The sequence below is a fragment of the Paenibacillus sp. S150 genome (assembly GCF_019352175.1).
Taxonomy (GTDB): domain Bacteria; phylum Bacillota; class Bacilli; order Paenibacillales; family Paenibacillaceae; genus Paenibacillus_AQ.
Genome location: NZ_JACBYI010000014.1, coordinates 1 through 57,671 on the forward strand (window position 1 = coordinate 1; position 57,671 = coordinate 57,671).

At 54.8% G+C, this 57,671-nt stretch carries 45 protein-coding genes and 2 pseudogenes (1 of these 47 running past the window's edge); 33 read left to right on the plus strand and 14 right to left on the minus strand.

What is annotated here, in order from left to right; translation table 11 throughout:
* Positions 1-263 precede the first annotated feature (263 nt).
* The 13 genes from HYD27_RS14480 to HYD27_RS14540 all read left to right on the plus strand — a co-directional run bounded on the left by HYD27_RS14480 (position 264) and on the right by HYD27_RS14540 (position 17,038).
* On the plus strand, positions 264-875 hold the full coding sequence (locus HYD27_RS14480) for a DUF421 domain-containing protein (protein WP_219216466.1): 612 nt from the start codon (positions 264-266) through the stop codon (positions 873-875).
* Between the two features lie 125 nt (positions 876-1,000).
* Positions 1,001-2,347, plus strand: a complete 1,347-nt coding sequence (locus HYD27_RS14485) for an APC family permease (RefSeq protein ID WP_228745146.1) — start codon at positions 1,001-1,003, stop codon at positions 2,345-2,347.
* A gap of 1,143 nt (positions 2,348-3,490) precedes the next feature.
* Positions 3,491-4,174, plus strand: a complete 684-nt coding sequence (gene biuH / locus HYD27_RS14490) for a biuret amidohydrolase (protein ID WP_219216275.1) — start codon at positions 3,491-3,493, stop codon at positions 4,172-4,174.
* 68 nt (positions 4,175-4,242) lie between these two features.
* Complete coding sequence (locus HYD27_RS14495; protein WP_219216277.1) at positions 4,243-5,247, plus strand: ABC transporter substrate-binding protein; 1,005 nt, start codon at positions 4,243-4,245, stop codon at positions 5,245-5,247.
* An 11-nt stretch (positions 5,248-5,258) separates the two neighbouring features.
* Positions 5,259-6,080 (plus strand): ABC transporter ATP-binding protein, encoded by an 822-nt coding sequence (locus HYD27_RS14500; RefSeq protein ID WP_219216279.1) that lies wholly within the window; start codon positions 5,259-5,261, stop codon positions 6,078-6,080.
* Positions 6,077-6,829 carry an ABC transporter permease gene (locus HYD27_RS14505; RefSeq protein ID WP_219216281.1) on the plus strand — a complete coding sequence of 251 codons (753 nt, stop codon included), beginning with the start codon at positions 6,077-6,079 and terminating at the stop codon, positions 6,827-6,829. Before HYD27_RS14500 ends, HYD27_RS14505 begins: the two co-directional genes overlap by 4 nt.
* Complete coding sequence (gene atzD, locus HYD27_RS14510) at positions 6,826-7,899, plus strand: cyanuric acid amidohydrolase (RefSeq protein WP_219216283.1); 1,074 nt, start codon at positions 6,826-6,828, stop codon at positions 7,897-7,899. Before HYD27_RS14505 ends, atzD begins: the two co-directional genes overlap by 4 nt.
* Positions 7,900-7,923: 24 nt before the next feature.
* Positions 7,924-8,355 (plus strand): cupin domain-containing protein, encoded by a 432-nt coding sequence (locus tag HYD27_RS14515; RefSeq protein ID WP_219216285.1) that lies wholly within the window; start codon positions 7,924-7,926, stop codon positions 8,353-8,355.
* Positions 8,356-8,369: 14 nt separating this feature from the next.
* Complete coding sequence (locus HYD27_RS14520; protein ID WP_219216286.1) at positions 8,370-10,004, plus strand: PucR family transcriptional regulator; 1,635 nt, start codon at positions 8,370-8,372, stop codon at positions 10,002-10,004.
* Between the two features lie 4 nt (positions 10,005-10,008).
* A complete protein-coding gene (gene atzF, locus HYD27_RS14525; RefSeq protein WP_219216289.1) occupies positions 10,009-11,793 on the plus strand; it encodes an allophanate hydrolase in 1,785 nt (594 codons plus the stop codon).
* A 1,167-nt stretch (positions 11,794-12,960) separates the two neighbouring features.
* Positions 12,961-14,925: an AraC family transcriptional regulator gene (locus HYD27_RS14530; RefSeq protein WP_219216291.1), complete on the plus strand. Its 1,965-nt coding sequence runs from the start codon at positions 12,961-12,963 to the stop codon at positions 14,923-14,925.
* Between the two features lie 65 nt (positions 14,926-14,990).
* Positions 14,991-16,019 carry a FecCD family ABC transporter permease gene (locus tag HYD27_RS14535; RefSeq protein ID WP_219216293.1) on the plus strand — a complete coding sequence of 343 codons (1,029 nt, stop codon included), beginning with the start codon at positions 14,991-14,993 and terminating at the stop codon, positions 16,017-16,019.
* Positions 16,016-17,038 carry a FecCD family ABC transporter permease gene (locus HYD27_RS14540; RefSeq protein WP_375373918.1) on the plus strand — a complete coding sequence of 341 codons (1,023 nt, stop codon included), beginning with the start codon at positions 16,016-16,018 and terminating at the stop codon, positions 17,036-17,038. The genes HYD27_RS14535 and HYD27_RS14540 overlap by 4 nt, the downstream gene beginning before the upstream one ends.
* Positions 17,039-17,310: 272 nt before the next feature.
* Here HYD27_RS14540 and HYD27_RS14545 read toward each other — a convergent pair whose 3' ends face one another.
* Positions 17,311-19,587: an AraC family transcriptional regulator gene (locus HYD27_RS14545; protein ID WP_219216295.1), complete on the minus strand. Its 2,277-nt coding sequence runs from the start codon at positions 19,585-19,587 to the stop codon at positions 17,311-17,313.
* 627 nt (positions 19,588-20,214) lie between these two features.
* Between HYD27_RS14545 and HYD27_RS14550 the strand changes: the two genes are divergently transcribed.
* The 11 genes and pseudogenes from HYD27_RS14550 (at position 20,215) to HYD27_RS14600 (ending at position 33,955) form a co-directional block, all read left to right on the plus strand.
* Positions 20,215-21,162 (plus strand): ABC transporter permease, encoded by a 948-nt coding sequence (locus HYD27_RS14550; protein ID WP_228745150.1) that lies wholly within the window; start codon positions 20,215-20,217, stop codon positions 21,160-21,162.
* A 27-nt stretch (positions 21,163-21,189) separates the two neighbouring features.
* Complete coding sequence (locus HYD27_RS14555) at positions 21,190-22,095, plus strand: carbohydrate ABC transporter permease (RefSeq protein ID WP_219216299.1); 906 nt, start codon at positions 21,190-21,192, stop codon at positions 22,093-22,095.
* Positions 22,096-22,160: 65 nt separating this feature from the next.
* Positions 22,161-23,783, plus strand: a complete 1,623-nt coding sequence (locus HYD27_RS14560) for an extracellular solute-binding protein (protein WP_219216301.1) — start codon at positions 22,161-22,163, stop codon at positions 23,781-23,783.
* Between the two features lie 72 nt (positions 23,784-23,855).
* On the plus strand, positions 23,856-25,241 hold the full coding sequence (locus HYD27_RS14565) for an alpha-L-fucosidase (protein WP_375373919.1): 1,386 nt from the start codon (positions 23,856-23,858) through the stop codon (positions 25,239-25,241).
* Between the two features lie 38 nt (positions 25,242-25,279).
* Positions 25,280-26,365: a carbohydrate-binding family 9-like protein gene (locus tag HYD27_RS14570; RefSeq protein ID WP_219216304.1), complete on the plus strand. Its 1,086-nt coding sequence runs from the start codon at positions 25,280-25,282 to the stop codon at positions 26,363-26,365.
* Between the two features lie 5 nt (positions 26,366-26,370).
* Positions 26,371-29,100 carry a transglutaminase-like domain-containing protein gene (locus HYD27_RS14575; RefSeq protein ID WP_219216306.1) on the plus strand — a complete coding sequence of 910 codons (2,730 nt, stop codon included), beginning with the start codon at positions 26,371-26,373 and terminating at the stop codon, positions 29,098-29,100.
* Between the two features lie 107 nt (positions 29,101-29,207).
* Complete coding sequence (locus HYD27_RS14580) at positions 29,208-30,266, plus strand: glycoside hydrolase family 18 protein (RefSeq protein WP_219216308.1); 1,059 nt, start codon at positions 29,208-29,210, stop codon at positions 30,264-30,266.
* A gap of 1,022 nt (positions 30,267-31,288) precedes the next feature.
* Positions 31,289-31,738, plus strand: coding sequence for a DUF6323 family protein (locus tag HYD27_RS14585; RefSeq protein WP_219216310.1), 450 nt, complete (start codon positions 31,289-31,291; stop codon positions 31,736-31,738).
* Positions 31,739-31,760: 22 nt separating this feature from the next.
* Positions 31,761-32,521, plus strand: a pseudogene (locus HYD27_RS14595) (DUF6179 domain-containing protein).
* A 237-nt stretch (positions 32,522-32,758) separates the two neighbouring features.
* Positions 32,759-33,010 carry a hypothetical protein gene (locus HYD27_RS32940; RefSeq protein ID WP_375373920.1) on the plus strand — a complete coding sequence of 84 codons (252 nt, stop codon included), beginning with the start codon at positions 32,759-32,761 and terminating at the stop codon, positions 33,008-33,010.
* 114 nt (positions 33,011-33,124) lie between these two features.
* Positions 33,125-33,955 carry an SDR family NAD(P)-dependent oxidoreductase gene (locus tag HYD27_RS14600; protein WP_219216316.1) on the plus strand — a complete coding sequence of 277 codons (831 nt, stop codon included), beginning with the start codon at positions 33,125-33,127 and terminating at the stop codon, positions 33,953-33,955.
* A gap of 87 nt (positions 33,956-34,042) precedes the next feature.
* On the opposite strand, the gene HYD27_RS14605 is transcribed toward HYD27_RS14600, so the two are convergent.
* Positions 34,043-34,756, minus strand: coding sequence for a DUF7002 family protein (locus HYD27_RS14605; protein WP_219216318.1), 714 nt, complete (start codon positions 34,754-34,756; stop codon positions 34,043-34,045).
* Between the two features lie 360 nt (positions 34,757-35,116).
* Between HYD27_RS14605 and HYD27_RS14610 the strand changes: the two genes are divergently transcribed.
* Positions 35,117-36,505: an FAD-dependent oxidoreductase gene (locus HYD27_RS14610; protein ID WP_219216321.1), complete on the plus strand. Its 1,389-nt coding sequence runs from the start codon at positions 35,117-35,119 to the stop codon at positions 36,503-36,505.
* On the opposite strand, the gene HYD27_RS14615 is transcribed toward HYD27_RS14610, so the two are convergent.
* The 5 genes from HYD27_RS14615 to HYD27_RS14635 form a co-directional block, all read right to left on the minus strand.
* Positions 36,506-37,342, minus strand: a complete 837-nt coding sequence (locus HYD27_RS14615) for a YihY/virulence factor BrkB family protein (RefSeq protein WP_219216323.1) — start codon at positions 37,340-37,342, stop codon at positions 36,506-36,508.
* 121 nt (positions 37,343-37,463) lie between these two features.
* The gene (locus tag HYD27_RS14620; protein WP_219216324.1) at positions 37,464-38,534 is read right to left on the minus strand and encodes a HAMP domain-containing sensor histidine kinase; all 1,071 of its coding nucleotides are present in this window, start codon (positions 38,532-38,534) and stop codon (positions 37,464-37,466) included.
* A 2-nt stretch (positions 38,535-38,536) separates the two neighbouring features.
* Entirely contained in the window at positions 38,537-39,235 is a 699-nt protein-coding gene (locus HYD27_RS14625; protein ID WP_219216327.1) for a response regulator transcription factor, read from the minus strand.
* Positions 39,236-39,427: 192 nt separating this feature from the next.
* Positions 39,428-40,183, minus strand: coding sequence for an ABC transporter permease (locus HYD27_RS14630; protein WP_219216329.1), 756 nt, complete (start codon positions 40,181-40,183; stop codon positions 39,428-39,430).
* Positions 40,161-41,099, minus strand: a complete 939-nt coding sequence (locus tag HYD27_RS14635; protein WP_219216331.1) for an ATP-binding cassette domain-containing protein — start codon at positions 41,097-41,099, stop codon at positions 40,161-40,163. Before HYD27_RS14635 ends, HYD27_RS14630 begins: the two co-directional genes overlap by 23 nt.
* A 281-nt stretch (positions 41,100-41,380) precedes the next feature.
* Between HYD27_RS14635 and HYD27_RS14640 the strand changes: the two genes are divergently transcribed.
* Positions 41,381-42,310 (plus strand): hypothetical protein, encoded by a 930-nt coding sequence (locus HYD27_RS14640; RefSeq protein WP_219216334.1) that lies wholly within the window; start codon positions 41,381-41,383, stop codon positions 42,308-42,310.
* A gap of 168 nt (positions 42,311-42,478) precedes the next feature.
* Entirely contained in the window at positions 42,479-43,213 is a 735-nt protein-coding gene (locus tag HYD27_RS14645; RefSeq protein WP_219216335.1) for an SDR family oxidoreductase, read from the plus strand.
* A gap of 57 nt (positions 43,214-43,270) precedes the next feature.
* On the opposite strand, the gene HYD27_RS14650 is transcribed toward HYD27_RS14645, so the two are convergent.
* Both HYD27_RS14650 and HYD27_RS14655 read right to left on the minus strand, forming a co-directional pair.
* Entirely contained in the window at positions 43,271-44,140 is an 870-nt protein-coding gene (locus HYD27_RS14650) for an SDR family NAD(P)-dependent oxidoreductase (RefSeq protein WP_219216336.1), read from the minus strand.
* 155 nt (positions 44,141-44,295) lie between these two features.
* Complete coding sequence (locus HYD27_RS14655; RefSeq protein ID WP_219216472.1) at positions 44,296-44,511, minus strand: HAD family hydrolase; 216 nt, start codon at positions 44,509-44,511, stop codon at positions 44,296-44,298.
* Between the two features lie 153 nt (positions 44,512-44,664).
* On the opposite strand from HYD27_RS14655, the gene HYD27_RS14660 reads away from it, so the two are divergent.
* On the plus strand, positions 44,665-45,135 hold the full coding sequence (locus tag HYD27_RS14660; RefSeq protein WP_219216338.1) for a MerR family transcriptional regulator: 471 nt from the start codon (positions 44,665-44,667) through the stop codon (positions 45,133-45,135).
* Positions 45,136-45,216: 81 nt separating this feature from the next.
* On the opposite strand, the gene HYD27_RS14665 is transcribed toward HYD27_RS14660, so the two are convergent.
* Positions 45,217-45,660 (minus strand): hypothetical protein, encoded by a 444-nt coding sequence (locus tag HYD27_RS14665; RefSeq protein WP_219216340.1) that lies wholly within the window; start codon positions 45,658-45,660, stop codon positions 45,217-45,219.
* A 352-nt stretch (positions 45,661-46,012) separates the two neighbouring features.
* On the opposite strand from HYD27_RS14665, the gene HYD27_RS32415 reads away from it, so the two are divergent.
* From HYD27_RS32415 to HYD27_RS14675, 3 genes and pseudogenes are all read left to right on the plus strand, one after another.
* Positions 46,013-46,147 (plus strand): hypothetical protein, encoded by a 135-nt coding sequence (locus HYD27_RS32415; protein WP_255596456.1) that lies wholly within the window; start codon positions 46,013-46,015, stop codon positions 46,145-46,147.
* A gap of 15 nt (positions 46,148-46,162) precedes the next feature.
* Positions 46,163-47,173, plus strand: a pseudogene (locus tag HYD27_RS14670) (glycerol dehydrogenase); the annotation flags it as partial.
* 87 nt (positions 47,174-47,260) lie between these two features.
* A complete protein-coding gene (locus HYD27_RS14675) occupies positions 47,261-48,196 on the plus strand; it encodes a divergent polysaccharide deacetylase family protein (RefSeq protein WP_219216342.1) in 936 nt (311 codons plus the stop codon).
* Here the strand turns inward: HYD27_RS14675 and HYD27_RS14680 are convergent.
* Entirely contained in the window at positions 48,183-48,959 is a 777-nt protein-coding gene (locus HYD27_RS14680) for an N-acetylmuramoyl-L-alanine amidase (RefSeq protein ID WP_228745147.1), read from the minus strand. The genes HYD27_RS14675 and HYD27_RS14680 overlap by 14 nt on opposite strands.
* A 362-nt stretch (positions 48,960-49,321) precedes the next feature.
* Here HYD27_RS14680 and HYD27_RS14685 point away from each other — a divergent pair, with 362 nt between their 5' ends.
* Positions 49,322-49,540, plus strand: coding sequence for a YqzE family protein (locus HYD27_RS14685; protein ID WP_219216344.1), 219 nt, complete (start codon positions 49,322-49,324; stop codon positions 49,538-49,540).
* 1,550 nt (positions 49,541-51,090) lie between these two features.
* Here HYD27_RS14685 and HYD27_RS14690 read toward each other — a convergent pair.
* The 3 genes from HYD27_RS14690 to HYD27_RS14700 form a co-directional block, all read right to left on the minus strand.
* Entirely contained in the window at positions 51,091-52,170 is a 1,080-nt protein-coding gene (locus HYD27_RS14690; RefSeq protein WP_219216345.1) for a hypothetical protein, read from the minus strand.
* Positions 52,171-52,309: 139 nt separating this feature from the next.
* On the minus strand, positions 52,310-53,329 hold the full coding sequence (locus HYD27_RS14695) for a YqhG family protein (RefSeq protein WP_219216348.1): 1,020 nt from the start codon (positions 53,327-53,329) through the stop codon (positions 52,310-52,312).
* The gene (locus tag HYD27_RS14700) at positions 53,326-55,071 is read right to left on the minus strand and encodes a DEAD/DEAH box helicase (RefSeq protein WP_219216349.1); all 1,746 of its coding nucleotides are present in this window, start codon (positions 55,069-55,071) and stop codon (positions 53,326-53,328) included. Before HYD27_RS14700 ends, HYD27_RS14695 begins: the two co-directional genes overlap by 4 nt.
* 436 nt (positions 55,072-55,507) lie before the next feature.
* Between HYD27_RS14700 and HYD27_RS14705 the strand changes: the two genes are divergently transcribed.
* On the plus strand, positions 55,508-57,671 hold the 5' portion of the coding sequence (locus HYD27_RS14705) for an adenosylcobalamin-dependent ribonucleoside-diphosphate reductase (protein WP_219216351.1). 482 nt of this gene lie beyond the right edge of the window; 2,164 of the gene's 2,646 nt are visible here — the first part of the coding sequence; it begins with the start codon at positions 55,508-55,510; its stop codon lies beyond the right edge, outside the window.

The following is a 57,671-nucleotide window of genomic DNA, read 5'->3' on the forward strand; positions in this document are numbered from 1 at the left end:
AGTGAAAATGACAAATAACACTGAGCCTGAACAGAATTGCTGTCAGGCTAGCGTCTTTAGGCGCAGTTTGGCAACAAGGGGTTATACCCCAAGAGCAAACCACCCGTTGGACGGGTGGTCCTGATTTGTCCATCGCCGTTTGCCTCGATCATAAAGTGAAATCAGGTGAAAGGGGAAATATAGCTGCAGGTATAAATCGTCTCCTTTATCCCAACAACTTAAAGTACATCAACAGACATTGAAGGAGAATGATAACAGTGAATATGCAGGATGCCTGGAATGAGTTTTGGAGATCGCTGGTTGTTATTTCCGCCGCGATGGTGCTGCTGCGGTTAGCCGGCAGAAAATCCATTTCACAGATGACCATTCCAACAACGGTCATTATGATCTCCATCGGAACGGTGATTGTACAGCCGATTGCCGATAAAAGCATATGGATGGCTCTCATTGCCGCCGTTACCTTTATCCTTGTGCTTATGTTAGTGGAATTTCTGCATATTAAATGGGACTGGTTCGGCAGCATGCTGAGCGGCGCTGCAACGATGGTGATTAAAGATGGCGAGGTACAGATGCAGCAATTAAAAAAGCTGCGCCTGCCGCTTGATCAATTGGAAATGAAGCTGCGGCAGAGCGGTATTTCCAGTGTCGGCGATGTCAAAAGCGCGACGATCGAGACGAACGGACAGCTTGGCTATGAGCTGTCGGAAGAGGCGAAGCCGGTCACGGCAGGCCGGCTTAAGGCCCTGCTGGCAGAAATGGCGGAAGCGCAGAAGCAGCAGGAACCGGAAAAGTCAGAGAAGCCGAAGCAGCTGAAAGAGCCTTCCTTGTTTGCCGCCTCCATGCTGGACGGGAAGACGGGCGACAACGCCGGATAAGCCTGTTTGAAGTTTTGCGATTTTTTTCACAAAAGGTTTGATCAATGGAGAACACCTCATTTATAATGATGCAGAGCCGCAAAGCGGCTTCGTCATTTTGTAACGGGGAAAGGTTGGCTCAAGCTATGGCAAATGAAATGCTGCAACAATCAGAACAGAAATCTATGCAAAGATCGGTTACTTTTATTCAGGCGCTGGCTCTCGTTGTGGGGATGATTATCGGTTCCGGCATATTCTTGAAGCCGGGCATTGTCCTCGGGAATGCCGGGACGCTTTATATGAGCCTTTTGGCTTGGGCGGCGGGAGGCATCATTACATTGGCATCCGCCTTGTCGGTGGCGGAAATCGCTGCGGCGATACCGAAATCCGGCGGGCTGTACATCTATCTCCGCGAGCTGTACGGAGAGGTGTTTGGCTTCCTGCTCGGCTGGGTGCAGACGGTGATTTCCTATCCGGCTTCGGCGGCTGCGCTGTCCATTGCTTTTGCTACATATTCGGGGTACTTTCTGCCGATGAACGGCTTCCAGCAGAAGCTGCTGGCGGTAGCGATTTTGGCTTTTATTTTAATTATGAATATGATTTCGACCCGGTACGGGGGCATCATCCAGACGCTGGCGACGGCCGGCAAGCTGGTGCCGATTGCCGGAATCGTTGTGTTTGGCCTGGTTTCGGGCGAGGCTCCCGGCTTCGCCGGTATTCAGACGGGAGCGGCGGCCGGAGCGGGGTTTGGCGCGGCGATTTTGGGGACGCTGTGGGCGTATGACGGCTGGATTGGAGTGACCAACATGGCCGGGGAGATCCGCAATCCGTCCAAAACGCTGCCGAAGGTTATTTTTGTCGGCGTGATGTTCGTTATGATCGTATATGTTCTCTTTAATATAGCTATCTTTAAAGCGCTGCCTTTTGAGACGATCGTTTCTTCGAAAACGCCGGGCGCGGAGGCGGCGGAAGCGCTGCTGGGCAGCGGAGGAGGCGCGTTTATTACCGCCGGCATTATCGTTTCGGTGCTTGGAGCGCTCAATGGTTATTTGATGACGGCAGCGAGAGTTCCGCAGGCGATGGGGGAACGCGGGGAAATTCCGTTTGCGCGCACGCTGCGGCAAATTCATCCCCGCTTCGGCACCCCGGCGAATGCGCTGCTGTTCCATAGCGGGCTGGCGGTGTTGTACATTTTCTCGGGAACCTTTGATACTTTGACGGATTTGCTTGTATTTGTATTATGGATCTTCTTTACTATGGGGGTATTCGGTGTATTCCTGCTGAGAAGGAAGAAGCCGGCGGAGAAGGGCGGCTACCGGGTTCCGTTCTATCCGTTTACTCCTATTGTCGGCGTGGTGGGAGGCGCTTATATTTTGGCAAGCACCGTAATTGGCGATCCGTTCCGCTCCCTGACCGGGATTTTGATTACACTGGCCGGCCTTCCGGTGTATTATTATATGAATAACAAGAAGAAGGGAGAGCCTGCCTCTTGAACGAATGGAACGAAACAATGCGCACTTTATTGAATTACCGCTCTTACCGCCAATATTCGGAGCAGGCCGTTCCGGCACGTTGTTATGCCGCGCTGCACCAGCTTTAGACTCCAGGATGCCTGGACCCTGGAGATCCGGATTCAGAGCAAGATGAATTGTATATAAAATGACTACAACAAGCTGACCTGGACACCACGCCCCGGTCAGCCTTTTTTGCGTACGCCCAGCATGGGCGTCATCTTTAGGGTGAAAGTCCCGAACGGGGGCTGGCGAGCGCCTACCGTTAGCCAAGGGCAAGGGTGTCCACCGTGAGGTGGAATCTGAAGGAAGCCGGAGGCAAAAGCACGGGCCAAGGTACACGAACTGGATTGGAGGCTGTGTCAGTCGGATAAGTCACCTTAACAGGACGAAATCCAAAGCCGCCAAGGGCTGGCGCGGTATACTCCAGGGGTCGCGGGCAGACAGATGACGTTCTGATCTGGGGAGACCTGTCAGATAAGCAAGGAAAAAAAACTTGTAACCGTAGCCGGGAGGCTGCGCTGAACGGGCAGGAGTCAGCAGAAGCCATAGTCCGTAAGCTGTGGCAACAGCTTACGGAAGGGCAGAACCGAAAGGAGAGAGGAAAGCGATGCGTTCGCAGGAAGAGCAGAGACAGCAGAAGATTAACCTTTTGGAACCGCCGTATGCCGACCCGCATGTACGGTGGTGTGAGAGGACGGGGGCTTACCGCCCTCTCCTACTCGATAGATAAGAATTTATTTTATATGTTTTGGGGTCCCTGCAAAGTACCTGAGTCATCATCGAAGCCAAGGCCCCTCTTTGTGGGGTTATTTTATCTCTCTATCTGTGTATCGCCTGTGCCGGATCGGCGCACGGCACTGTATCCTGCTAGAAGGATAGCGCTTCCTGCTTATCATTTCTATCGACATTATTCGCTTAGATCACACCAGTTTTAGTTGTAATATATAACATAGGAAGTTAATTTTATGGATAATTACAAATGGAAACATCTATTCTTTGTAAAAAAAACGAAGACTTCATAAATTTGTTGTAATATAATCTAACACATAGAATAGGATGCAGACAAAATGTTATATAAACTAACATTAATCGACACTGCTGATTAGAGAAGGAGATGACAATATGCAAATTACAGCATCGCCTTATGTGTGGCCTTACGATGGGGCCGTGGATCCCCGCAAGACGGCGCTCATGATTATCGACATGCAAACGGACTTCTGCGGGAAGGGCGGGTACGTGGAGCAGATGGGTTACGATCTGTCCCTGACGGCCAAGGCGATTAAGCCTATACAGAGCCTGCTTGAGCGTATCCGGCGTATTGAAGGATTCACTGTCATCCACACCAGGGAAGGGCATAAACCGGATTTATCTGATCTGCCCGCCAACAAGCGGTGGCGCAGCCGGCAGATTGGTGCTGAAATCGGATCAGAAGGGCCGGCCGGCCGGATTCTCGTCAGAGGCGAACGCGGCTGGCAGATTATCGAAGAGCTTGCGCCTGCTCCGGGCGAACTAATAATTGATAAGCCGGGCAAGGGGAGCTTTTATGCTACCGATCTCGACTTGATCTTAAGGAACCGGGGAATTACCCATTTGATCCTTACAGGAATTACCACTGATGTATGTGTACACACCACAATGCGGGAAGCAAATGACCGGGGATATGAATGTCTGATTCTGGAGGATTGCACCGGAGCAACCGACTTAGGCAATCACCGGGCAGCTCTGGAGATGGTGAAGATGCAAGGAGGCGTATTCGGCAGTGTGAGCCATTCGGACGAGGTGCTGAAGGCACTGGAGCATTATTGATCTTTATGCAGCGCAGCCCGCCAGGCTATCGGCAACTACAATAACATCATAACGGGGGGAATTATCATATGTGGAATACGTCCAGAAAAGCAATGCTCATCCTGTTGTCATCGCTCATGCTTCTGATTACTGCCTGCGGTTCCGGGCAGAATGCCAAGGTTGACAGCCGGGGGGATTCGGGAGAACTGAAGAAGGTTGTGCTGCGGTTGAAATGGATTCATCAGGCACAATTTGCAGGGTTCTACACCGCCGTTGAAAAAGGCTACTACAAGGAGGCAGGCCTCGATGTGGAAATACGGCCTGGCGGATCGGATTTCCCTTCAGTGCAGATGGTGGCCTCCGGCAGTGAGGAATTTGGGGTGACCGGAGCCGATCAGATCGTCATTGCCAGAGAAAAAGGGGTGCCTGTCAAGGCGTTGTCGACCATATACCGCAAAACCCCCTTTGTCATGTTCGCGTTAAAGGAATCAGGGATTGCTACCATGGAGGATCTTGTAGGCAAAAAGGTGGGCATTAAGCTTGGCGGAAATGAAGAGCTGACATTCCGGGCTATGGAAAAAAGCGCGGGCATCGAAGCTTCCGAAATCGGGGAAATGCCGATCAAATATGATCTTAGCCCGCTGCTGAGCGGTCAGGTGCAGGCATGGCCGGGATATGTAATTAATGAAGTACTGGCTGTGCAGGAGCAGGGCAAGGAAGTGAATATTATTGACCCGAATGATTACGGAATCAATTTCTATGCGGACACGCTGTTCACAACGGAATCCGTTATTGAGAAAGACCCGGAAATGGTCAAGAGCTTTGTTCAGGCTTCCATGAAAGGCTGGGACTATGCGCTGAAGAATCCTGAAGAAGCTGCCGAATTCGGCTTGAAATATGGCGACAAGCTGGAGCTTGAGCATGAGGTGAACATGATGAAGGCGAGTATTCCACTGCTGGTGCCGGATCAATTGCCGCTCGGTTCCATGGAAGAAGAGGCTTGGGACACACTGCAGAAGAGCCTGATTGAACTGGATTTTCTAAAAAAAGAGCAGGATCTGAAGGCACTGTTTACGAACGAATACCTGGAATAGGAGGCGGGCATATGACAGCGGTGATAAAGGAACAGGCACAACCTATTGCGGAGGCACGCGACCTACAGGATGGTGGAGCGCGGGAAGCCATGCTTTCGTTAACGAACTGCTCGCTGTCCTTCGGAGAGGTGCAGGTGCTGGATCAGGTAAATCTGGATGTATACCGGAATGAGTTCATTTCCATATTGGGTCCAAGCGGTTGCGGAAAATCGACCCTGCTAAGGCTCATGCTGCAGCTGCTCGTTCCTGATAAAGGAGGGGAGGTAGTCTATACCTCTTCCAGCCTTTCGCTGGGCATGGTCTTTCAAAAGCCGGTGCTTATGCCGTGGCTGACCGCAATTCAGAATGTAATTCTGCCGCTCGAACTCGGCAACAAGAAGAAATTTACGAAGAAGGAGGCACGGGAGAAGGCGGAAAGCGCGCTGCGCCTGGTAGGTCTTCAGGATTTCATGGATCACTTTCCGCATCAGCTCAGCGGCGGCATGCAGCAGCGGGCGGCAATTGCCAGAGCGCTGGCTGCCGATCCCACAGTTCTCTTGATGGATGAGCCTTTTGGTGCCTTGGATGAACTGACCCGGGAGAAGCTGAATTTTGAACTGCTCCGCTTGTGGGAGAGCCCGGAGACCAGCCTGAGCAGCATTGTGATGGTTACCCATTCCATCCAGGAATCGGTGCTGCTGTCTGACCGTGTCGTGATGATGTCACCCCGGCCTGCCGGGGTGACGGATATTATTCCGGTTCCGCTCCCTTCACCGCGTGAGGCGGGGATGGAGGAGCGGCCGGAATTCCATCTTACGGTCAAGGAACTGAGAAAGAGGGTCAAACATTTATGACAACCAAACTTAAAGACAGCCTCTATCCGCTCGGTTTTGGACTCGGGTTTCTGGTGCTCTGGGAACTGGCCGTGCGCCTGTTCTCCGTACCTGTGTATTTGCTTCCCGCTCCGACCCAAATAATATCGGCGATCGAAGGCTCTCTAGGCTCGCATATGCTGGTTACGCTGATGGAAGCTCTGGCCGGATTTATTCTTGCCAATATTCTCGGATTTGTGACTGCGGTTATCTTCGTTCACTCCAAGCCGATTGAGAAGGGGGTATTTCCGCTGGCCATTGCCCTGAAGACCACGCCGATTGTAGCCCTGGCTCCGCTGCTGGTGGTATGGCTGGGTACCGGATATTCCTCCAAAGTGGTGGCGTCCATGCTGATCTGCTTTTTTCCAATTCTGGTGAACAGTGTGAAGGGGCTTAAAGCGATTGAGTATGAAGCCTGGGAGCTGTTTGCTACCTATAAAGGAACCCAATGGGAGATCTTCTGGAAGCTGCGTCTGCCGTCGAGTCTGCCGTACATTTTCTCCGCACTCAAAATCTCAACCTCCCTGGCCATTGTCGGTGCTATTGTCGGCGAGTTTGTAGGAGCGAATAAAGGACTCGGATATGTTGTGCTGGTCTCGTCCTATCATATGGACACTCCAATCATGTTCTCGGCGATTATTGCCTCGGCGGCCTGCGGCCTGCTGCTGTTCTGGTGTATCGGCCTGCTGGAGAGGAAAGTCATCTTTTGGACAAGGAGCGATGATCTATGATGAAGTGCTCAGTCATTAAAGTGCCTGCGGGTGCTCCGCATGATATGACGGGCCTCCGGGCTTCCGTTGAAGCGGGCAGCATCCGGCCCGGCGAGGTGGTGGCCGTGCTGGGCAAGACGGAAGGCAACGGATGTGTCAATGATTTTACCCGGGGCTATGCCGTGCTTGCACTCAAGCAGTTCTTTGCCTCGTATCCGGAGGGGAAGGAAGACAAAATGTCCTTCATTATGTCGGGCGGAACAGAAGGTGTGCTGAGCCCGCATTTCACAGTGATGAGCCGCAGCGGCTCATTCATGCCTGGAGAAGCAGGAAATGGATTGAAATCACTCGCGATTGGCGTTTCGAGAACGAGGGACTTACACCCGGAGGAGCTTGGCCGTAGAAGTCAGGTTGATGAAGTGGCAGAGGCGGTAGCCCGCGCTGTCCTGGATGCCGGAATCGAATCGGCGGAAGATGTGCATTTCGTACAAATCAAATGTCCGCTGCTGACTGCAGAGCATATTCATGAAGCCCATGCCAGAAATGCTGTACCTGTGACAGAGGATACCTACAAGTCCATGGGTTATTCCAGAGGGGCTTCGGCCCTGGGTGTTGCAGTGGCGCTGGGAGAGGTGGACCGCGAAATTCTGCTGGATAAGGATATCTGCGTCAATTGGGAGTTGTACAGCAAGGTGGCTTCCTCCTCGGCAGGCAGTGAGCTGTCCTGCTGCGAAATCATTGTGTTCGGCAATTCTCCGGCTGCGGAAGGTCCGTATTATATTGATCATGATGTGATGAGGGATGCCATTGACGGCGCGGCACTGCAGCGCCTGATCGACCGGCATCGTGAGGATGAACTGGTTCAGGTGCTGGCCAAGGCGGAAGCTGATCCGGCGGGATATGTCCGGGAACGGCGCCATACGATGCTGGATGATTCCGATATCAACCATACCCGGCATGCACGTGCCGTGGTTGGCGGAGTGCTCGCTTATGTATGCGGTGACCCGATGATCTATGTTTCCGGAGGCGGGGAGCATCAGGGGCCGGCAGGCGGCGGACCGGTGTCGGCCATCTTCCGCAGAAACCAATAATATAACATCATGGAGGAATGACATATGCTCACACAGGACACGGAAGTATTGACAGCAGAAGCTATGAGCTGGGAATTGATGCCGAATCACATTGAGCTGTATCACCGCGAGATCGTCTCGGCGGCACAGGCGGATAAATTGGGCATACGGATGAGCTCAATACTATGGGAGAAACTGGGCGTTGGGGGACAGGTGGTTCCCCACTATCACGATGTAGTGGAAATTATTCATATTACCGTTGGCGAGGTTAAGCTGCTGAGCGGCGGCGAATGGTACAGCTACCGGGCGGGGGACACCTTTCACGTACCTGCAGGTGTGGTCCATTCGGTAGCGAACGCCGGGGACTCGCCTTCCGAGCAGATCAGTATTTTTCTGCCGAGCGAGGAGCAGGCTCTGCCCAACTCCTTTTTTGGCACAACGATTATTGAAGATATCTATTCCTCCAAGTTAAAGTAAAGGCGGCGCTCTCCATGGCGAACAATGTAATCACAGGTCTGACCTGCAGCGATATTCTATTGATTCCTGATCTCAAGGAAGCGGTTGTGCTTGCCGGAGCCGGAGGCTTGCACCGCTACATTAATCGCGTAAACGTTATGGAGGTTCCCGATGTCATTGATTGGGTTCGCCCAGGGGAATTCCTGATTACCAGCGGATTTCCCTTCCGGGACCAGCCTGATTTGATCTCGGATATGATCCCGCAGCTGAATCAGAAGGGCGTTTCTGCGCTGGGCATCAAGACCAAACGGTTCATCGATGAGGTGCCGGCCAGGGCGCTGGAGCTTGCCGACCAGCTGGATTTCCCCATTTTCGAACTGCCGTCTTCGACTTCTTTCTCCGATGTCGTCAGAGATATCATGGAGCGGGTGCTGGTTCAGGAAGCGAGAGAGCTCTCCCAGCTTCAGAGCCGTTTTCAGAAGCTGTCGAAGCAGCTGCTGCACGGCGACGGCATCGACGATTTCCTGCACACCCTGGACGGAATGCTGCATAATCCCATTGTACTGCTGGATGATGCGGACCATGTGTTCTGCTCTCCGCAGGCAGAAGGGCTGAACCTTAACAACCAGAGCCCGATCTGGATGCAGCTGAGAGATGAGGCGAATCTCGGGATCAGCTTCATTACCCTTGGAGAGCGGCGGATTCGGGCTTATGTATCTGCAGTCAATGACAAACAAATGAATCAGTGTCTGCTCATTCTGCTGGAATGGAACCAGGAATTGACCGTGGTGGATCAGCTTACGATTGACCGGGTGGGTGTCCTGGTCGGACTGGAAATGATTAATGCGAATGCCCGCAGAGAAGTTGAGCTGAAGTATGTGGACCAGTTCCTGCAGGACTGGATCAGCGGAAGAATCGTTGCCGGTGAGGATTTGAAGCTGAGGGCTGAGGCCTGCGGCTGTCCGCTGCCCGATCAGGCTTTGACTGCGGCGGTGGTCGGCTGGCTGGAGGAGAAGCCGGAGCTTAAGCAGATTCAGCAGGCCGTGAAGCGGGTCAGGGCAAGGGGAGACTTGCAGCATGTGAAGATGACCATTATTGAAGGTGAGCTGGCAGTTACGGCAGCCGATGCTCCGGACAGCCTGCTGAAAGAAACGCTTCAGCGTCTGCTTGCGGAGCTGAATATGGTGTTTGCGAAGGATTCCTATGTCTTCTGCATCGGCGACAAGGTGAGCCGTCCCGATCTGGTTCATCTCAGCTATGAGTCGGCCAAGAAGATCTGCCATATCCGCAGAATTTGCGGTTTAACCGATCCTTTTATTGATTACAGGAAGCTGGGCGTCTTCAGGCTGCTATATCATTTGCCTGACCTCGAAGAGATCTGGGATTACCGTGATCAATATCTGATTCCCCTGCTTGAATATGACAGCAAGCACAATGCTTCCCTGCTGCACACGCTTAGCCTGTATTTCAAATACAACCGCAATGTGAAAAAAGCCTCTGCCGCATTGTTCACCCATTACAATACGGTTACTTACAGAATAGAACGCGCCTGTGAGCTGCTGAACTTAAATTCGGACAATGGGGACGATATGCTTGAGCTTCAGCTGGCTCTTAAGCTGCATGAAATGAGGCCGTCCGGCAAGCTGAACAACCCCCAGGATAGGAGATGACATAATGGATATAGCAAAACTGCCGCTGAAGCTGTCTGCGGGATGGCTCCGGAACCAGTACAGAAGCGGAGCACTTACACCGGAAGAAGTCATCCGGGAAATCATCCTGCGTTCGCTGCAGGATGAAGAGATGAATATTTGGATCGAGCCTCCTTCCTATGAACAAATTCATCCTTATCTGGAGAGCTTAAGTCATCTGGATAAGGAGCGGTATCCGCTTTGGGGGATTCCGTTCGCCGTCAAAGATAATATAGATGTCCGGAATTATCCTACAACGGCTGCTTGTCCTGAATTCAGCTATCTGCCGGAGTGCCATTCGTCCGTCGTAGAGCGACTGATCGCCGCGGGGGCTATTCCGCTGGGCAAGACCAATCTGGACCAGTTCGCCACAGGGCTGGTTGGCACAAGAACTCCACACGGCGCTGTGCATAACGCGCTGAGACCGGAATACATCAGCGGCGGCTCCAGCTCCGGATCAGCTGTTGCTGTGGCCAGAGGACAGGCGGCTTTCTCGCTAGGTACAGATACTGCAGGCTCAGGGCGTGTGCCTGCAGCATTAAACGGTCTGGTGGGATACAAACCGAGCTTGGGGGCTTGGCCTACCCGCGGGGTAGTTCCGGCCTGCGCCAGCCTGGATTGCGTTACGGTGTTTGCGAACGGGCTGGAGGATGCCCTGCTGGTTGACCGCCAGGTGCGCGGCCTGGACCCTACTGATCCCTGGTCGCGCAGTATTCGCCGGCAGGCTGCGCAGCTTCCTGCGAAGCTGCTGTTCCCTGCAGAGCCGCTGGTCTTCTATGGTTCCCACGGGGAGGAATACCGGCTGGCATGGGAATTGGCCCGGACCTCACTGCAGAAGCTGGGGATTCCAGTGGAATATGTGGATTGTGCAATGTTCTTGGAAGCGGCTTCCATCTTGTATGACGGACCCTGGGTAGCCGAGCGCTGGTCTGATCTGGGGGAGTTTGTGCAGAGTCACAGGGATGTTGTACTGCCTGTGACCGAGCGGATTCTATCGTCGGGAAATGCGGAGCGGCATACAGCCTCCGGGCTGTTCCAGGCGATGCATCGGCTGCAGGAGTACAAAGGCGAGACCCGGATGCTGCTCCGAAATGCGGTGCTGGTTATGCCAACCTGCGGAGGAACCTGGAGCAGAGAGCAGGTGGAAGCCGATCCGGTCAGGACCAATTCGGAGATGGGCCGCTACACCAACCATTGCAATCTGCTGGATTTGTCTGCGGCAGCCATCCCCGCCGGTAGTGCCTCTGAGGATATGCCCTTTGGCATCACGCTGTTTGCGCTTGCGGACAATGAGCACCTGCTGGCCGGTGCGGCCAGCCGATTCCTCGGGGAATCAGGGGAGAAGGAGGCAGCAGAAACGGCCGGGGGTCCCTTGGCCTCAACGCCTGCCGGGGAGGAATGGACAACCCTTGCGGTCTGCGGCCTCCACATGCGGGGGTTCCCGCTGGAGAAGCAGATGACCGGTCACGGCGCTTATTTCTTGCGGGAGGCACTGACCGCACCTTGTTATGAGATGGTTAAGCTGCAGACAACACCGGCCAAACCGGGATTGATCCGTAAAGCGGAAGGCGGAGCCTCAATTCAGCTGGAGCTGTGGAAGATGCCGGTGCAATCGGTAGGCCGCTTCGCGGCTCTGATTCCGTCACCGCTGGGGCTTGGCAGAATTGAACTCCAGGATGGCAGCGAAGTGATGGGCTTCATCTGTGAAGGTTATGCCGAAATGGCTGCTGAGAATGTGACAGCCTTCGGCGGCTGGCGGTTTGTTTTTTAGCCGAGGGTCAGAGGAATTCTGGAGATACGATACTGTTCGCCTTTAAAGACCGGTTTCAACCAGTAATCGTATACCAATCAGGAAACCGGGCTTTAGCAGCGGGATCGGAAGAACCCTCTGAACCTGCCGGACTTCATTCACATCGTCAACCGCTGATTTTGGTTTTGAGCCCAAAAAAGGTAATTTAATGTATAAGAATGGAACCGGCGGACCTGAAAACGCTGATGGAATGCAAGGAGATTCAAGGGAAGTTAAGCGAAGTGTAAAAAGTAACACTAATGGGCTGGAATTCCGGCTTTAACGGGCTTTAGTGGGATTTTGTACACTTCATGGAGGCCCGTTCACCGCATCCGGCTGATTTCAGCCGGATTAGCTGTACTTTTTCCCACTAGGGATGATCCAGTATCCGATTATGTTGGATTAGTTATCCTTTTTGCCACTAAAATGGCCGCCCTTTGGACGAATGGTTCAAGTTCATCTTAATGTAGGCGTATTCCTCTGCAAGGGGGCGAAACGGATCGATTAGGGTTCCTTTTTTCCGCTAACGCTTGCGAAAAAGCGGCTGAGGGGAGTATGAAGTGACCTTTTTCCGCCTGGTTTTCTGCCTGGCTTCAGCAGCCAGCCTTACACCTGAAATGCAAACAGCTGCGCTGGCCAGTCAAGGACGGCATAGCCGTTTTGTTCAAAGATAATTTATATGTTCACGCTATACATTAGCCTTATCTTTCTCGCTGAAACGGATACCGTCCTTATAAGGACGGCGAAGCCGTTTCCACTTATTGAAGGAAGAAAAATACATAAACCCTTGTTCCATAAGGGATTTGAGAGATAAGCATCCTTAGCTCGCCTCCTTTACGGCTCACCATTTCAGGTGCAAGTGGCAGCAATATCGTGGAGGTTCGAGTCCTCTTGACCGCATTAGAGAAAGCTTCAGTCTTTGTACTGAGGCTTTTCTCGCTGAAACGCCCCGTCCCTTATATAAGGACAGCGAAGCCGTTTCTGCTTGTTTTTACGTTTATTTGAATGGTGCCATGCGTTCATTCGGGACATTGGACACCATAAGATTCAAAAAAACTCATTTCGGTATACCCTTCAGCGAAGCTTCCCCTTATAATGAGAATAATAATCAATATCATTTATTTCGATAAAGAAGGGAAGGGCAAGCGCATGAAGTTATTTCAAAGTCCAGGGCCTCTCGCTGCATGGAAGCTGGATCTGGAGCTTGCCATATGGGAGCAGGCACAGGTGTCAGTAGTGGATATTCGGCATCAGCGGCTTGTTCCGGGTGCGGTAATTCGGGAATATACTGCACCATCAAGCATCTTTCTGTACGCCTATGGCGGCGGTGGACAGGTACAATTGGACGAGACGTCATATCAACTGGACCGATTCGGTCTTTTTCACGGCGGCAAGGGAACCAGGCTGTCGGTTTCCCCTGTTCAGGAGCCGCTGGATTGTTATATGGTGCTGTATCGAGCAAGAGTCCCCCTCTTAGGCCGGCGCGGGCTTAACCGCATGTCGGAGGCGTTTCCCTTTGACAGGCAATATGCTCTTTGCCCGGATCACCCGCTGTTTTTTGTCAGTCAATTGAGGGGGATGCATGAACGTTGGCAGGCGCCTTCACCATTGCGGAGGTTGTCTGTAAAGACATCCTTTCTCCAACTGGTCTGCGAAATCTATGAAGAACTGGCATCCGGCAGAAGTGCAAGCCTGCGGCCCGATCTGGTAACAATGGCCCGGAACTATATGGCCCTGAAATATAATGAAGCCTTCTCCATTCAGGAACTGGCACAGCTGCTGCACATAAGCTACAGTCATCTGTACCGAATGTTTAAGCAGCAGACAGGTGAAAGCCCCCAGGACTATTTAATTCAAAAACGGCTGGAGGCGGTTCAAAGGCATCTCAGGGACAGCAATGCCTCCATGCGGGAAATTGCATTGGCCTGTGGCTTCACGGACGAGCATAATCTGATCCGAACCTTCAAGAGCAGGCTGGACATGACCCCTGGCGAATATAGAGAGAAAATGTCGATCATGAAGAGAGATGACGGCATTGGCTGTAAGGCTTGCCCCCTTTATACTGATGAAAGAATTGTTCGCCAATTCAATTTTCAGGACAAAGGGGATTATGGGATGAGATATATAACGAGAGCGAATCTGGTCATGACGGCCATGCTGGGGATAACGTTGCTGTTATCGGCGTGTGGCGGAGGGACGGCGGCAACAAATGCCGAAACACCCGCATCATCGCCTGCCCCGGCTGTCCAGTCGGAGCAGCCGACGAGTTCTCCGCAAGCCGCAACAAGAATTGTCAAGACTGTCAAAGGGGATGTAGAAGTGCCTGCCAATCCGCAGAAGGTGGCTGTAAACTGGTACGTTGGCGATGTTGTCGCGTTGGGAATTAAGCCGGTTGCCTTTTCAGGGTGGAAGCAGCCAACCATGCCCTTCTATGACGAGCTTGACGGAATAGAGTCGCTTGATCCTTGGGAAGCGGAAAATATTATGGTCTATGAGCCGGAAGTGATCGTAACTTATGATGCGGCAGAATTTGACAAGCTGTCCAAGGTTGCCCCCACTTTGGTCGTAGAAGAAAGTTTGTCTCCTGAGGAGCGGCTGGCGTTTCTTGGAGAGGCGCTGGGCCGGGAAACAGAGGCCAAGGCGATGATTGATGCCTTCAGTAAAAAGCTGGAGGAAGCCAAGGCCAAGCTCACCTCCGAGCAATTTGCCAACAAAACCTTCAGCATTATGGAAGACTGGGGGCCATCCGGAGATTGGAGCGGCGTCGCCTACGAGACCTCATCAAGAGGAGGGACACTGTTATACAAGTACCTTGGCCTGAAAAAACCCGCAAAGCTGGAGGAACTGATAGCGGAAAACGGAGAGGGGCGGGCAACGCTGAGCTATGAGGTAGCGCACCAGTACTTCGGCGACTATATCTTCTGGTTCCGGCAGGAGGGCAAGGAATCTGCTTATGCCAAGACGGATATTTGGAAGAGCATCCCTGCGGTTGCGGGAGGGCGTGTGCTGGAAATCCCCGGCGAATATCAAGGTCTTTTCTATTATAATGATCTTGGAAGTTTGAAGGAACAACTGGATTATATTATGGAAAATATCAACGAACTGGTCAAATGATCTTTTGCAGAGCATGTTCTTACCGATGTGAAGCAGATACAGATTGTCAGGATAGGTGAAGAAGGATGAAGCAAGTACATGCAGGTAAACAGTCAAAAGGCGCGGCAAAGTATACCTTGTTCATGGCATTGGGGGCCGTTCTCTTGTTGTTCTCCATGGCCGCGTCCATTTCATTTGGCGCTGCCGATATGAACCTGGCCACGGCGTGGAGTGCAATCTTTGCCTTTGACCCCAGTGTGACGGAGCACCAGATCATTCAGACCTTGCGGTTTCCCCGGACAGCAGCAAACGTTATCGTTGGCACCAGCCTTGCCGTTTGCGGCGCTATCATGCAGGGTACCACCCGCAATCCCCTGGCGGATTCAGGCCTTATGGGCATCAGCTCCGGTTCCGGCTTCGCTATCGCTTTGTGCCTCGTGTTTCTTCCGGACAAGACCTATCTGCAGACGATGCTGTTCGCCTGTCTGGGGGCGGCGCTGGCAACGGGGATGACCTATTTTATTGCCAGTATGGGCAAGAGGGGGATGACCCCCCAGCGGCTGGTGCTGGCGGGCATCTCCATCTCTATGATGTTCGGTGCCTTCAGCTCGTATCTGTCCATCCGCTATCGTCTGGGCCAGGCGATGGCCTACTGGACGGCGGGAGGCACCGCCGGTGCCACATGGACGGAACTTGCCCTTGTATCTCCGTTATTTGTCGCGGGGACGATCGCTGCGGTTGCGCTGGCTCCTTCCATCACCTTGCTGAGTCTGGGAGAGGATGTCGCCGCAGGGCTGGGGCAGCGCACTGGTGTAATCAAAGGGTTGGCTACCGTAGTCGTGCTGGTGCTTACCGGCCTGGCTGTAGTTGTAGTGGGTCCGGTGGGCTTCGTGGGACTGATTGTGCCTCATATAGTTCGCTATATTGCCGGAGTGGATTACCGGCGCATTATTCCCGCCTGCGCCCTGTACGGAGCGCTGTTTGTAGTGGCGGCTGACCTGCTTGGACGACTGATCAACCGGCCCTATGAGACTCCGCTGGGTATTATTTTTTCGGCTGTCGGTGTGCCTTACTTCCTTTATCTCGCGCGGAAGCCACGGGGGGAGTTCGCATGAACCGCATGACGGGCAAGGGATTTTCAAGGTCACGAGAAATCGGCATCGTTGTCCTGATGCTGGTGCTGGTTGTTGTGCTGGGAATAATCAGCGTCAATTCCGGCAAAATGAATCTCACGCCTGCGGAAGTGCTGAAGGTGCTGCTGGGCGAGGGAACGGAGCAGCAGAAGCTCATTGTTTTTGACTTCCGTCTGCCCCGGATTGTGCTGTCCATCCTGGTGGGCATCGGCATGGGTGCTTCAGGCTGCATCATGCAGAGTCTGCTTCGTAATGACATGGCCAGCCCGGGAACTCTCGGAATCAGCTCCGGCTCCGGACTGTTCGTGATTCTGGTCATCGCCGGTTTTTCTCTGGACGGCATGTCATCGGCTCTGCTCCTGCCAATTCTCTCTTTTGCAGGCGGGCTTACGGCGGCCTTGCTTATTTTTCTGCTGTCCTACAAGAGGGGCCGCGATATTTCGCCAACACGGCTGATCCTGACCGGGGTGGCTGTGGGGAGCGGCTACAGTGCTTATACTTTGCTGATTACACTACGACTGGATCAGAATCAGATGGAATTTGCCCAGCGCTGGATGGCAGGCAGCTTATGGGGGGATGATTGGAAGTATCTGGCCGTATTGGGGCCATGGGTGTTGGTGCTGGTGGGTTATACACTGTACAAGTCCAGGATTCTTAACACCATTCGTCTGGGAAATGATACGGCTACGGGTCTCGGGCTGGCAGTAAAGCCGGAATTTCTCGGATTGTCTATGGCAGCGGTCGCTCTGTCCTCCGGCAGCGTGGCATTAGGAGGCAATTTCTTCTTCGTGGGCATGATCAGCCCTCACCTGGCCCGAAAGCTGGTGGGCCCCAACCATAAGGTGATGCTGCCGGCGGCTTCCTTGGCAGGTGCGCTGATCGTGCTGCTTGCGGATACCATTACCCGGATTGTCAGCATGGGCAGCGATGTTCCCACTGGAATTATCATTACGCTGCTCAGTACGCCATACTTCTTGTATTTGCTGGCTAAGTCGGATTAAAGCCAGTTCTCCCAGCGGCTCACGGATGAGGCGCCGGACTGTAATGAAAGGTAGTTGTAGCAGGTTGGTCCGGGGGTTCAGCAGAGTCAACCGCATTGATCGCCGGCCGGCAAAAAGACCTTTCACGGCAGGAGCAGGAACGCACGAAGCGGCAATTTCCCGAATAGACGGGGAATTGCCGCTTCGTTGTGAGTTCACCCCAGCCGCCTGCTTCAATGGCATCATAGATTCTTTTGAATAATATGATTGTTTGCCATCCTCCCGCCTGAATACTAGCGCCCCCCGTTGCCGCCGGAGAACAGCTTGCGGTATTGGCCGGGCGTGTGGCCGGTTTCCTTCTTGAACCGGCGGATGAAGTTGGGCGTGTCGAGATATCCGACCCGCTGAATGATGTCTTTAAGCGGGTCGTTGGTGGTGGTCAGGTCGGTAATGACGGCGGCCATCCGCTTTTGCCATACATATTGCACGAAATTAATGCCCACCTTCTCCTTGAAGGAACGGCTGAAATAAGACATCGAAATGGAGTAATTGTACGAAATTTCCTCCAGGCTTAAGGAGTGGTCCATGTAATGGGCGTCGATGTACTGAATGATCTGGTCCATTAAGGAACGGGCTTCCTTCTCCTCCTTCCATTCCACCTGTTCGCAGACATGGGCGATCAGGTTCAGGCAGTGCCGGTACAGCTCGTCCAGCGAGGTAAAGACGAGCTGTACCGGCAGCTTGGCGCTTACATGCTCCACGCCGGCTTCGATGGCGGTCTTCACGATCGTATTGACCATGTCGACGCTGATATAGCGTACGAACTTGACGGACAGCTCCGGCGTCCGCAGGTAGTCGACGGCTTCCTGCACCGTCTGCTCCGCCACCTCCCTGTTCCCCTGCTTCAAGCTTTGGGCCAGCATCAGCAGTACGTTCTTCGGCATCCAGCACGCTTCGTCGCTTACGGCGGGCAGCTTGCTGAAATAAGTGATGGACCCGTTCCCGGGAGACAGCCGGGATTCATAAGCCGAGCAGGCTTCGATGAACGATTGGTTGAGCCTGTCCGGATTATCGTAGCAGGTACCCACGCCGACTGCCGGGTGAAGCTGGTAATCGGCATGCAGAAGATCGTGCGCCGCCTGGACGATTCCGCGGAACTGGCGCTGCTCCTCCATGCATTCCAGCGTGCCGAAGCTGACGATCAGCGCGATCTGGTCCGGCTTCGGCAATTCCACGCAGTACACGCGCGCGTCGTACTCCGGAAACTCGACCTCGGACAGCAACTGCTGCATCGCTTGCCATTCCTGGACGTTTTCGTGCTCCTCGGCGCCGTCCTGCCTGCCGATCAGCATTGCGAAGTGCCGGTTCCGGTTAAAGGAAACATCGAGCGTCTGCAGCAGGTACGGCGGCAGGCTGCTGACGTTTCCGTGGCGCAGCAGCATCAGCAGCAGATGGTTGCGGGCGTACGGCTCCTGCAGGTCGGCCCGGTCGCTGTATTCCTGCAGAGCGGAGCGGATGCGTTCCAGCTCGTTGCCCGGGGAGGGCGCGCCGCCTGCGGGCTGTTCCTCCCTGTATTTGGAGTTCGCGAATTCGAACAGGCTGAAGATCGGATGGTATTGCCTGCGGGCGAGCAGCAGGGCAAACAGGGCGCCGAGCAGGACGACTGCCGAGAACAGCAGGATAATGAAGCTGCGGATATGCAGGACGTTGCTGAAGAATTGGGAGCTCGGCATCAGCGTAACGTACTGCCAGCCGTTCTGGTCCGATTTTACGGAGACGACCGAATGGGCGACGCCGTTCAGCTGCACGCTGTGAATGCCCGGTTCCAGCGATACCAGGCGCTGCAGCTCCCCGCCGGGAAGCTCATCTTCCCGGTTGTTGTTCGCAGCCAGAATGCGGCCGCCGGAATCGACGATATAGGAAGAACCCTGATAGTTGCCCAGGATGGAGTCGATCAGGCCGGTTAGTTCGGATTCCTTGATCAAATACATCAGCGTGCCGTGCGGAGTCGGACTGTTCGGCGTGATGGGCACCAGGTAAGCCAGCATCGACTGGTTGAAGCCCGGTTTCCGGTTGAACAGGTCGGCCGGGCGCATTGTCGCGTAACGCAGTCCGTTCAAGTCTTCGACGATGGAATCGGTGCTCCAATTGCGGAAGTTGAACGTGCCTGAGAACACCTCGAGGCTGTTCATTCCGTCAGTGGAATAAATATTGGAATCGCCATGATAATAAAGGAACATCTCCCCGATAATCGGGCTTGTCGCCTTATAAAGCTTCAATGCGTCGGTGGCTTCGAGGACATAGTACGGATCGTGCACCCGATAGCGGGCAAGGCGTTCGTCGTAGGCGGCGTGTGAGGATATATCGTTAAGCTGCTTCATATGGCTGTTCACGATTGTTTCGGTCTGAAGGAGCTGATTCAGGTGGGACTGCTCGATTTCCGCGCGCAGGTTGCTTGCGGCGTTATTGTAGATAAGCAATGTCAGACAGATGAGAGGTACGAGCAGAATAAGCAGATAAGATGACATATATCTCAGAAATAACCTGGACTTGAAATAATTCAGCTTCATGCTTACCCCCTTGGCTTGCCAAAGAATTTTATGAATGCGCTTTATTTCTGGAAATGTAAAGCCAGTGTCCAAAAAAAATCAAGTCCGGATATGTTGTTTATGACGATAACCGTACACCATTTACGCGCGCTTGAGAAGAGGCCCGGGTATGTCTTTTTTTACTTAACAGTGCTCCGCTCAAGCCTTCTGAGCCTTTCCGTTCCGCGCCGGAACAGGCATGAAGCCGCCTCCGGTCTTATATTTTCGGGTTGCTCGAATGTAAAGGCGGCGTAAACGGAATGTCAAAAAAAACATAGCGCGGCACGGCGGGAGAAACGGAAACTTCGGAGGCCGATTTTTCCTTGTCATATTTTCTGACATATTTGGAGCATGCCATATTAACACTGTTTACCCGGCAGAGCGAAAATCACATGTTTACGGATAACCGGTCCTTCTGTAGACTACGGGTTAGCCGGGAAACACATAGAAGCATACCTGCTGCGGCTCTCTCTATCATTCCCATCACACATTGGAAGGCAAATCCTCCGAATTGGTGGCAGTATAGTTAACGTTAGCAGGAGGCTTACTCGAAACGGGAAAGGAGAGGGGCCCGATATGGTACAAGGGAGCAGCAAAGCCGCATTAGATATGTCCCCCATACCTGCAAAACAGCAGGAGAAGAGGCGCGGGACAGGGAGGACGCTCAAAAAAATAGTTCGAAGCTGGCGGTTATACGTCTTTATGGCTCCCGCATTGCTTACTGTTCTGATCTTTAACTACTTGCCGATGTACGGAATTCAAATCGCCTTCAAAAATTATGTTCCGGCCTTCGGAATGGGCGGCAGCAAATGGGTAGGATTTGATCATTTTAGCCGTTTCTTCAATTCTTATTACTTCTGGGATTTACTGTGGAATACACTTAGCATCAGCCTTTACGGCCTGGCGATAGGCTTTCCGCTGCCGATCCTGCTGGCCCTCGCCTTCAACGAGGTGCGCAACGGGGCGTTCAAAAAAACGGTTCAAACGGTAACCTACGCACCCCATTTCATCTCGACTGTCGTGATGGCGGGGATGATCATTACGTTTTTGACCCCATCTTCGGGGATGATCATCAACCTGCTCGAAGCGCTCGGCATTACGGCGCCTAACTTTCTGACTGATCCTCGCTGGTTCAAAACGATGTACGTCTTGTCCGATGTCTGGCAGACCACGGGCTGGGGCACCATCATTTACTTGGCGGCGTTGTCGGCCGTCGATCCGGGCCTGCATGAAGCGGCCATTCTCGACGGGGCGTCCAGGGTGCAGCGCATCTGGAACATCAACATTCCGGTGCTCGTTCCGACCATCACCATCCTGATGATTCTGAATGTCGGAAGTCTGCTCAGCGTCGGCTATGAAAAAATACTGCTGCTGCAGAACCCGCTGAACATGTCCTCATCGGACGTCATTGCCACCTCCGTTTACCGCACCGGTCTGCTGGAGGCGCAATACAGCTATTCCACGGCCGTCGGCTTGTTCAACTCGGTCGTTAACGCCGTCATGCTGATTGTCGTCAATCAAATCGTCCGGCGGACAAGCGAGAACAGCCTTTGGTAGAAGGCGGAAGAAGGGAGTGATGCAACAATGATACCGGCAATCAAGGAAACCAAAGGCGATAAAGTTTTTCTGGCGATCGTGTATTTCGTCCTCATTCTGGCGCTGGCCGCCGTCGCCTATCCGCTAATCTATATTTTGAGCGCTTCCATCAGCAATCCGAACGTCGTGGCGTCCGGCGAGATGTGGCTCTTTCCGAAAGAAATTACGTTTGAAGGCTACAACCGGGTATTCGATGACCCCGCTATCTGGAACGGCTACCTCAATACCATTATTTACACGGCTGCCGGCACGGCCGTCAATCTCGCGGTCACCCTGCCGGCCGCTTACGCGATGAGCCGCAGGGATATGATCGGACGCAATCTGTTTATGGGACTGTTCATGGTCACCATGTTCTTCAGCGGCGGGCTGGTCCCGACTTATCTGGTAGTCAAAGATCTCGGCCTTGTCAACAGCATGTGGGCGCTTATCCTGCCGGCAGCTACGTCGGTATGGAACCTGATCGTCTGCCGCACCTTCTTCCAGTCCTCAATGCCGAAGGAACTGCAGGAGGCGGCGGAAATCGACGGATGCAGCGACTTCCAGCTGTTCTTCCGGATCGTCCTGCCGCTGTCGACGGCGCTGATCGCCGTCATGGCCCTGTTCTTCGGGGTCGGGCACTGGAACAACTATTTCTCCGCCATGATTTATTTGAATGACCAGGCCAAATATCCGCTGCAGCTGGTGCTGCGCCAGATTCTCGTGCTGCAGCAGATGTCGGCGCAATCCGGAGCCATCAATGCGGACATGGCGTCCTCGCTCAACAACAAGGCGGAAGTAGCCGCACTTGTGAAATACGCGGTCATTATCGTATCCACGCTGCCGGTTATCGCGCTCTATCCGTTCCTGCAGCGGTATTTCGTCCAGGGTGTCATGATCGGTTCCGTCAAGGGATGATCTTGCCATAGCATTATCGCTACGCCGCTTGTTCTGCCAAGCCATTATTTAAGGGAGGATTGTCTATGAAGAAGGGTCACAAAAAGGGGGCGGCCGTATTATCGGCACTGCTGGCGTTTTCCATGCTGGCTTCCGCCTGTTCGTCCGGCAACGAGGGGTCGGGCAATGCGCCGGCTTCGGACAGCAGCACTGAAGGGGCAAACACGGTGAGCAAGGACGGGTTCCCGATCGTTCAGGAACAGATCACGCTCAGCATGCTGGCTCCCAGCGCCGAGATGGCGAATTGGAGCTCGATGCCTACGGTTCTGGCGATGGAGGAGCTCTCCAACATCAAGGTGGAGTTCCAGACCGCGCCGATCGACAGCTTCCCGACGAAGAAGAATCTGACGTTCGCCAGCGGGGAACTGCCGGACATGCTGTATGCCGCCGATTTGACGCCCGCGGAGCAGGTGAGCTACGGCACGCAGGGCCTGTTGCTTCCGCTTGAGGACCTGATCGACGAATACGCGCCGAATCTGAAGGCGGTGCTGGACGCCAATCCGGATGTCCGCAAATCGATCACGACGACGGACGGCCATATTTACGCGCTTCCTTATATCGATACGACAGCCGTCTGGTACCGCGGGCCGATGTGGTATAACGGCAAATTCCTGGAAGCGCTCGGCGCCGGCGAGCCGACAACGACGGAAGAGCTGTACCAATACTTGAAACGGGTCAAGGAAGAAGACCCGAACGGCAACGGAGAGGCTGACGAAATTCCGCTCACTTCCGTCAAGCTGGACGACCTGCGGATGTTCTTCCTCGGCTTCTGGGGCATTTACAACGAGGTATATTACGCGGATAAGGACGGCGGAGTGCATTACACGCCGCAGGAGGAAGGCTACAAAGGGTACTTGACATTCCTGAACCGGCTGTGGGAAGAGAACCTGCTCGACCACGAGACGTTCTCGCAAACGGATGACATGAAGAAAGCCAAGGGCGGCAAAAACCAGATCGCTCTCTTCAGCGACTATCATCCTTATTTCACACTAGGCGGGGAACCGCGGACAACCGATCCGCTGATGACGCCGGTCAGCAGCGAAATCGCCGGCACGCCCGTATACGGCAAGCATCCCGGTATTTCATCCAACGGCAACTTCGCTATCACTTCCAGCAACCAGCATCCGGAAGCGACGATGCGCTGGATCGACTATCAGTACAGCTATGAAGGCGCGACCCTCTGGATCCAAGGTCCGGAAGGGCTGATGTGGGAATATGTGGACGAGGCGAATAAAGTGAAGGCGTTCAAGGAAGTGCCGGGCGGCGGCGACCGCGAGGAGTACCGCGCGACGCTGACGCCGAACTACGGCATCGTGACACCGGGTGTCAATATTCCCGAGTTGACGAACGGCCTGCGCTCGGAGCTTGACGACTGGATCATCGAGCAGAACGAAGAGAAGCTGGTGCCGATTGCCAAATCGCCGTTCCCGCGCGTGTACCTCGACAACGACCAGCAAACGGATGTATCGGCCCTGATGTCCGACCTGGATACTTACGTCAAGCAGATGGAAGCCAAATTCGTAACGGGAGCGGAGCCGCTGGAGAATTGGGACGCTTATGTCAGCCAGCTGAAGAAGATGGGCAGCGACCGCATCGTGGAGATTTATCAGGCAGCCTATGACCAATGGGATAACGAAAACGCGAATTGACAAGTAGGGAGAAGTGGCTGATTCCTGCCGGAGCAGGAGGGATCGGCCCTTTCTATGAGGAGGAGAAACGTTGTGGCGGAAACCAAAGACAAGGCGCCGGAGCAGGAGCTGGCCGTGCACGGAGGCGTGCATAATTACAGCAGCGAGCAGGACTGGGTGAAGCCGGAGGCCCCGCTTCTTCTGGAGCGGCTGGAATGGTTCAAGGATCAGAAGCTCGGCCTGATGATGCATTGGGGGCCGTATTCCCAACTGGGCGTGGTGGAATCGTGGGCGCTCAGCGACGGCGACGCGGACTGGGCGCGGGACTGCATCGACTGGGGCGTGGAGGGAGAGGAGCTGAAGCGCGAATATTTCGGCCTGAACCGGACGTTCAACCCGATCCGTTTCCAGCCCGGGCTGTGGGCGGAGCTTGCGGCCGAGGGCGGCTTCAAATATTTGAATTTCACGACCAAGCACCACGACGGATTTTGCATGTGGGATACCCACACGACCGATTACCGGATTACGGGACCCGAAACCCCGTTCCACCGCCATAAATACGCAGACATTTGCTGCCGGCTGTTCGACGCCTTCCGGGAAAAGGGGCTGGCGATTTCGGCCTACTTCTCCAAGGCGGACTGGCATACGCCTTATTATTGGGCGCCGGGCATGGAGCGCGGCAGCCAGATGTGGCGGGGGCCGTCCTATGATCCGCGGCAGTACCCGTGGCTGTGGGAAAAGTTCGTGCAATTTACCCATGAGCAGATCATGGAGCTGATGACCCGGTACGGGCGCATCGACATGCTGTGGCTTGACGCCGGCTGGGTTAATGCGCGCCGGAACCAGGATATCCGGCTCGGCGAGGTGGTAGAGCGGGCACGCCGGATTCAGCCTTGGCTGCTTACGGCCGACCGCACGGTCGGCGGACCGTATGAAAACCTGATTACGCCGGAGCAGACGCTGCCGGAGCAGCCGCTGAACGTGCCCTGGGAGAGCTGCATCACGATGGGCACGTCCTTCTCCTTCAACTATGAAGACCGTTACAAATCCGTCCGTCAGCTGGTGCATCTGCTCGTGGAGATCGTGGCCAAGGGCGGCAACCTGGCGCTGAACGTCGGGCCCCAGCCGGACGGCCGGCTGCCCGCCGCTGCCATCCGGCGCATGAAGGGACTGGGCCAATGGCTGAAGGTTTACGGGGAAGCGATTTACGGAACGCGGGTGTGGGAGCCGTATGCCTCCGGCGCGGTGCGCTTCACCCGCAAGGGAGACGCCGGCTATGCAATCCGGCTGTACAAGGAGGGGGAGCGGGTCGAGGAAGAGCTGACGCTGCCGCTTGAAGCGGAGCCGGCTGCCGTCGATCTCGTCGGCGGGACGGCTAACCTCGATTTCCGCCGCTGCGAAGCGGGCATTGCCGTCCGGATTCCGGAAGCGGCGCGCGCCGGGGAGACGCCGGCCGCGCTGGCGCTTAGGATCAGATGAACGGCAGCTAAACAGCGCATAGACGGGGAGGAATGACAGTGAAATGGAGTGCGGTACCGGAGCCGGACATCGAATACGCACCGAGAAGCTACCTGTGCCTGCGGGCGGAAGGCGGGCTCACGCTTGACGGCAGGCTGGACAAGGCGTTCTGGGACAAGGCTCCATGGACGGAGGATTTCGTGGACATCGAAGGCGGCCGCAAGCAGGTTCCGTCCAAACGGACCCGGGTCAAAATGCTATGGGACGACGAGTATTTCTATTTCGGCGCGGAACTTGCGGACGACGAAATCTGGGCTACGCTCACGGAGCGGGATTCGGTTATTTTTAACGACAACGATTTTGAAATCTTCATCGATCCCGACGGGGATACGCACCGGTATTACGAATTCGAAATCAACGCGCTGAATACGGTATGGGACCTGCTGCTCGTCACGCCTTACCGGGACGGGGGACCGCCGGTGAACGGTTGGGACATTCAGGGGCTGCGCACGGCCGTGCATATAGATGGGGAATTAAATAATCCGTATGCCGATAACCGGAGCTGGAGCGTCGAGGTGGCGATGCCGTGGAGCGCGCTCAAGGAATGCGCCGCCGGGGGGCGTCCGCCCCTTGCCGGCGAATGCTGGCGGGTCAATTTCTCGCGCGTGCAGTGGAGGGTGGAGACGCAAGACGGCCGATACCGTAAGCAGGTGAACCCGGCTACCGGCAAGCCTTATCCGGAGGACAATTGGGTCTGGTCGCCGCAGGGCATCGTGAACATGCATTATCCGGAGCTGTGGGGCTACGTCGTCTTCGGCGGCGCCGGGGCAACGGGCGGGGAAGGGCAGGAAGTCCGGCGGGCCCAACAGCCGCAACATGCAGAAAGGCATGGCGATTTCGTACTTCCGCCGGATGAGCTGATCAAGTGGCGCTTGCGCCGCCTGTATTACCGCCAGCGGAATCATTATGCGGAGCACGGGCGGTTTACGGATGATCTTGCGCTGCTGGCCCAGGGAGAGACGGATTTGGCCGCGCTTGCGCCGGCCATTGAGACCGGCACCGGCCGGTTCCAGCTGTCGGCGCCGTCCGCTGACGGCACGGAGAGGTATTGGATACGCGAAGACGGAAAATTGTGGAAGGAGTGAGCCGGATGTCGATGAAGCAGACGGTTTTTTCGCTCGGCGGCAAGGAGCTGGCCGAAATCAGGCGGAGGTTCGAACGCAAGCGGGAGCTGGCGGGGAGCCGTGCGGAGCGGCTGTTCGGCGTTTTGTCGCAAGAGCTGACGGCCGAGGAGGAGTGGGCGCTCAAATTTCTGTACGCCAGCATGCCGGTATGCGATCTGGCGGACTATGACGGCGGGCTGTTTCTGACCCACGCGCGCCGGGCAATCGCGGGCCGGAAGCAGGTTCCTTGGGGCACGCGCGTTCCGGACGGCTTGTTTCTGCACTACGTGCTCCCGCTGCGGATCAATAATGAAAATCTGGAGGATTACCAGGGCGTCATTTATGGCGAGCTGGCGGAACGGACAGCCGGCCTGTCGATGGCGGATGCCATCCTGGAAGTCAATTACTGGTGCCATGAGAAGGCCACCTATACCGGCAGCGACCTTCGGACGCTGTCGCCGCTCGGGATGATCCGGAGCGCGCGCGGGCGCTGCGGCGAGGAATCGACGCTGGCGGTAGCGGCCTTGCGCAGCATCGGCATCCCCGCCAGGCAATGCTATACGCCGCGCTGGGCGCATTGCGACGACAACCATGCCTGGGTGGAGGCATGGGCGGACGGCAAGTGGCACTATATCGGCGCATGCGAGCCGGAGGCGCGCCTGGACGAAGGCTGGTTCAGCGGTCCCGCCCGGCGGGCGATGCTCGTCCATACGAGAGTCCCGTCCGGCTATGACGGACCCGAGACCGTTACGTTCAGGGACGAATGGCATACCGAAATCAACCTGCTCGATCATTACGCGCCGGTCCGCACGCTGAACGTGCGGGTTGTGGACCAAGAAGGAACGCCTGCCGCGGGCGCCGAGGTGCTGTTCCAGCTTTACAATTACGCCGAGCTTTTTCCCCTTGCCGTCATTCAGGCGGACGCGGAGGGCAAGGTATCCTTCAAGACCGGGTACGGCGAGCTGATCGTCCGCGCCGTGAAAGACGGTGTCTGGGACGAGGCGCCGGTAAGCGCCGGCGGCCAGGACGACATTTCGCTCGTGCTGCGTCAGACCGGACAGCCGGAGGGAGCGGCCGGCTTCAGCATGATTCCGCCGCCGGAGCTTGAAGGGGAAGAGCGCCCGCCGCTTCCGGAGGAACGGCTGGCGGAGCACCGGGACCGCGTGGCTGAAGGCGAGCGGATGCGCAAGGCGTACGAGGGAACCTTCCTCGGCGAAGCGCAGGCGCGGGAGCTTGCCGCAGCCTTGGGGCTCCCGGCGGACCGGGTATGGAAAGTGCTCGGCACAGCCCGGGGCAACGCCCGCGAAGCCGCGGATTTCCTGGCTGAGCATACGCCGGCGCACGGGCTATGGCCGCTGCGGCTGCTGGAAAGCCTGAACCCGAAGGATTTGACCGATACGTTCCGCCCGGTACTGGATGATTATTTGCTGGGCGGCGTCCGTTGGCTGGGCGGGCTGACGGCGGAGAGTCCGGGTCCGCAAGGCGGGGGAACGGCAGACGCGGTAGGGGAAAGCGTAGATCCGGAAGACGGGCTTTTCCGGGCGAAGCGTTATTTGCTCTGTCCGCGCGTTCAATTCGAAATGCTTGCCCCCTACAAGTCCGAATTTCTCTCGGCGTTTACGGCGGACGAAGTTGACGCCTTCCGCAGGGACCCGGCGCAATTGGCGAAGCTCGTCGCCCTGGATTGGAAAATTAGCGGCGAGCGGACGCATATGAAAGGCAAAGCCACACCGGCCGGTACGTTCCGCCTTAAGGCCGGAGACCGCGCCTCCGTGGATATTATGCTGGCCGCCCTGCTGCGGAGCTTCGGCATCGCCGCCAGGCTGCATCCGGGTACCCAGCATCCCCAGTATTGGCATCACGGGCAATGGGCGGACGCGAGGCTGACGGACAGCGGGGGGAATGCGGACGGCGAGGGCAGCAAGGAGCCGCGGCTAGACGCCCCATTGCCGCGGGGAACGCTGCGCCTTGTGCGGAACGGGGAGGCGAACGAAGATGCGCCGGTGCTTTCGTACCGCGAGAATTTCTCGTTCGGCCGCCTGGAGAACGGCGTCTATCAAACGCTGCTGTATCCTTTCGGCGGGAAGGACGTATACGATAAGCCGTTCGAGCTGGAAGCGGGCGATTACCGCCTCATTACGGGTGTCCGGCTGCAGGACGGCACGGTGCTCGGGCGGTTCCATTATTTCCGCATAGAGGCCGGGCGGGAGACGGTGCTCGCCCCGCAATTCCGCAAGCCGGAGCGGAGCATCCCCGTGCTGGGGACGGCGGACGGAGGCAGCGTCCTATGCCGCTGGGACGGGGACGGCGGGGCGGTCAGCCTGCCGGAGCTGGCAGGACGCGCAGGCGCGGTGCTGGCTTGGATCGACCCGCGCCGCGAGCCTTCGCGCCATCTGCTGCGCGAGGCCGGCGGGCTGAAGGCGGAATATGAAGCGGCCGGCCGGCCGCTTCTGCTCGCCGTGCCGGAAGGGCCGGAGAGCGCGGATTTCGACCCCGCCGCTTACCCGGACCTGCCTAAGGGCGCGCTGCTGCTGCGCGACGGGGCGGGCGAGGCACTGCGCCGGATGGCGGAACGCTGCCATCCCGGCGAAGGCGGCTATCCGTATCTGTACGTGCTGGACGGCAGTCTGGCGGTCCGGTACGTTCAGTCCGGCTATAAGCCCGGGAGCGGCAAGGAGGCACTGCAGGTGCTGCAGGCCGTGTGTGCAGGGGAATGACGACGGATGGTTCTCCGGGCGGAACGCCGTACGGGAACAGAGTGCCGTCCGGCGGACACGGCCCGTAATCGCGCATACCAGATTTTTCACGACAGGAGTTGATGTTTATGAACCGGGTCCACAAAACGGTCGGCTACATCGGCGCCAACGATCTTCCCCATTTGACGCGGGAGGATCTGCTGAAGCTGACCCATATCAACATTGCGTTCGGGCATATCAGGGACGGCGAAATCGTCACCGGGCACCTCGCCAATCTGGAGCGCCTTGCGGAGCTCAAGCGGCTGCATCCGGACGTGTCCGTTCTGCTGTCCGTCGGCGGATGGAGCGCCGGTGGTTTCTCGGAAGCGGCGGCGATGGAGGAAGGGAGAAGCGCTATGGCGCGCTCCGCCGTCCGCGCGATCGACGAGCACGGCTTCGACGGCATTGACCTGGACTGGGAGTACCCGTGTTACGGGGAGGCAGGCATTGCCGCAAGCCCCGGCGACCGTTGCAATTTCACTCTGCTGCTGCGTGCGGTCCGGGAAGCGCTGGACGGCAAGGGGGCGGCGGACGGTCGGCATTACATGCTGACGATCGCGGCGGGAGCGGACCAATATTACGTCGACGGAACCGAAATGGAGCAGGCGCAGCGGTATCTGGATTACGTGCAGCTGATGACCTACGACATGCGCGGCGGGTTTCAGGTGCTGACCGGGCATCATACGAATCTGTACACGCCGGCGGGCGATTTGTTCCGGATCAGCACGGACGCTTCGGTGAAGCTGTTCGAGCGGGCGGGCGTACCGAGAGACAAAATCGTCATCGGCGCCGCTTTCTATTCCCGCATGTGGAAGGAAGTTCCCGACGTGCAGGCCGGCCTGCATCAAATGGCGGGCACAAGCGGCGGCTACGGCCCGAATTACACCGAGCTTGCGGCGGATTATATCGGCCGGAACGGCTATACCCGCCATTGGGACGACGAGGCGAAGGCGCCGTATCTCTTCGACGGCAGCACCTTCATTACCTATGACGATGAGCAGTCGATTGCCCACAAGTGCGGTTACGTCATTCGGGAGGGCCTGGCCGGCATCATGTTCTGGGAGTATGGCTGCGACCGGACGCATGCACTGCTGGAGGCAATCCGGGCGGGATTAGCGGCAGGGGCGGGAAGAGCCCGGCGGCTATAAACGCAAAAGCAAGCCGAATCGGAGAGAGCCGAAAGTAAAAGTCAAGGCAATGCGTCAAAAGAAGTTGGCTCAGTAACAAAGTACGGGGCGCGAACCTCGCTAGGGTCCATAACCTGCTGAGCCTGGCGGACCTTATCCTCTACTTTGTGATAAGGAGTAACCCTTCTGCACGCGGTGCAGCTCCCAGCGGGTACGTACATTCGTTATAGAAGTCAACTGCGTAAAACTTGCCGCCCTGAAGATCATGAGGGCAGAGGGGGACAAGCTAAAAACTTGATTGTTGTCAGATTCAGGGTTCGTGCCGCGCTGGCGGTTATATGAGCGAGAACCCGGCTGGCCGGTCCTCAGGCTTCTTGCGGTGAGCTGCACCAGGTTCTAAGTGGAAAAAGCAACACTAATTAAAGCTTTTTCGGGTCCCTTAGCAGCATGAAGTGGAAAAAGTAACACTAATTCGATTAAATCACCCATCAGCCATCGAAATTCCCCAAATCAAGTGTACAAAATCCCGCTAATCCCGTTGTGGCACCGAATCCCGGAGAATTTAGTGGTACAAAATCCACTTGGCATCTCTGGTTAAGAAGGCTGCTGTGGGGCTTCCCCAGTTTAAGTCCTGGGAACGATCCTCGCCTTGGCTCTTAGGCTTGTGGATTTGGCTGACCTTAATCTGGCGGTCATCTTGGTAAATCCCGTACTTTGTGATAGAAGCAGAATGCATAAAGAACAAGCCCGCGCCGTTCATGGCGCGGGCTTGCTTCGATGGAGCGCCCGGCATGGGCGCCATCTCTGGCATATCGGTTAAAAAAATTATTTATTATAGAGAGTGAACTTAAGTTCAGCTTATATAGGCGTTTCTTCTGCAATATGCCGAGGGATGAAATCCTCCGCCATCGCTGCGCTCATAAACATCAGCGTTCCGAGTGTAGATAAAAAAGTCAACGGTTTGTTTCATCCTTTTTGGGGGATTGATGGCTGGGGGAGAGCGGTGCACCTTAATTATTAAGTCGGCAAAGGAGGATAAGCGCATGTATTTGTCCCGCATCTTCAACTCCTTGAATGTGTCTATGCAGGAAAAGTATATGACCGAATTACTGGAATTGAACGGGAAGACCAAAGAATACGGCCTGGTGCTGACCCCGCAGGAGATTGAACTGATGATGGCAGCGAGAAAACGGGTGCTTTACAGCTATGGGCGGGTGGAGCTCAGCATCGAGGCGACCAAGGAGCTCATCGATGTATTCTCGGAATCCCCGTTCATCCGGCAGGAAAATTATGCAGATACCCTGAATGAGCTGCATGAGATTTTTTACTGTTTGAAAAATGATACAGAAGACCGAATCAGCGACACGCAGCTTCTTCACAGGATGAAGAAGGTATTCGAGGAAGATTGCGGGGGCTCGCTCGATTTGTTGAAGAGCAGGCTTGAAGAGTATGCTGAAGGGTTTCGATGCCCACAATACGATGGCGAGCATTGATTACCCGCTGGCTATTGATGATATGCGGCTTCAGGGTGTTTTTTATATCAGGCAGTATTTGGAACGGCTTAAGATGGAGACCGGGTTTTGCGCTCTGTTCGACCCGCAGGAGCTTTTGAAATTCGCTACGGAAGGGAGTGCAGATTCAACTACCAGATTGAACTGTTCAATATTTATGAGCTGGTGCTGAATAATGCGATTTTCTCGATTCTGGCAGGGGGGAATGCCAGAGATATCAGGATTTCCGAGAGCCAATACAACCGGTTGGAGCAGCGATTCTTAGGCCTTGCTGAAGTACAGATCAGGCCTGTCATAGCAGCTGCGATAGAAAGGCTTCAGCAAGAATTATCCATCTGTTCGAATCTGAAGGAATATATGGACGGGTGCCGGGAAGAGCTGGTTAGCCGGGTGGCAAATGCTGCACAGCACAACAGCTTACGGTCAGTCATCATTACAGGCAGAGAGGAGGGAACGAAGTCCGTTGTCATTTACTTTAGTGAAGAGGACAGAATGAGCGATGTTGAATTAAGAAGACGTCTGCAAGAAATCACGGCATGTGATCGTAAGGAGGTTAAGGTCAAGCTGATCTTGTCAAGCTTTCGTTCCTTTCATGACTTTCTCGATATGCTTGAATCAGACTCCTTGTACGGGGATGAGTATGATGCCCTTTTCAATGCTTTTGGTGATGTGGGGCTGGCTATCCGGAGAGCGGGAACAGCCGGAAAGGAGGGGGGACTGTGTAGCCGGGAGATTACAATTATATATTTGACTTTAAATGAATGATCATTTATTATATGCCCATGAGACAACGAGACGGTCAAAAAGAAGAAGCCATCTATGTGGCTACCATACAATTGCTGAACGAAATCGGGTTCGCGGATATATCCGTATCCAAGATTGCCAGGCGCGCGGATGCCCGGCGGCCTGGACCCGGGGCTTTCCTGTCCGCAGCCGGCTGGAATCGGTCATTCGGAGCTATGTGGCTGTCGTGCTTGCCCATAAGGATTATTTCTGGAGCAGATTACGAATTCGCCGCTGCCGGACAAATGGTGCCTGGATGAGAGCAGTGCGCTGTTCCAGCCTCTTAATGATCTGTTCGAGGAAGGCCAGAAACAGAAGCTGTCCAAGCAGGCTGGCGTGGGATTGCTGATTACTTATTGCATGTATCCGGTGATGCGGCTGGTCAAGGAGCGTTTCAAGGGTGAAACGCAGATCGATGGGAGCCCGCTGAAGATCATGCTGCAAATGAGCTGGGATGCTGTCAAAGCATAGAGCAGCCCTTTGCTTTTGAATATTAATAAATGAACGATCATTTAATTAAGGGGGGGTGAGGCTTAGCGTAACTGCCTGCTGCAAGAACACTAAAACACAAAGGAGAATAAAACTATGACAGCACAAAAAGTATGGTTTATTACAGGAAGCTCCCGCGGCCTGGGCCGCAGCATGGCTGAAGCTGTGCTTAAGAAGGGTGACCTGCTTGTTGCAACTGCGCGCAAGCCGGAAGCTTTGTCTGATCTGGTTGAACAATATGGAGAGCAAATCTGCCCGATAGCGCTGGATGTGACCAATGAGGCGGCTGTATTCACTGCGGTGCGGAAGGCGGCTGAAGTTTTTGGCAGACTGGATGTAGTGGTGAACAACGCCGGCTACGGTGATGTGTCCTCTATTGAAGATGTGAGCCTGAAGGATTTCCGCGCTCAAATCGATACGAACTTCTATGGCGTAGTTTATGTAACCCAGGCCGCATTGCCAATTCTGCGGAAGCAGGGTGCAGGGCATATTATTCAAATTTCATCTGTAGGCGGACGGATTGGCTCAGCCGGACTCTCGGCTTATCAGAGCGCAAAGTGGGCGGTCGGCGGCTTCTCGGAGGTATTGGCCCAGGAGACGGCTCCCTTCGGAATTAAGGTTACTGTTATTGAGCCGGGCGGCATGCGCACAGACTGGGCTGGATCTTCAATGACCATCCCCCCGGTCACAGAGCCTTATGAGCAGACTATCGGCAGCTTTGTAAGCATGCTCCGGGAGCACAGCGGGCAGGAACCAGGCGATCCGGACCGGGTGGCAAATGTTGTGCTTGAGGTTGCCGGGCTTGAAGAGCCTCCGCTGCGGCTATTGATCGGAAATGACGCGGTTCATTATGCAGGTCTGGCGATGCAGGCACGAGCCGAATCCGACGCCAAATGGCGGCATCTGAGCGAAGCGGTCAATCTATGATTCTGCCGAGTAACCGGGCGGCTGGATGATCATTGCTCCGGAATTTTGATGCTCCAGGATTCCGGAGCTTTTTTCCATTCAGGACAGTCAACGCTTGTCAGGAGCGCTCAGAGGACGAGCCTGCGGCCAAACCAGCGGTTCACAGATGGCGCTCCATGCTCCAGGCGCCAGCCGCGGATCAGAACAGTACATAGCCTGCAGATAGCGGCTTAACGGGGTAAGCTTATATTCCACCAGCACTTCCTTGATCTGGGAGGGCTTGTCCGGTACCGCAGGACGCTTCTCTGTCATGAATTGTCCGATAGGCAGCAGCATGCCACAGCTCTTGCGGTAGGACATCCGGTGCGGATAACGGGGAGAGCTCCCGGAATCATATTTGGACAGACGGATATGGTCAAAGTGATCCGTTAGAAGCGAATATGCGTCTAACTTCAGAATGGCAAAGGCTTCACCCGGCTCCCGGCGGGAGTACACAGCGGCCATTGTCATACAGTCACGTTCGGCCGGCCACAGGAAGACATGGCGGTCCAGGCAGGCCCGGAACTGTTCAGCCGTTGTACCTGCTTCCATGGCTTCCGGGGCGATGCGGAGATGGGCGTTAAGTACAGCAGGCTGGCCGTTATAGATTGCCGCACGGGTTGCAGTGCGGCGTATCCCATTGGCGTATTCCGGGCAGAGCAGCGCGGAGGCGAAAATACCGTCCAGGGCGGCCATACTCTGGAGGTTCCCCGCTCGGGTGAAGTGGTACAGTGAGGCTCTGAGCGGGCTTTTGGTGATGGCAGCAATAACTGATTTGTCCATGGTTGTATTTTATCCTTTTCGGTAAGCTGAACTTTTGCTGTTTTTAAAAGCTTATTGGAGACGGGCTAAGGATACTTTACCACATGTGACTGATGAACAGTTCGCAGACGGATATCCATTTTATGGGTTTTATATAAATAAAGGGGTCTTCCTTTTTTGACGGTCCTGCTGCATTTTGCAGTGCCATCAGTCATATATAGTTTAAATGCCGCAGCGGGCCGGCAAACAGCCTGAAATATCTTGGTTTTTGTCCATTATTTGTACTGAAGGCAGGAGAATTTCTTTATTTGTAGAAATTTTTGTAAACGGTGTTCGGAGAGAGCGCTTTATTGCGAATAAATCTCTTGGGAGGGAAAGCGCATGAGCAGCTACAAGATGCGGAGCAATGAAATTCCGCTCCAGGATTCCTGGGATGTTATTGTCGTGGGTGGAGGTCCCGCCGGATGCGCTGCCGCAGCGGCGGCAGCGCGGGAAGGAGCAAGGACACTGCTGGTTGAAGCCACAGGCAGCCTGGGCGGGATGGGAACCTCGGGACTTGTTCCGGCGTGGTGCCCGTTCTCAGATATGGAGACCATTATCTACAGAGGACTGGCCATGAAGGTGTTCGAGTCATTGAAGGCGCAGATGCCGCATGTCGGCAAGGACGCTGTGGACTGGGTGCCCATCGAGCCGGAAAAGCTGAAGGTAATTTATGATGAGCTGGTTCAGGAGGCGGGCGTTACCGTCCAGTTCATGACGCAGCTTGGAGCGGTGGATACGGATGAGAACGGCCGGGTAGCAGCGCTGATCACAGCCAGCAAAAGCGGTCTCCAGGCCCTGCAGGCCAAGGTGTATATCGATTGTACGGGTGATGCCGATGTCGCCGCATGGGCAGGGGCGGAATATCTGAAGGGCGATGTGGAAACCGGCGGGCTGATGCCGGCCACGCACTGCTTCACCTTGGGCAATGTGGATGAGCATGCCTATCTTCACGGCCCGCTGCTGCATAGCAGCAACAAAACCAGCCCGATCTATGACATTCTCGGCTCCGGCCGTTATCCGCTGATTCCCGATGCGCATATCTGCAACAATATCACCGCCCCCAGAACGGTAGGCTTCAACGCCGGACATTTGTGGGAGGTGGACAACACGGATGTCTTGTCCATATCGGAGGCACTGATGCAGGGCCGGAAGCTGGCTGCAGCCTACAGGGACGCGCTTGCCGAATTCCAGCCCGCTTCCTTCGGCAACTCGTATGTAGCCAATACGGGGTCTTTGATGGGTGTGCGGGAGACAAGGCGAATCACCGGCGATTATGTGCTTAGCGTAGAGGATTATGTGGACCGCCGCAGCTTTGAGGATGAAATCTGCCGCAACAGCTATTTCATTGATATTCATGGAACGGAGAAGGAAGAGAAGCAGGCTGGAGGCAAGCAGGAAGTGATCAGGCGTTATGGTCCGGGGGAATCCCATGGCATTCCCTACCGCTGCCTGACTCCCCGTTTGCTGAAAAATGTGCTGGTTGCCGGACGCTCCATTTCCTGCGCGCGCGAAGTGCAGGGCAGTGTCAGGGTCATGCCTGTCTGTCTGGCAATGGGGGAAGCCGCAGGCATTGCCGCAGCAATGGCTGCCCTGCTTCCGGAGCCGGATGTCCACGCCGTGGACACTTCAGCCCTGCGCAGCCGTCTGCGGGAGGAGGGCGCCTATCTCCCGGCAACGGAAGCGGAGCAAGCAAAGGGAGAGGGCGGCAGCGGCGTGCTCTCCCATTAATCAGCGCTTCAACGAACGCTTCATGAGGATGGCGTTGATCTCGCCGCCGGCCAGGATAATAATGGAGCTGATGTACAGCCAGATCAGCAGCACCGTGACCCCGCCGAGACTGCCGTAGGTTTCGGTGAAGTTACTGAACTGGTTGACATAGACGGAGAAGAGTACGGAGGTTATGATCCAGCCGATGGTTGCAAACATCGCGCCGGGCATAACCTCTTTTAGCGTGAGTCTGCGGCTGGGAGCAATCCAGTAGAGCAGCGTGAAGACGATGAACAGGACGAACAGCGGGATGGCATACTGCAGCAAATCCCAGATTTTCTGGAAGCCGTAGGGCAGATCGACCAGCAGGAAGACCTGTGTCTTCAGCCAGGTGCCAAGCACCAGCAGCAGAATGCTGAGCAGCACTACAAACCCGATGAACAGTGTCGCCAGGAAGGCAATGCCGCGGATCTTCCAGAATACTCTGTTCTCCTCGATATCATAGGCACGGTTAAGGCCTTTGATAATGGCATTGATTCCCTTGGAGGCGGCCCATAAGGTAGCCAGCATCCCGAAGGACAGCAGGGCCTGGCTGCGGCCATCCGAAACATCCTTCAGAATTTCCTCGATAATGGAAATAGCCTCTGCAGGCATAATCTGCTCCAGATCACGGATTTTATCCTCCACGGAAATATGGGCATAGCCGATCAAAGTCATAATGAAAATCAGAAAAGGGAATAAGGACAGGATCAGATAGTAGGTAAGCTGTGCGCTGATGCCCTGCACGTCATCAAGCTTAATTTTTTGGAACAGCTGTTTGGAAAAAGAAAACAATCTTCCGGCGGCAGTCTTTTTCATAATTCCCTCCTCCATTTATCCTATAGTATGCTCATCCCAATTATTTAACTCAACTTTGCAGTTTGAAATCAGAAATGAGACAGACAAGTGGAAACGGAGAGCAGGATGAAACCGGCAGAGTCTAGTCATAGAGCGGCAACGAAAAGAAAAACACATTTCCGGCATCTGGGAAGGCGCGGACTCCGATTTCCCCGCCATGCGCTTCAACAATGTATTTGCAGATCGCAAGGCCGAGTCCGGCTCCCCCCGCCTGGCTGGAACGTGATTTATCCCCGCGGTAGAACCGCTCAAAGAGGTGAGGCAATTGTTCAGGGGCAATCTCTGTGCCGGTATCTCTCACAGCCACTTCCAGGCGTTTCCCGGTATTGGAAGCTGTAATGGTAATATGTGCCCCCTCTCCTGCATATTTTGCGGCATTGCCGACCAAGTTATCGAATACCTGCGTGAGCCGTACCGGATCTGCCCTTACCATCCCGTGCGGAAAAGGGCGCACCACAGTCAGACTTGCGGTGCCCTCGGCGAATTCATCCTCCAGCGGCCTCACGATAGACTCCAGCAGCGTGGCGCATTCGTTCTCTTCGCAGTTCATTTGCAATTGTCCCGTCTCCAGCTCCGAGAACCGGAACAAATCCTCAATCAGCTCGTCCAGCTTATCCGTCTTGTCCCGGATGATCGATAAATAACGGTCGAACTTGATCTTATCTTGGGCAACGCCGTCCTGTAATCCCTCTACGTATCCTCTGATGGAGGCAAGGGGCGTCCGCAGATCATGGGAAATGCCGGCAATGAGTTCATTGCGCGCTTGTTCATATGCCTCCTGGTTTATTTTTGATTCCAATAAGCGGGTTCTCATCAGCTCGAACACAGCGCTGAATCTGCCCAGCTCGTCATTCGACCGGTAACTGATTGGGCAGTCCATATTGCCTTCAACAATATTCTCAGCCGCAAGCGTAAGCTCCTTCAGCGGCCTTAAAATTTGTCTCGTAATCACCCGGGTCATCCAAATCGTACAGAGAATCAAAGGGAGCGCCACCATAATGACAACGGCTAATATTCCCTGATCGGCTTCATTTGCCGGAGAGCTGCTATTGGAACCGATACTGATGGCTGCAAAAGGGATGAGGAGCAAGGGAAGCAGGATGATGATAAGCATCGAAGCCGCCATTTTAAAGCGGAGCCCCGGTTTCTTCATTTTTACAGCCCCCCATAAAATTTGTAGCCTATCCCTCGTACGGTAAGAATATATTGCGGTCTGGCCGGATCAAGCTCGACCTTTTCCCGTATTTTTTTGACATGCACGGTTACCGTGTTGAGATCCCCGTATTCGTTGTTTCCCCAGGCGTTGTCAAATATCTGCCCGCGGGTAAACACCTGATTGGGATGTACGGCGAGAAATCGAAGCACCTCGAATTCCTTCGCAGAGAAGTGGACAGTCTTGTTCCGTACCCGTACCTCATAGGCTTTAAGATCAAGCTCCAAACCCGGATACACAATCAGATTAGGCTGCTTTGCAGGTGTGGCCAACCCGTGAAAACGCCTTAATTGCGCCTTTACCCTAGCCACAATCTCGCTTGGACTAAAGGGCTTCACCACATAATCGTCCGCCCCCAGACCAAGACCCAGAATTTTGTCGGAATCTCTTTTTTTCGCGCTGAGCATGATGACGGGAACGTCGGACTCCGCGCGTATGCTGCGGCACACCTCCATGCCATCAAGCTTTGGAAGCATAATATCAAGGATAACCAACTGCGGATGAAACTGTCTGAAATTCTGAAGTGCCTCTTCGCCGTCGTGGCTGATAATGACCTCATAACGTTCAATTTCCAGGTAATCCTTAAGCAGTTCAGCAATTTCCTGCTCATCTTCGACAATCATAATGCGTTCGCTGGCCATTGTATGGTTACACCCGTTTTTTGTAGGATATCGTTCTTGCTCTAATCATATATGATTTGAATATCCCGGTAAATCCGGTTACTGAAACTTAATGCCAACCATGGATAACAGAATTAATACTGCGCCTGCAATTCCAATCACAGCATAGAGAATCCGTTTTTTCATTGTTATCTGCTCCCTGAGCTCAATTTATTATCTAATTTCCATTTTGCCAAAAGTCATCATGCCCACCCAGACGAACAGGAGAATGGTTGCAGCCGGTATAAAGATCAAAAGTATAAGCTGATAAGCGGTTGGTTCATGGGAGGCGATTTCCAGAAACAGCTTAAACACGGAATGCTCATACAGAAATTTATAAAAAGCCCATTTCCCGCTGAGCCATTGTGAAGCCGTATCGAAAAAAAGCATCACCAGGAGCACCGCACCAACCGTTACACCGCTTACGGTTGTTGAGATTGCGAACACCGCAACAATAGAAGCAAACGCGGCTGCGTAAAGCACCGTTAAGGCGAGTGTGCGGAACAAATATTTGACGGGATGAATGTCCTGGAGAGTGCCAAAGCCATTCAGCAGACTGCCTGCTGCGGTGCATATCACAGGGACGACCAGGGACAAAAAAATAATTCCCATGGAATAGGCGGTCAGCTTGGCGGCATAAATCTGCTTGCGGCTGTACCCGGAAGCGGCGGTGATTTTCATGATTCCCAGCCCATGCTCACCTGAGAGAAAGAAGCCCCCGACAATAGCCAGAGCAATTTTAAGAACAAGCACATTTACTTGTACACCGTAGCCGAGTCCTGCAATACCGCTGAAAATTTTATGATTGGAGCTCATATAATAGAGAGCTGCCGACAAGAGGATGCCTACAGCCGTTAAGGTGAAGCACAACGTCCGGAACGAGGGGTCCCTCTGCAATTTGTATAGCTCAGATCGTAACAGATTGGTCATTGGCTGCCCCTCCGACCAGACTGGTATAGAACTTTTCCAGCTTTTCACCCTTAGGCATGAATTGCTGGACTTCAAGACCTGCTGCAAACAGCGTGGCAGAGATTTCGCCGGGAGCACCATAGGGTTCATACAGGCGGATGACACCACCGGCATCCAATTCGTATTCGTTTGCCGGCCAGTTTTCATTTATAATGGCAACTGCCTTTTCAGGGGAGTTCACCTTAATATGAAGGTATTGCCTGCACTTGTCCTGAAGCTCATGAACTGACAGCTGCTCCAGCATACGCCCGTTGTGAATAATGCCGTAATCCGTTGCCAGCAAATGCAGCTCGCTAAGAATATGGCTTGATATAAGAATGCTAATCCCCTTCTCCCGGTTTAAATGAAGCAATAATTCCCTCAATTCAACAACCCCCACCGGGTCCAGCCCGTTTGCTGGCTCGTCAAGAATGAGCAGCTCGGGGCTGCCCAGCAGCGAGATGGCAAGGCCCAGCCGCTGTTTCATGCCGAGTGAGAAACTGGCCGCCAATTTTTTGCCCGCTGATGCAAGTCCCACCAACGATAAGGTTTGACGGATTCGTGTTGTATCGCTGATCCCTTTTTGCAGCCGGAATACCTCCAGGTTTTCTCCGGCAGTCATATGCGGGAAAAGGGCCGGTGACTCTATGGTCGTGCCAACGCGCCTTCTCGCCTGTACCAGCTTGGAGCCTTCTCCAAATCCGAACAACTCAATTCTTCCCGAGGTTGGCTTGGCTAATCCTGCCGCTATCCGCATAAGAGTAGATTTACCCGCGCCGTTTTGACCGATAAAACCATAGATGCTGCCTCTTCGTATCGTCAGATCGACATGATCCAGGGCAGGATGCTGCTTGTAATGCTTGGACAATTGGTGTGCTTGGAGCACATAATCGCTCATGCGTTTTTCACTCCTTCATGCAATTCTATGATCCTTTTCTTCTCTCTGGTTCTCATTATAACGGGGCATTATGAACGTTCACTCCCAGAAGGATGAACAGGCCATAAAAGCTTCATTAACGTTTGATAAACTTTGAACAGCAGCCTGCTTCGCTTGGAAGAACAGAAAAACCCTCCCGGTAATGATGGATATCATTGCGTTGTTGAGAAGAGTCAGGTTTAAATACTGGCAGGTGCAGATAATGTGCAGGCAGAAGCAGACTGGGCAGAAGGAGAATGTGAATGAAATTGCCGGAGCAGGATTTCAAAGGGATAAGAAGGTGGGTTTACCGCAATGCGCGGCCGGTTGACCTGGCACGATGGAAGGTTCACTTTGAAGGGGGGCCGGTTTCCGCTGTATTGGAAGCACTGGCCGCGTATCAAAATGAGGATGGCGGGTTCGGGCATGCGCTGGAGGCGGATTCGTGGAACCCTTGCTCTGCGCCGGTTCAGACAGCCAATGCGGTGGAGAAGCTGCTGGAGATTCATTTTGAGGACGGATCACATTCTGTGGTTCAAGGCATTCTGACGTATTTGGACAGTGGAGCAGAGATGGAGGGGGACACGTGGCGTAATGTTGTGGAATCGAACAATGATTATCCCCATGCACCCTGGTGGCATACAAGCTCCGGCAGCACTGCGCGCAGCCTGTTCAATCCAACGGGGGTTCTCGCCGGTTTTATTCTGAAGTATGCCGACAGAAAGAGCAGACTCTATGAACGGGGGCTGAAGATTGCCACGGAGCTGAGCAGGATCTTCCTGAAGCATCCGGGCATTGAGATGCATCCGCTGAAATGTGTAATTACGCTGCTGGAGTGTATCGAAGAGGCGGGCTTGCAGGAGCAGTTTCCCTATATGCAGCTTCAGGAAGCCGCTGCCGGACAAATTACAGTGCTGATAGAGCGGGAAGCGGGGACTTGGGACAGCTACAGCTGCAGACCGTCTGTATTCATTAAATCGCCGCAAAGTCCGGGTTATGCCGGCAATGCCGCATTGCTTCAGGAGGAGCTGGATTATCTTCTGAAATCAAGAAATGAGCAGGGCATCTGGAGTTTGGCCTGGAGCTGGGGAGCCTATGAGCAGGAGTTCGCGGTCAGCGAAAACTGGTGGAAGACAAATGTGGTTATTGGAAATCTGCTGCTGCTGCGTTCTTTTGGCCGTTTGGAGAAGTAGCTGCAGCAGCAGTTTTGGAGGAATAGGCAAGGATCGGCGAATAACCGGCTACCGGCACCCGTCCCGTATGCTGCACAATGAAGGAGTCCCCTTTTGAGATTGAATGTGCTATGGCTCATAACCGGCGGACAAAGAACAGAATTCACAAAGTCTAAAGGAGAGAGACAAATGACGGGTACTCAGGAAAAGGTAATTCTCATCACAGGTGCAAGCAGCGGAATCGGAGAGGCGGCGGCCCGGCTGCTGGCCGGGCAGGGGGCGGCGGTGGTGCTGGGCGCCCGGCGTACAGACCGTTTGGAGCAGCTGGTCTCTGCAATACGGGCAGAAGGCGGCAGAGCAGATTACATGGCGCTTGATGTCACCAAGCGTGAGCAGCTGGATAGTTTTGTTGATTTTGCACTGGCCAAATACGGCCGGGTGGATGTCATCGTCAACAATGCCGGAGTGATGCCGCTGTCGAAGCTGGAAGCATTGAAGGTGGACGAGTGGGACCATATGATCGATGTGAATATCCGTGGTGTTCTGCATGGAATCGCGGCAGGAATCCCGGTGATGAAAAAGCAGGGCTTCGGCCACTTTGTCAACATTGCTTCCATTGGAGCCTACTCGGTAACGCCGACCGCGGCGGTATATTGCGCGACCAAATATGCCGTCTGGGCGATCTCGGAAGGGCTGCGCCAGGAGAGCGAGGACAGTATCCGGGTAACCGTGGTTTCGCCCGGAGTCACTGAATCCGAGCTGGCCGGCAGTATCTCCGATGAGGGCGCCCGCCAGGCGATGAAGGAATACCGCCGGATTTCGATTCCGCCGGAGTCCATTGCCCGGGCGATTCTGTATGCGGTAGAACAGCCGGAGGATGTGGACGTCAATGAAATCGTCGTCAGACCGGCCGGACAGCGTTAATCCGGCAAGGGCCGCAGGTGAATGGACAAGTGCGTAAATGTGTCTTACTCGCCGCCTCTATGAGGAATACGGGCTGGCGGCTGCGGCAAATTCCTGTTCGTATATGGCCTTCACCTTGGCCAGAACCTTGGAGCCGTGTTCTGTGAACTTCAGCCCGGTTGCCTGATCCTTGAGCAGGAAGACGCCGGGCTGCCTGCTGTGCTGTCCCAGAGCTGCACTGTACAGCAATCCCGCACCATGGCTCGGGTGGGGGAAGAACAGCTTCATGATCGGCTTCAGCCAGAAAGGCAATCCCGAGTCCTTGCCGCTGCGCAGCGTGTTATTTGCTCCCGGGTCTGCGCTGCGCATCATAATCCCTTCCTCAGCCAGCTGCGGTGCAAGCTCCCGGGTCCAGAGTGAGAGGGCCAGCTTGGAGGCGGCATACGGACCGAGCAGCTTTTTAAATTTGGTGGGATGCTCCAGGGTGTCCGGGTTTAAATGCCTCACGGTCATGATGGCATTGGAGGATGTATTGACTACAGTCTTCAGCTGTCCCTTCCGGAGCAGCCCCTTAAGCTCCATGGTGATGATATACGGAACTACGGTCTGCAGTTCGAAATGCATTTCCCGTCCCTGTTTGGAGTAGAGCAGCTCAGGGAAGCTGCCGCCTGCATTGTTGAACAGCAGATCGACCTGCTGCTCCTGCGATTTAATCTCATCCAGGGCGTGTTTCAGCGCGGTGAAATCACTGAGGTCCGCTCGGTAGATCCGCAGCTGCTTGCTTTTCACAGCCCCGCTGATCAATGAATCGTCACCGGAAAAGTTAGAGCGGATCAAAGCGATAATCTGCCAGCCTTCAGCCAGCATTTTGCGGGCCAATTCAAGTCCGATCCCATTGTTAGCCCCTGTAATAAGCGCAGTTCCGCGGTATTGTTGTTCTATAGTCATCTGTCATTTCTCCTTTTGAGTTGAGCCGCAGGCTGGCGTGAATTTGCAGTTGCATGCCTGCGGTGATTGCGCTCAGTGTATAACTTGGAGTCGACTCCAAGTCAAGAGGAGGATTTTGAATGGTTTAAAACATAATCAGGCTACATCCAAACTGCTCAGACGGACAAAGCGAAACGTTCAATACAGTTCTTCAATCCTTCGTGATCATGGGCTGATGTGACCACATCCGCTTGAAGCTTCACTTCCTCAGGCGCATTTCCCATGGCAACCCCCAGCCCGGCATACTGGATCATGTCGATATCATTGTAATTATCACCGACTGCCATCACTTCCCGGCGGCTGAGCTTCAGCACTTTTTCCAGCTTGCGGATTGCATTTGCTTAAAAATAAGACTTATTAAAGTCAGGCTAAAATCAAAGTGCGGCTAAAATTAAAGTGAGGCATAAACTAAAGTTGACTTGGAGCTGACTCCAAGTTATACAATGAATGCACAACGTGTAAAATAATCCGCAAGAGGTGATCCCATGATCGAAGCTGGAGCAAACGCCGGCGTTGATGTTGTGCAAGGCTATTCCATTAAGCAAACCTCCGAATTGACGGGAATCACGGAGGATACTATCCGGTATTACGAAAAGATTGGGCTGCTGCCCCGGGCGCGGCGCAAGGACAACAGCCACCGTGTCTACAGCGATGACGATATTGAGACCATGAAGCTGATCACCTGCCTCAAAAAAACCGGGATGTCGCTGGATGACATGCGTCCTTATCTGGATCTGTCGCTGGACTCCAATCTGTCCGAATACCCGGAGCTGCATGAGATGATCCTGAACCATAAGCAGAAAATTCTGGATCAGATTGCTTCACTGCAGCAAATTGTAGACCTGATCGACAGTAAAATCAGCCATAATGCCCTGGGACCGCAGGAATGTGAGCTGACCGTTGAGCAGAAGAAAAAGATGCCTGTGCGCCGGACTATCAGCCGGACTATCAAATGATTATCCAGCTCTCACCTTTGGGTTGGTGCTTTTTTCAAAAGATCAGAATTTATATGTATTGGGGGAAGCGAAGCTTATCCGTTATTTCACGGCTGCGCTGTAGTATGAAAGAATGGATCGGGACTTCGGCCAAAACTGCGCTATTGCGTTGGCCGCAGCGGGCAGGCAGAGGGAATCAGAGGCAGAAGTGCCTTTGATTTCGCCCGAAGGCGGCTGGACGGTGAAATCAGAGGCAGAAGTGCCTTTGAATTCGCCCGAAGGCGGCTGGACGGTGAAATCAGAGGCAGAAGTGCCTTTGAATTCGCCCGAAGGCGGCTGGACGGAGGAATCAGAGGCAGAAGTGCCTTTGAATTCGCCCGAAGCCGGCTGGACGGTGGAATCAGAGGCAGAAGTGCCTTTGAATTCGCCCGAAGCCGGCTGGACGGTGAAATCAGAGGCAGAAGTGCCTTTGATTTCGCCCGAAGCCGGCTGGACGGTGAAATCAGCGCGAAATGATTCTTCTCCTCCCCACTGAAATGGCAGCATTCTTATATAGGACGCCGATAGGCGTCTTTCTTGTAAGATAAGAATTTATCCTGAATTTCGAAAGTGAATTGAACCCATCCAGATCGGACAAGGGATAAACCCTCTTTTTCCTTCACCCACTGGGTGCAGGCTGTTTTTAGCAGGAAATCCCTTCGTGTAGAGCTTTTTAGGTGATTTGTGGATACTTACTTTCGAAATTCAGGTTTATATGTTTTGGGGTCCCCGCAAAGTACCTGAGTCATCATCGAAGCCAAGGCCCCACTTTGTGGGGTTATTTTGCAAGCAGAATCCGGGCAGTATCCCTAAAATGAAAGAAATTGGTAAACATATGCTTCCGGGCGCAGCAGCGTATATGAACTTAGCTTGGGAAGCCCCGGCCTACAAAACGATTTGGGAGGAATTCCGCATGATGCAAATGATCTGTTCTCCATCGAAGTATATTCAGGGGGGCGGCGAAATCTCGAAGCTGGGGCTGTATTGCTCGTAGCTCGGTGCGAAGGAGGCCTATGCTGTCGTAGATCCTTATATCCTTTCTGTATATGGGCAGCAGATTGCAGACAGCTTTGAGCGTGAGGGCCTGCAAGCGAGGCTGTATGAATTCAAGGGAGAATGTTCATTCCGGCAGGTGCAGCAGATTGTTGCCGAATTTGGTGCGGGCGGCAGCATAGATGCAGTTGTGGGGATTGGCGGCGGCAAAGCGCTGGATACAGCTAAGGCCGCCAGCCATTTTGCAGGCCTGCCGCTGGTTCTCGTTCCAACCGTTGCTTCCACCGATGCACCTTGCAGCGCGCTGTCGGTGCTATATACAGATGAGGGCATCTTGGACCGCTACCTTCCGCTGCGGCGCAGCCCGGATGTAGTGATTGCCGATGTGGATATCATCGCCAAGGCTCCCCCCAGACTTCTGGCTGCCGGGATGGGGGATGCCCTGTCCACCTATTATGAAGCCAGGGCCTGCCGACGCTCCGGCGCGGTCACCCAGGCCGGTGGCAGCAGCTCTATCGCCGCCTTCGCCCTAGCCAAGGCTTGCCGTGATACGCTGCTTGCCTTTGGAGAAGAAGCGCTTCGGGATTGCCGGGCAGGCCATGGCTCGGAAGCCGTGGGGCGGATTATCGAAGCCAATATTTATCTCAGCGGCATCGGCTTCGAGAGCGGCGGGCTGGCTGCGGCCCATGCGATCCATAACGGATTTACGCTGCTGGAGGAATACCGCCCTATGCTGCACGGGGAGAAGGTCGCGTTCGCTACGCTTGCGCAGCTGATGCTTGAGCAGGCACCGGAAGAAGAGATCGGAGAGGTGGCCGCCTTCTGCCGGATGGCCGGACTGCCGGTAACCTTGAGCCAGCTGGGGCTTGCGGCTGCCCAGGAGGAGCGGCTTATGATTGCCGCCGAAGCCAGCTGTGCGGAGGACAATCCAATGGGGAATATGCCGTTTGCTGTTTCTCCCCGGCAGGTGCTGGCTGCTGTTCTGGCTGCTGACCGGCGCGGACAGCAGGCGTCCGGCTATTGTTAATAATTGCGCTGCCGGGCTGTACATATTTAGCCTCTGAGTTCCAAACAATGAGATCATTAGTTGCAGAACTCGAAGGAGGCGTTCCCTATGAACAAGGGCAACCGGCTGGTCAAACGCATAATGTTTTATTCTTGTGCTGCCATAGTTGCTGTATCGGCTGCGCTCAGTACTGCCGCTTCACCCGCTCTGGGAGCGGATATTATTCAAGGCTCCTATCACAGCAGTGTCTCAAAGGCTTCAGCTGCTTTGCTGGCTGAGCCCGCTCCGCCTGATGGCGGCCGCAGCACCCGCGCACAGCCGGCGGAGCATGCAAAGGGAAGCAGCCGTGTAGCGATCATCATCGATGATTTGGGCAACGGCATGCGGGGGACCGACGAGATGTTCGCGCTTCCGGTCAAGTTCACTGTGGCGGTAATGCCATTCCTGCCGACCTCGGAGAAGGATGCAAGACGTGCACATGAGCAAGGGCTGGATGTGCTGGTGCATCTGCCCATGGAGCCCCGCCGCGGCAAACCGGAATGGCTGGGTCCGGGTGCCGTGCTGACACGGATGAGCGATGCGGAGGTCCGCCAGCGGGTGGAGGCGGCGCTGGATAATGTTCCGTTTGCAATTGGAATCAACAATCACATGGGCTCCAAGGTGACCGGGGATGAACGGGTCATGGGCATTGTTCTGAGTGTCTGCAAGGAGCGCGGACTGTTCTTTGTGGACAGCCATACCAATTACCGTTCGGTTGCCGGAAGGATAGCCCGGGAAATAGGCTTGCCTCCGGTGGAAAATCACATCTTTCTGGATGATGTCCATACGGCAGGCCATGTGGCGAAGCAAATGCGGCTGGTGCAGGAACGGGCGCTGAACCAAAAATATTGTGTGACGATCGGACATGTCGGCCTTCAAGGCAAAGAAACCGCCGCGGGCATCCGCAGCGGCATTGCCGAGCTGAAGGACAGTGTTGAGTTTGTCGGTATTTCCGAGCTGGTCAAAGACCAGTGGAAATGGAATTCCAGTCTCACATTTCCATGAGATAGGCGGCAATGCCGCCTGCAATCGCTTCAGCTATTTCCTCCTGTCCCTTAGAACTGCACAGCTTGACCCGGTCGGCCGGACTGCTTATAAATCCCGCCTCAACGATAACCGTTGTGGCGGTTATTTTGTTGAGCAGATAGAAGGGCTTGCCCGCTCTTGGCTGGGCCTTCACAGTGTAGAGACGGTTCAGCTGGTCCTGTATGGACTGCGCCAGCATAAAGCTGCGTCCTTCCTGGCGGTATAAGACCAGCGGCCCGTGCTTGGCCGGTGAAGGGGCATAGTTAATATGAATGCTGACCACCAAATTCGCGGGCAGCGTTTCGGCCAGCTCTTTGCGCTGGGCCAGATCGCGCAGATGCCGGGAGGAGCTGCGCAGCCAGCGGTTCTCGTCACTGGGCGCGTAGTCTCCGGTCCGGTTCAGGATGACGTCAAAGCCATCGCTGCGCAGCAGCAGGAACAGGCGTTTAGAAATCGCCAGTGTAATGTCTTTTTCCAGAATGGAGCCGTGCGAGGTGCCGCCGTCAATTCCCCCATGCCCTGCGTCAATCAGAATGATCCGCTGATCGTGGCCCAGCATCTGCTGGCGTTCCGGCTGCACATCGGCCTCTGAAGGCTCATTAAGCGGCTGCGCTCCTGCAGGCGTTCCTGCCAGCAGCGACAACAGCAGTCCGGCAGCAGCCAGCAGCAGCCGTAGACGCCGGGTCTGTGTTATACAGGCGCCGGCAGCGTTTTGTGTTCTCATGTAATTAGAGCGTATCAATAGGATAACCTCCTTGCCCGGGATTGATCTGTGGAATGGATTCTTTGTTAGATTGTGCCGCAGCAGGCAAAGCTATACGAAAGACCGGCCAATGGTTTAGGGCAGGGCATAATGGAGCACACTAGAAGTGTGCTGAAAAAGTGTCCGGAGAGCCGATAAGGAGAGGAACAGCGAGAGCGGTCGCCTTTGCCGCCGGATTTCCCCATATAGGGGGCTACAAAATCCAAAAAATCCGGCTACAACAGCGGGCGGAAACCCCTACCCGGCCGTAGGAAACGACAAAATCACCACACTTCTAGATACATGCAGCTTGAGGCAAGCACAGGGGAATTTCCGATTCAAGGAAACGGGAGGTGATCCAGATGGCTTCAGGTGGAGATGATCTGGTGAAATATATCACGGAGAAGGTAGTCGTCTATATAGAAGACCCGAAGGGCAGCCGGGAACGGCGAAAGTCTGAGAAGCAGCCCTGGGCGGAAAAATGGTTCGGCATGCTCCCGCTCGGCTGGTCCATGTGGCGCAGCAAATGGGCACGCCGCAGCAAAAAAATTAAACAGCTCCCGGACGGCTTCGAGGAATAACAAAGCGGGACAGCGCATTCTCTAATCGTGCGGCATATCACATGAATCGTGCGGCATGTCGCATGGAGAAGCTTTATTTAGCGGTCCGGCGTCTCAGCTATAGATAGCTTATCTGCGGCAAAGAGCCTTCCCCAGCCGGTCTGTCCGGCATCAGGGGAAGGCTTTTATTTAAATATTACGCCAGAGTTTATATGCTCGGCACACTCAATTATCCTTCTATTTCTCGTTGAAACACGCCTTCCTGTACAAGGACGGCGTAGCCGTTTCTACTTGAAAGATAAGAATTTATCCTGAATTTCGAAGGTAAGCATCTACAAATCATCTAAAAGGCTCTACACGAAGGGATTTTTTGTGAAAAACAACTTGCACCCAATGGGTGAAGGAAAAAGAGGGGTTATCCCTTGTCCGATCTGGACTTGTTCAATTCACTTTCGAAATTCAGGTTTAGATGTTTTGGGCTCCCCGCAAAGTACCTGAGTCATCATCGAAGCCAAGGCCACGGGGACTGAAGCGAAGTGTAAAAAGTAACACTAATGGGCTGGAATTCTGGCTTTAACGGGCTTTAGTGGGATTTTGTACACTTAATGCAGACCCGTTCACCCCATATGGCTGATTTCAGCCGAATTAGTTGTACCTTTTCCCACTAGGGATGATCCAGTATCCGAATGCGCTACCTTAGTTGTACTTTTTACCACTAAAATAGCTGCCCTTTGGATGAATGTTTCAAGTTCATCTTAATGTAGGGCGTATTCCCCGTAAGGGAGAGAAAGGGATCGATCAGGGACCCTTTTTCCCCCTTACCCTTGCGAAAAAAGCGGCTGGGGGAATATGAAGTGACCGTTTCCGCTTGGCTTCCCGCCTGGCTTCAGCAGCAGCCTTACACCTGAAATGCAAACAGCTGCGCTGCCCGGTCAAGGACGGCGTAGCCGTTTCTACTTGTTGTCCGGGGGAAAATAAGATTTTTGTCTGTTGCAGATAAAGTATGTGTAAAGAGCTGGAGGTCAGTTAAAGGCGCGGTAGTCATGCTGTAGTACCTAAGGGTTGTCTTTGCAGAAGGAGCGGCGAAATTAGTGAGATGGAATGGAGAATGAAGTGGAATTAGGTTACTACTTAGGTACCCATATAGTGCATTTTGTACCAATTGGGATTTGAAACAATACATGTAGATGTTTATCGGGTCGAGTTGCGTTGAACGTAGTGCAAACTCAAATTTAAGTAGATAAAAAACACAACATAAAGTATTTAAGTAGCCTTTAAAATCAAAATGTTGTACCTAAGTAGTTACCTTTTTCCACTTGGCCTTCCCGATGGCTCCCAGAGGGAAGGCCAAGTGAATGGGAAAAGGTACGCTTCTCCGTCAAGGGGGAGCTGCAGAGTTGCGGCGCTGCAGGACGCAGGGGCTCAGATTCGCAGGGGTCTATAGGGCCGCAGCGCCGCAGATTCGCAGCGCCGCAGGAAGCAGGGGCGCAGCGCCCATGGGCCTATAGGGCCGCAGAGCCGCAGATTCGCAGCGCCGCAGCCGAATAGTTATTTTAGGCGGGAGCGACGCTTCAGTTGCCGGTGGAGCCTTTTGCCGCTGATGGAGCGGAGCCCGGCGCGGCACTGCCGGAAGCAGGCAGCTTATGCAGGGTGCCGCTGCCCTGGAGCATCTCAAGCGGGAGATACCGCTTGCCCTCCGGCCCGGATGCGGCGTAGAGAACGGAGGGGCTGCCGCTTGATGTGCTGCTGCCGGAGGGGGAAGAGCGCCAGATTTGGCAGCCGGTAATCATAAAGGGAGCTCCGAGCGCATCATTGCGGCCCGGGGACTGAAAGGCAAGGCTGCCGCCCGCAGCCAGCAGAAGCGCGAATCTGTCTCCGCTGAGCTTAGCCAAGGGCGGTGCTGACAGCCACAGCAAATCGGCATAGGGATCATCCTGTCCCCCGGTGCGGTAGACAGGAAGGGGCGAGTATCCGGCAGCCAGGCTGGAGACTGTGCCGGTTCCGGCAGCTTTTTCGCTGAGGACACCTTCCGCCTGGCTGGCACTCCAGGGCAGAACCTGCAGCTCTGATGCATTAATATACAGTGTCTTGCTGCCGAACGTTAATTCCCAGACTGGCAGCAGCGGAGCGTAGAGCGCCGTAAGTTCAAGTTCTCCTGCATAATTGGAAGGGATAAGTTCCTGCTGCACCAGAAACTGGTGCAGATCCTGCAAGCTGTAGGGGAGGCCGTAGCTTCCGGCTCCATATTCACTGAGCATATAACCGCCCTGGTCCTTGGCGGAGACAATCAGATAGCCGATCCGCTGCCCTCCATTCATGACATTCACCAGCCAGCTGTGGGTTCCGGGACCTAAAGGGAAATATTCAGTGTCCGCATTTTTCCAGCCGGTGAAGGGAGGATTGGCCGACAGCCTGCCGAGAGTCACCCGGGCGAAATCCTGCAGGGATTCCGGAGAAGCCGCTGTTCTCATCTCAAGTAAGGGCGAATGGGCTGCAGAGACGGCCTGTGTGACAGTTACCCGCTTTCCTGTGGCGGAAAGCTCTGCAGGAAACGAGGAGCCGGCCGAGAACAGAGTCAGGCCCAGAAACAGACAGAGGAGGAAGCGCGCGCGGTGGCCGAGCTTGTCCCGCTGCCTTGCTTTTATCTTCATTTGATCGTTCACCTTCCCAAATAGAAGTACTGATTATTATTGTAGAGGACAAGCTTCAAAAAGACTGTTGCTTGCTGTCGTGCGGCCGTGCGGGAATTCAGCTGTTTTTTTGCCTGCTTTTAGCGAGCAGGGTCGCATCTTATGTGCTGCGCAGGTTGAAGAGGCCGTACGTTATGGCAGAAACTGCAATCTGCGGCTCATACTGCCATTCCGTCTCCTGGCGGCGGCGGTTGTACTGCTCAAGGACAGCCTGCCGTTTCTCCTCGTCCTGCTCCTTGAGCAGCTCCCCGTAGTAAATATCCACAATGCCCAGCTCCAGCTGCAGCCGTTCGCGCGCTTCCTCGGCCCAGGTATAGTCCATGAGAGCCAGCTTGGAGGTCAGATAGCCCTCCAGTCTGTCGGCTCCGGCAGCAACAGTCAGCTCCGAGGGCTGAATATGGATATTCTCGGGCAAGCGGGGGGTAAGCTCCCTGGATGCCAGCCTGGCTTCAAAGTCAGGGACGATCAGCCCGGAGGTGAGCGAGACGCCGATGAAATGCAGCTCCTCCCGCTTCAAATCGCAGGTCATCTCCACCTTGTAGCAGACGCCGAGCCACGGCTCATAGGCTGCCGAGAACAAGGTCATCCGCTGCCTGCTTCCCGGGTCCTCGAACAGCTGCAGGCATTTGCCCTCGTCCCGGGCCGCAGCCCAGATCTGCCGCAGCCGCTTGCTGCCGTAGATGAGGTCCTCGCGCCTGATCATGCCCGGACCGATCCGGGGCAGCGCCGGAACGATCCCGAAGTAGCGGGCAAGGATGCTGTCCTGCGGATCAGCCGAGACCCCCGGCGGCGTCCCCGCCGCGGCACCGTTCTCCGCGCCGGCTTCCATCCCGGCCGCACCTGCACCGCGCGGCGGCCTGGAAGGCGGGGCCGCCTGCGCCGCCGCGGCCAGGCTGTCGTACTTCTCCGGGTCGAAGACGAAGGTGAAGGACAGCGTCTCGGGGTCGACGCCCGTCCGCTCGACGAACCCCCAATAATAGGGCCGCTCCGTAAGCATCCGGTCGGCGCGGGGCGAGAGCTTCACCGTCACATGCAGCGGCGACGCCTCGATAATCGAGCATTCCGTCGCTTCCAGGTAATCCATGACTTGCTGGCGTATTTCCTGAACGGTTAAGGTCATGGCTTTGCCCCGCTTTCCTTCTGAATATCTTGGGTAAGCTCGCTGATCGATTCGCCGAGTGTGTCCAGCCCGCTGCGCAGCTCCTCGTCGCTGCGGGCTTCGAGCATGATTTTATAGAGGCTTTTTTCCAGGGATTCCTTCTTCTCCAAACGCTCCAGAATGACATCCAGCCCGCCGATGACCATCTCGAACATGTTGATCTTCTCATGCAGCAGATGAAGAATATGCTCCTCGATCGTGCCCTCGGTGGAAAGATTGTAGATCATCACATCGTTCTCCTGGCCCAGCCGGTGCACCCGGCCAATCCGCTGCTCAACCCGCATCGGGTTCCAGGGCAGATCGAAATTGATCATATGGTGGCAGAACTGCAGGTTGATGCCCTCGCCCCCGGCTTCAGTGGCAATCATCACCTGGGCGCGTCCCCGGAAGAGGTCCATCATCCAGTCCTTTTTGCCCCGGTTCATCCCGCCGGAATAGGTAACGCACTGCAGCCCGTTCTCACGGAAGTACTGCAGCAAATATTCCTGGGTGGCCCTGTATTCGGTGAAGACAATCACCTTTTCGTTCATTTCGCGGATCAGCTCCATCGTTTTCTCCGCTTTGGTGTTCGTCTTGACCGTGCGGATGGTCTGGAGCAGGCCCATCATGCGCTCGCGCTTCGGCGAGTCGGCCGGCAGCTTCTTGATCAGGTTCACAAGGGTGATGAAGACCGCATCCCGGCTGCTGCACACCTCGCGCTGCAGCGTTACCAGGGAGAGCATGCTGCTGAGATTGCCGCCCGCTTCCTGATATTGGTCTTTGACAAAGGAAGTGACGCCGTCATATAAGACTTTCTCCTCCGGTGAGAGAGTGAGCGGAATATTGCGCACCTTGCGCTTCGTGAAGTTGACCGGGCCTTCGCCGCGGCGGTTGCGGATCATGACCTTGGAGAGCTCGCCCCGCAGCTGGACCTCGTTCTTCGGCTGGCGTTTGTCCACCACAAAATTGGTGGCAAAATCACCCTGATTCCCGAGCTGGCCCGGCTTCAGCAGCGTAATCAGGTTGAACAGCTCGCCGAGGTCGTTCTGGACGGGAGTGGCGGTGAGCAGCAGGCAGTATTTTTTGCGCAGCTGCTGGACGAACAGGTAGTTGGACGATTTCTTGTTCTTGAGCTTGTGGGCTTCGTCGATAATCAGCATGTCATACTCCTGACTCAGCAGCATCTCCTTGTGCGGATCACGCTTGGCGGTATCCATCGAGGCGACCACGATGTCGTTGCCCCATGAATAGGCCTTCTTCTGGGCTACAGCGGAAATGCCGAATTTGGTGTTCAGCTCGCGCACCCACTGGAGCACCAGCGAAGCGGGAACAAGGATGAGCACCTTGGCCACCAGTCCCCGCACCAGATATTCCTTCAGGACGAGCCCGGCTTCAATCGTTTTGCCAAGGCCGACCTCGTCGGCGAGAATGGCGCGTCCCGACATTTGGAACAGTACCTTATGGGCGGTATCGAGCTGGTGGGGAAGCGGAGACAGTCCGGACAGATGCTTCATGCACTGCAGCTCGTCAAAGCTGGTCACGAGGCCCGACTTCTCGCCTTGAATGGCCAGCCGGGATAACCTCCAGTCTCCCCAAGGTCCTCCCTTGTCCAGCCTTGATTCTAAATCATGCAGCCAGTTTCGCTCAAAAGACAGAGGAACTGGCAGCAGCGGGGCAGGGGTACTATCCTTCTCGGGCAAGGGATTGCGGAATAATTGCGTCATGTTGCAGCCTCCTCCGGCGCTTGGTTCATATCGAAATGCGTAGGAGTAGTATGCTCGTAAAAGAGAGAATTCATAACCTGCTATTTTCGGCCCGATGTTGTAAAATAACGAGCAAGAGGGAGTAAAAGTGCCATCTTTTGCCGATATTTCGCCGAGATGCTCCTATTTTCGAAAAAGACCTTCTACACAATATGTGGTATAGTTGAAACGCTGACTGGCACAATATATTGTTACAAATGCTTGAAATTTTGATTACAACGTTCATTTTAAGGTTACTTTTTATTGACAAGGGAAACTTCCTGCTTATACGCCCGCTGCGGCCAATACCACTGAAGTTTCTTGCTGAAGTATAGGGAATTGCAGGCTCAGCCCCATGAAGCATCCTTGTATTTCTTGGTGAAGATTTACATATCACAATATCCGGGAGGTTTTTCTATTGAGTACAGTGGAACGCAAACAGCGTCTTGAAGGTCTGAGCGAAAAAATATTTTTGGACCGCTACGCCTGGAAGGATGCGGATACCAGCAATGCCAAGGTGGGCGATGTAGTGCTTGTGCTGACCAAGGACGATCCGAAATTCCCGACCAAGGAAGTCGGGGAGATTGTGGAACGCAACGGGCGCATCGTTACGGTAAAGACCCGCAGCGGCGAGCTTGTGCAATCGGATGTAGAAAAGCTGACGCTTAACATAGAGAAGACACCGGAAGAAATGTGGGACCGGCTCGCTGCCGCCATGGCTTCGGTTGAGAAAACGCCCGAGCTGCAGGAGGAATGGACAGGCAAATTCCGCTCGATTCTCGATGACTGGAAGCTCGTTCCGGGCGGGCGTATCGCCGCAGGCGCCGGAGCAAGCGAAGAGCTGACACTGTTCAACTGCTATGTCGTGCCTTCGCCCAAAGACAGCCGGGGCGGCATCATGGAGACGCTGTCCGAAATGACCGAGATTATGGCCCGCGGCGGCGGCGTTGGCATCAACCTGTCCTCGCTCCGTCCGCGCCGCGCCATCGTCAGAGGCGTTAACGGCTCGTCCAGCGGCTCCGTATCCTGGGGCGGATTGTTCAGCTACACGACAGGGCTTATTGAGCAGGGCGGCAGCCGCCGCGGCGCACTGATGCTGATGATCAATGACTGGCATCCCGATGTTGTCGATTTCATCACCGTGAAGCAGACGATGGGCCAGGTGACCAATGCGAACCTGTCCGTGTGCGTCAGCAACTCCTTTATGAAGGCCGTGAAGGAGGATCTGGACTGGGAGCTGGTATTCCCGGATACGACCGATCCCGATTACGATACGGTCTGGGACGGCGATCTGGATAAATGGAAGGCCGATGGCCGGGCCGTGATTCCTTACCGCACAGTCAAGGCGCGGGATGTATGGCATACGATTATTGAATCGGCCTGGAAATCGGCTGAGCCGGGCGTCGTGTTCATGGAGTATTACAACCAGATGTCCAACAGCTGGTACTTCAATCCCATCATCTGCACCAATCCGTGCGGCGAGCAGGGTCTGCCGGGCTGGGGCGTGTGCAATCTGTCCGCCGTCAACCTCTCCAGGTTCTACGATGCGGAGAACCATGATGTGGATTGGGCCAATCTTGCGACGACTACCCGTTATTCCGTGCGTTTCCTGGACAACGTGATTGACAAGACGCCGTACCATTTCCCGGAAAATGAAGCCAATCAGCGCAAGGAACGCCGCGTCGGCCTGGGAACCATGGGCCTGGCCGAGCTGATGATCAAGCTGAACATCCGCTACGGCAGTCCGGAATCGCTGGAGTTTCTGGACAAGCTCTATGGCTTCATGGCCCGCGAAGCTTATCTGGCCTCGTCCGAAATTGCCGGTGAGAAGGGTTCCTTCCAGGCCTTTGACACCGAGAAATATCTGCTGAGCGGCTTCATGAAAAACATCACCGAAACCTACCCTGAAGTCGGTGAATCGATCCGCAGGCACGGCATGCGCAACGTTACCGTTATCACCCAGGCGCCTACCGGCAGCACGGGGACCATGGTTGGCACATCGACCGGCATCGAGCCTTATTTTGCCTTCAAATACTTCCGCCAGAGCCGTCTCGGCTACGACGAGCAGTTCGTGCCGATTGCCCAGGAATGGCTGGAAGCCCATCCGGGCGAGGACCTTCCCGATTACTTTGTGACCTCGATGGATCTGTCGGCCAAGGATCATATCCGCGCACAGGCGGCGATCCAGCGCTGGGTGGACAGCTCCATCTCCAAGACGGCGAACTGCCCGTCGGACTTCACGGTTGAAGAAACGGCGGAGCTGTATGAAATGGCCTTCGATCTGGGCTGCAAGGGCGTAACGATCTACCGCGACGGCAGCCGTGACGTACAGGTGCTGGAAACCTCGAAGAAGGAAGACAAGAAGGCTGCTCCGGTCCCGGAAGCCGCAGCTCCGGCAGCTGAACCGGCTGCAACTGCAAGCACAGCGGCAGCTCCTGCACCGCAAGCCGCGGCCGCGAGCGGCGTAGACAAACAATACAAAAAACGCCCGCAGGTCCTGCGCGGCGCTACCTACAAGATCAACACGCCGTTCGGCATGGCGTATATCACCATCAATGACCTGGACGGCATTCCGGCCGAAA

Coding starts and splice junctions, on each gene's coding strand:
- HYD27_RS32415 (WP_255596456.1), top strand. CDS start 46,013: ATGAACTTAGCTTGGGAAGCCCCGGCCTACAAAACGATTTGGGAGGAA.
- HYD27_RS14540 (WP_375373918.1), top strand. CDS start 16,016: ATGAACCGCATGACGGGCAAGGGATTTTCAAGGTCACGAGAAATCGGC.
- HYD27_RS14545 (WP_219216295.1), bottom strand. CDS start 19,587: ATGAAGCTGAATTATTTCAAGTCCAGGTTATTTCTGAGATATATGTCA.
- HYD27_RS14690 (WP_219216345.1), bottom strand. CDS start 52,170: ATGAAGATAAAAGCAAGGCAGCGGGACAAGCTCGGCCACCGCGCGCGC.
- HYD27_RS14575 (WP_219216306.1), top strand. CDS start 26,371: ATGTCGATGAAGCAGACGGTTTTTTCGCTCGGCGGCAAGGAGCTGGCC.
- HYD27_RS14660 (WP_219216338.1), top strand. CDS start 44,665: ATGATCGAAGCTGGAGCAAACGCCGGCGTTGATGTTGTGCAAGGCTAT.
- HYD27_RS14685 (WP_219216344.1), top strand. CDS start 49,322: ATGGCTTCAGGTGGAGATGATCTGGTGAAATATATCACGGAGAAGGTA.
- HYD27_RS14535 (WP_219216293.1), top strand. CDS start 14,991: ATGAAGCAAGTACATGCAGGTAAACAGTCAAAAGGCGCGGCAAAGTAT.
- HYD27_RS14485 (WP_228745146.1), top strand. CDS start 1,001: ATGGCAAATGAAATGCTGCAACAATCAGAACAGAAATCTATGCAAAGA.
- HYD27_RS14495 (WP_219216277.1), top strand. CDS start 4,243: ATGTGGAATACGTCCAGAAAAGCAATGCTCATCCTGTTGTCATCGCTC.
- HYD27_RS14560 (WP_219216301.1), top strand. CDS start 22,161: ATGAAGAAGGGTCACAAAAAGGGGGCGGCCGTATTATCGGCACTGCTG.
- HYD27_RS14530 (WP_219216291.1), top strand. CDS start 12,961: ATGAAGTTATTTCAAAGTCCAGGGCCTCTCGCTGCATGGAAGCTGGAT.
- HYD27_RS14500 (WP_219216279.1), top strand. CDS start 5,259: ATGACAGCGGTGATAAAGGAACAGGCACAACCTATTGCGGAGGCACGC.
- HYD27_RS14585 (WP_219216310.1), top strand. CDS start 31,289: ATGTATTTGTCCCGCATCTTCAACTCCTTGAATGTGTCTATGCAGGAA.
- HYD27_RS14600 (WP_219216316.1), top strand. CDS start 33,125: ATGACAGCACAAAAAGTATGGTTTATTACAGGAAGCTCCCGCGGCCTG.
- HYD27_RS14630 (WP_219216329.1), bottom strand. CDS start 40,183: ATGACCAATCTGTTACGATCTGAGCTATACAAATTGCAGAGGGACCCC.
- HYD27_RS14505 (WP_219216281.1), top strand. CDS start 6,077: ATGACAACCAAACTTAAAGACAGCCTCTATCCGCTCGGTTTTGGACTC.
- HYD27_RS14700 (WP_219216349.1), bottom strand. CDS start 55,071: ATGACGCAATTATTCCGCAATCCCTTGCCCGAGAAGGATAGTACCCCT.
- HYD27_RS14520 (WP_219216286.1), top strand. CDS start 8,370: ATGGCGAACAATGTAATCACAGGTCTGACCTGCAGCGATATTCTATTG.
- HYD27_RS14555 (WP_219216299.1), top strand. CDS start 21,190: ATGATACCGGCAATCAAGGAAACCAAAGGCGATAAAGTTTTTCTGGCG.
- HYD27_RS14640 (WP_219216334.1), top strand. CDS start 41,381: ATGAAATTGCCGGAGCAGGATTTCAAAGGGATAAGAAGGTGGGTTTAC.
- atzF (WP_219216289.1), top strand. CDS start 10,009: ATGGATATAGCAAAACTGCCGCTGAAGCTGTCTGCGGGATGGCTCCGG.
- HYD27_RS14695 (WP_219216348.1), bottom strand. CDS start 53,329: ATGACCTTAACCGTTCAGGAAATACGCCAGCAAGTCATGGATTACCTG.
- HYD27_RS14675 (WP_219216342.1), top strand. CDS start 47,261: ATGAACAAGGGCAACCGGCTGGTCAAACGCATAATGTTTTATTCTTGT.
- HYD27_RS14645 (WP_219216335.1), top strand. CDS start 42,479: ATGACGGGTACTCAGGAAAAGGTAATTCTCATCACAGGTGCAAGCAGC.
- HYD27_RS14605 (WP_219216318.1), bottom strand. CDS start 34,756: ATGGACAAATCAGTTATTGCTGCCATCACCAAAAGCCCGCTCAGAGCC.
- HYD27_RS14625 (WP_219216327.1), bottom strand. CDS start 39,235: ATGGCCAGCGAACGCATTATGATTGTCGAAGATGAGCAGGAAATTGCT.
- HYD27_RS14665 (WP_219216340.1), bottom strand. CDS start 45,660: ATGCTGCCATTTCAGTGGGGAGGAGAAGAATCATTTCGCGCTGATTTC.
- HYD27_RS14480 (WP_219216466.1), top strand. CDS start 264: ATGCAGGATGCCTGGAATGAGTTTTGGAGATCGCTGGTTGTTATTTCC.
- HYD27_RS14610 (WP_219216321.1), top strand. CDS start 35,117: ATGAGCAGCTACAAGATGCGGAGCAATGAAATTCCGCTCCAGGATTCC.
- HYD27_RS14515 (WP_219216285.1), top strand. CDS start 7,924: ATGCTCACACAGGACACGGAAGTATTGACAGCAGAAGCTATGAGCTGG.
- atzD (WP_219216283.1), top strand. CDS start 6,826: ATGATGAAGTGCTCAGTCATTAAAGTGCCTGCGGGTGCTCCGCATGAT.
- HYD27_RS14650 (WP_219216336.1), bottom strand. CDS start 44,140: ATGACTATAGAACAACAATACCGCGGAACTGCGCTTATTACAGGGGCT.
- HYD27_RS14620 (WP_219216324.1), bottom strand. CDS start 38,534: ATGAAGAAACCGGGGCTCCGCTTTAAAATGGCGGCTTCGATGCTTATC.
- HYD27_RS14580 (WP_219216308.1), top strand. CDS start 29,208: ATGAACCGGGTCCACAAAACGGTCGGCTACATCGGCGCCAACGATCTT.
- HYD27_RS14635 (WP_219216331.1), bottom strand. CDS start 41,099: ATGAGCGATTATGTGCTCCAAGCACACCAATTGTCCAAGCATTACAAG.
- biuH (WP_219216275.1), top strand. CDS start 3,491: ATGCAAATTACAGCATCGCCTTATGTGTGGCCTTACGATGGGGCCGTG.
- HYD27_RS14615 (WP_219216323.1), bottom strand. CDS start 37,342: ATGAAAAAGACTGCCGCCGGAAGATTGTTTTCTTTTTCCAAACAGCTG.
- HYD27_RS14550 (WP_228745150.1), top strand. CDS start 20,215: ATGTCCCCCATACCTGCAAAACAGCAGGAGAAGAGGCGCGGGACAGGG.